Annotated in this window: 40 protein-coding genes and 1 tRNA gene; 34 read left to right on the top strand and 7 right to left on the bottom strand. The window is 51.6% G+C overall.

What is annotated here, in order from left to right; translation table 11 throughout:
- Positions 1-125 precede the first annotated feature (125 nt).
- From JW814_00770 to JW814_00745, 6 genes are all read left to right on the top strand, one after another.
- On the top strand, positions 126-1,985 hold the full coding sequence (locus JW814_00770) for an ATP-binding cassette domain-containing protein (GenBank protein ID MBN2069959.1): 1,860 nt from the start codon (positions 126-128) through the stop codon (positions 1,983-1,985).
- Between the two features lie 2 nt (positions 1,986-1,987).
- Positions 1,988-2,314 carry a hypothetical protein gene (locus JW814_00765; protein ID MBN2069958.1) on the top strand — a complete coding sequence of 109 codons (327 nt, stop codon included), beginning with the start codon at positions 1,988-1,990 and terminating at the stop codon, positions 2,312-2,314.
- Between the two features lie 168 nt (positions 2,315-2,482).
- Positions 2,483-5,164: a T9SS type A sorting domain-containing protein gene (locus tag JW814_00760; protein ID MBN2069957.1), complete on the top strand. Its 2,682-nt coding sequence runs from the start codon at positions 2,483-2,485 to the stop codon at positions 5,162-5,164.
- Positions 5,165-5,318: 154 nt separating this feature from the next.
- Positions 5,319-6,386: a hypothetical protein gene (locus JW814_00755; protein MBN2069956.1), complete on the top strand. Its 1,068-nt coding sequence runs from the start codon at positions 5,319-5,321 to the stop codon at positions 6,384-6,386.
- A 118-nt stretch (positions 6,387-6,504) separates the two neighbouring features.
- The gene (locus tag JW814_00750) at positions 6,505-7,683 is read left to right on the top strand and encodes a biofilm PGA synthesis protein PgaB (protein MBN2069955.1); all 1,179 of its coding nucleotides are present in this window, start codon (positions 6,505-6,507) and stop codon (positions 7,681-7,683) included.
- Positions 7,684-7,831: 148 nt separating this feature from the next.
- Positions 7,832-9,460 carry a C69 family dipeptidase gene (locus JW814_00745; GenBank protein ID MBN2069954.1) on the top strand — a complete coding sequence of 543 codons (1,629 nt, stop codon included), beginning with the start codon at positions 7,832-7,834 and terminating at the stop codon, positions 9,458-9,460.
- Positions 9,461-9,599: 139 nt separating this feature from the next.
- Here JW814_00745 and JW814_00740 read toward each other — a convergent pair whose 3' ends face one another.
- Positions 9,600-12,395 carry a cation-transporting P-type ATPase gene (locus JW814_00740; protein MBN2069953.1) on the bottom strand — a complete coding sequence of 932 codons (2,796 nt, stop codon included), beginning with the start codon at positions 12,393-12,395 and terminating at the stop codon, positions 9,600-9,602.
- Between the two features lie 193 nt (positions 12,396-12,588).
- Between JW814_00740 and JW814_00735 the strand changes: the two genes are divergently transcribed.
- From JW814_00735 to JW814_00715, 5 genes are read left to right on the top strand one after another with little or no spacing between them, the layout of a single operon-like run.
- Positions 12,589-13,254, top strand: a complete 666-nt coding sequence (locus tag JW814_00735) for a hypothetical protein (GenBank protein MBN2069952.1) — start codon at positions 12,589-12,591, stop codon at positions 13,252-13,254.
- Between the two features lie 22 nt (positions 13,255-13,276).
- Positions 13,277-13,876, top strand: a complete 600-nt coding sequence (locus tag JW814_00730) for a hypothetical protein (GenBank protein ID MBN2069951.1) — start codon at positions 13,277-13,279, stop codon at positions 13,874-13,876.
- Between the two features lie 18 nt (positions 13,877-13,894).
- Entirely contained in the window at positions 13,895-15,139 is a 1,245-nt protein-coding gene (locus JW814_00725; GenBank protein ID MBN2069950.1) for a tetratricopeptide repeat protein, read from the top strand.
- A gap of 10 nt (positions 15,140-15,149) precedes the next feature.
- On the top strand, positions 15,150-15,587 hold the full coding sequence (locus JW814_00720; protein MBN2069949.1) for a hypothetical protein: 438 nt from the start codon (positions 15,150-15,152) through the stop codon (positions 15,585-15,587).
- A gap of 25 nt (positions 15,588-15,612) precedes the next feature.
- Entirely contained in the window at positions 15,613-16,248 is a 636-nt protein-coding gene (locus JW814_00715; protein MBN2069948.1) for a hypothetical protein, read from the top strand.
- A gap of 73 nt (positions 16,249-16,321) precedes the next feature.
- Here the strand turns inward: JW814_00715 and JW814_00710 are convergent, their stop codons facing one another.
- The gene (locus tag JW814_00710; protein MBN2069947.1) at positions 16,322-17,236 is read right to left on the bottom strand and encodes a hypothetical protein; all 915 of its coding nucleotides are present in this window, start codon (positions 17,234-17,236) and stop codon (positions 16,322-16,324) included.
- Positions 17,220-17,600 (bottom strand): membrane protein insertion efficiency factor YidD, encoded by a 381-nt coding sequence (locus tag JW814_00705; protein ID MBN2069946.1) that lies wholly within the window; start codon positions 17,598-17,600, stop codon positions 17,220-17,222. The genes JW814_00710 and JW814_00705 overlap by 17 nt, the downstream gene beginning before the upstream one ends.
- A 374-nt stretch (positions 17,601-17,974) precedes the next feature.
- Between JW814_00705 and JW814_00700 the strand changes: the two genes are divergently transcribed.
- The 11 genes from JW814_00700 (at position 17,975) to JW814_00650 (ending at position 35,197) form a co-directional block, all read left to right on the top strand.
- Positions 17,975-18,961, top strand: coding sequence for a response regulator (locus JW814_00700; GenBank protein MBN2069945.1), 987 nt, complete (start codon positions 17,975-17,977; stop codon positions 18,959-18,961).
- A gap of 19 nt (positions 18,962-18,980) precedes the next feature.
- Positions 18,981-19,481 (top strand): NADH-quinone oxidoreductase subunit NuoE, encoded by a 501-nt coding sequence (gene nuoE / locus JW814_00695; GenBank protein MBN2069944.1) that lies wholly within the window; start codon positions 18,981-18,983, stop codon positions 19,479-19,481.
- Between the two features lie 66 nt (positions 19,482-19,547).
- On the top strand, positions 19,548-21,326 hold the full coding sequence (locus JW814_00690) for an NADH-quinone oxidoreductase subunit NuoF (protein MBN2069943.1): 1,779 nt from the start codon (positions 19,548-19,550) through the stop codon (positions 21,324-21,326).
- An 11-nt stretch (positions 21,327-21,337) separates the two neighbouring features.
- Positions 21,338-25,024, top strand: a complete 3,687-nt coding sequence (locus JW814_00685) for an FAD-dependent oxidoreductase (GenBank protein ID MBN2069942.1) — start codon at positions 21,338-21,340, stop codon at positions 25,022-25,024.
- Positions 25,025-25,087: 63 nt separating this feature from the next.
- Complete coding sequence (locus tag JW814_00680) at positions 25,088-27,076, top strand: hypothetical protein (protein ID MBN2069941.1); 1,989 nt, start codon at positions 25,088-25,090, stop codon at positions 27,074-27,076.
- Positions 27,073-28,428 (top strand): sigma-54-dependent Fis family transcriptional regulator, encoded by a 1,356-nt coding sequence (locus tag JW814_00675; GenBank protein MBN2069940.1) that lies wholly within the window; start codon positions 27,073-27,075, stop codon positions 28,426-28,428. The genes JW814_00680 and JW814_00675 overlap by 4 nt, the downstream gene beginning before the upstream one ends.
- Before the next feature lie 100 nt (positions 28,429-28,528).
- On the top strand, positions 28,529-30,154 hold the full coding sequence (locus JW814_00670; GenBank protein MBN2069939.1) for a glycosyltransferase family 39 protein: 1,626 nt from the start codon (positions 28,529-28,531) through the stop codon (positions 30,152-30,154).
- Positions 30,155-30,366: 212 nt separating this feature from the next.
- The gene (locus JW814_00665; protein MBN2069938.1) at positions 30,367-31,302 is read left to right on the top strand and encodes an ATP-binding cassette domain-containing protein; all 936 of its coding nucleotides are present in this window, start codon (positions 30,367-30,369) and stop codon (positions 31,300-31,302) included.
- Positions 31,303-31,304: 2 nt separating this feature from the next.
- Positions 31,305-32,018, top strand: coding sequence for an ABC transporter (locus tag JW814_00660; GenBank protein ID MBN2069937.1), 714 nt, complete (start codon positions 31,305-31,307; stop codon positions 32,016-32,018).
- A 10-nt stretch (positions 32,019-32,028) separates the two neighbouring features.
- Entirely contained in the window at positions 32,029-34,215 is a 2,187-nt protein-coding gene (locus tag JW814_00655; GenBank protein ID MBN2069936.1) for a GldG family protein, read from the top strand.
- 19 nt (positions 34,216-34,234) lie between these two features.
- On the top strand, positions 34,235-35,197 hold the full coding sequence (locus tag JW814_00650; GenBank protein ID MBN2069935.1) for a DUF4340 domain-containing protein: 963 nt from the start codon (positions 34,235-34,237) through the stop codon (positions 35,195-35,197).
- A gap of 94 nt (positions 35,198-35,291) precedes the next feature.
- Here the strand turns inward: JW814_00650 and JW814_00645 are convergent, their stop codons facing one another.
- From JW814_00645 to JW814_00630, 4 genes are all read right to left on the bottom strand, one after another.
- Positions 35,292-36,458, bottom strand: coding sequence for a response regulator (locus JW814_00645; protein MBN2069934.1), 1,167 nt, complete (start codon positions 36,456-36,458; stop codon positions 35,292-35,294).
- The gene (locus JW814_00640; GenBank protein MBN2069933.1) at positions 36,455-37,651 is read right to left on the bottom strand and encodes an HDOD domain-containing protein; all 1,197 of its coding nucleotides are present in this window, start codon (positions 37,649-37,651) and stop codon (positions 36,455-36,457) included. The genes JW814_00645 and JW814_00640 overlap by 4 nt, the downstream gene beginning before the upstream one ends.
- The gene (locus tag JW814_00635; protein ID MBN2069932.1) at positions 37,623-39,542 is read right to left on the bottom strand and encodes a PAS domain S-box protein; all 1,920 of its coding nucleotides are present in this window, start codon (positions 39,540-39,542) and stop codon (positions 37,623-37,625) included. The genes JW814_00640 and JW814_00635 overlap by 29 nt, the downstream gene beginning before the upstream one ends.
- 88 nt (positions 39,543-39,630) lie before the next feature.
- Positions 39,631-40,245 (bottom strand): response regulator, encoded by a 615-nt coding sequence (locus JW814_00630; protein ID MBN2069931.1) that lies wholly within the window; start codon positions 40,243-40,245, stop codon positions 39,631-39,633.
- 341 nt (positions 40,246-40,586) lie between these two features.
- Here JW814_00630 and JW814_00625 point away from each other — a divergent pair, with 341 nt between their 5' ends.
- The 12 genes from JW814_00625 (at position 40,587) to JW814_00570 (ending at position 57,671) form a co-directional block, all read left to right on the top strand.
- Complete coding sequence (locus tag JW814_00625) at positions 40,587-41,231, top strand: TetR/AcrR family transcriptional regulator (GenBank protein ID MBN2069930.1); 645 nt, start codon at positions 40,587-40,589, stop codon at positions 41,229-41,231.
- On the top strand, positions 41,231-42,658 hold the full coding sequence (locus JW814_00620; protein MBN2069929.1) for a TolC family protein: 1,428 nt from the start codon (positions 41,231-41,233) through the stop codon (positions 42,656-42,658). Before JW814_00625 ends, JW814_00620 begins: the two co-directional genes overlap by 1 nt.
- A 2-nt stretch (positions 42,659-42,660) precedes the next feature.
- On the top strand, positions 42,661-43,773 hold the full coding sequence (locus JW814_00615; GenBank protein MBN2069928.1) for an efflux RND transporter periplasmic adaptor subunit: 1,113 nt from the start codon (positions 42,661-42,663) through the stop codon (positions 43,771-43,773).
- A gap of 1 nt (position 43,774) precedes the next feature.
- Positions 43,775-46,870, top strand: coding sequence for an efflux RND transporter permease subunit (locus JW814_00610; GenBank protein MBN2069927.1), 3,096 nt, complete (start codon positions 43,775-43,777; stop codon positions 46,868-46,870).
- A 303-nt stretch (positions 46,871-47,173) separates the two neighbouring features.
- Entirely contained in the window at positions 47,174-47,821 is a 648-nt protein-coding gene (locus tag JW814_00605; protein ID MBN2069926.1) for a hypothetical protein, read from the top strand.
- 84 nt (positions 47,822-47,905) lie between these two features.
- Positions 47,906-48,457 carry a hypothetical protein gene (locus tag JW814_00600; GenBank protein ID MBN2069925.1) on the top strand — a complete coding sequence of 184 codons (552 nt, stop codon included), beginning with the start codon at positions 47,906-47,908 and terminating at the stop codon, positions 48,455-48,457.
- A gap of 189 nt (positions 48,458-48,646) precedes the next feature.
- The gene (locus JW814_00595) at positions 48,647-49,201 is read left to right on the top strand and encodes a hypothetical protein (protein ID MBN2069924.1); all 555 of its coding nucleotides are present in this window, start codon (positions 48,647-48,649) and stop codon (positions 49,199-49,201) included.
- 222 nt (positions 49,202-49,423) lie between these two features.
- On the top strand, positions 49,424-53,488 hold the full coding sequence (locus JW814_00590; GenBank protein MBN2069923.1) for a hypothetical protein: 4,065 nt from the start codon (positions 49,424-49,426) through the stop codon (positions 53,486-53,488).
- Between the two features lie 218 nt (positions 53,489-53,706).
- Positions 53,707-54,360, top strand: coding sequence for a hypothetical protein (locus JW814_00585; GenBank protein ID MBN2069922.1), 654 nt, complete (start codon positions 53,707-53,709; stop codon positions 54,358-54,360).
- A gap of 58 nt (positions 54,361-54,418) precedes the next feature.
- Positions 54,419-55,696 carry a SpoIID/LytB domain-containing protein gene (locus tag JW814_00580; GenBank protein ID MBN2069921.1) on the top strand — a complete coding sequence of 426 codons (1,278 nt, stop codon included), beginning with the start codon at positions 54,419-54,421 and terminating at the stop codon, positions 55,694-55,696.
- Positions 55,697-55,785: 89 nt separating this feature from the next.
- Complete coding sequence (locus JW814_00575; GenBank protein ID MBN2069920.1) at positions 55,786-57,426, top strand: glycoside hydrolase family 3 protein; 1,641 nt, start codon at positions 55,786-55,788, stop codon at positions 57,424-57,426.
- Positions 57,427-57,596: 170 nt separating this feature from the next.
- Positions 57,597-57,671, top strand: a tRNA-Asp gene (locus JW814_00570).

Below are 57,671 nucleotides of genomic sequence, written 5' to 3'. Positions count from 1 at the left end.
TCAGTGGCATATCTCTATATACTTCAATGATGCCGGACCAGCTGTGAAAACACAGATGGTCCGGCAGGGCTGTTCTGTATTCAGAACTGACGCGACCTGAACGATGAAGGCGGATCGATCCCGGGATGATCATAGTAGACGGCATATCAAAAAGCTATGGCACGCAGGAACTCTTTCGAGAAACGGGTTTCAAGCTGAACACGCGCGAGAGGCTCGGGCTGGTGGGAAGGAACGGGGAAGGAAAGACCACCCTTTTCAGGCTGATCAGCGGGGAGGAAGAGGCCGATTCCGGGACTATCACGATTCCAAAGGGATATACTATCGGTTATGTCCACCAGGAGACGGAATTCACTGAAAGTTCAGTTCTTCGCGAAGGGTGCAGAGGTCTGAGCGAGCGGGAAAAAGACCATTTCTGGAAGGTGGAGAAGGTCCTGGCGGGTCTCGGCTTCAGCGAAGAAGATATGAAGAAAGAGCCAGGCGAACTCTCCGGAGGGTTCCAGGTAAGGCTTAATCTAGCGAAGGTCCTTGTCAGGGACGTCGACCTTCTCCTGCTCGATGAACCGAACAACTACCTCGACATAACTTCGATAAGATGGCTGACCCGGTTCCTTGGAAGCTGGCACGGAGAGCTTATTCTTATCACTCACGACCGGTCTTTCATGGATAATGTCGTGACGCACACGATGGGGATATACCGCAAGACTCTGAGAAAGATAAAGGGGAATACTGAAAAACTCTATTCGCAGTTCGCGATGGAGGAAGAGGTCTACGAAAAGACGCGTATCAACGATGAAAAAAAGAGGAAAAAAACCGAGGAATTCATCAGGAGATTCAGGGCAAAAGCGCGGCTTGCCAATATGGTCCAATCAAGGATAAAGACTCTGGCAAAACAGGAGAAACTCGAGAAACTCGAAAAAGCGAGGGATCTCGATTTTTCTTTCATGTCCAGACTGTTCAACGGAAAACCGGTTTTGAATGTCGACCGGATATCTTTCGGTTTCGATCCGGCGAAGCCCCTCTTTTCCGACCTGTCTTTCTCGGTCGGGCCTTACGACAGGATATGCGTTATAGGGCAAAACGGAAAAGGAAAAAGCACGATGCTCAGGACGCTTGCCGGGGACCTTCAGGTCGATTCCGGGGAGATAAACTTCAATCCAACGGTGGAATACACCTTCTACGAACAGGCAAATACATCTAGTCTCGATGATCAAAGGACTGTCCTTGACGAGATAATGATCTCGAATCCCGAGACGGGTCAACAGAAGGCCAGGGATATCAGCGCGATGATGATGTTCGAAGGGGATGGAGCACTGAAAAAGATCAGGGTCCTCAGCGGAGGAGAGAAAAGCAGGGTGATGCTCGGCAAGATAATAGCGACTCCGGTCAATCTGCTTATTCTCGATGAACCTACCAACCATCTGGACATGGAATCATGCGACGCGCTGCTCGAGGCGCTGATAGATTTCAAGGGCGCGGTAATTATGGTGACGCATAACGAGATGTTTCTGCATGGTCTCGCCGAAAGGCTCATCGTATTCCAGGGATCATGCGCCGGTCTATTCGAGGGTTCGTATGAGCGTTTCCTTGAAACAAGAGGGTGGGAGGAAGAACGGGTGCCGCCCTTGCCGGAAGGGGAAGAAAAAAAACAGAGGACATCCGAATCGAGGAAAGAGATCAGGCAGAAGAGGCAGGAGATAAACAGGGAAAAGAACAGGATATTAAAGCCGCTGGAAAGGCTCTTCGATGAGCTGGAAAAGAGGATCATAGAGGCTGAAGCGCGGATGGAAGATTATCATTCCGAGATCGCCAGCGCTTCGCGCGAGGGGGAAGCTGAAGCAATTGCCGCGATCTCAAGAAATATTCACAGGTGCAGGACCGAGATCGATGAATCGTTCGACAGGCTTGAATCTGTCAGCGTCGAGCTGGAAAAGCAGAGGGAATTTTTCAGGCGGTCGCTGGAAAAGCTTGACGACCAGGCGCGGTAACAGTGAGAGGAAAGAAACACCATAACGTCTATGTCATCGAACTGAGCGATGAAATACTCAGGGATGAGAAGTTCAGTAATGAAAACCCCGGGCATAAAGAGGGGATGAAGTGCCTCTATGTAGGCATGACCGGACTCGATCCCGAAAAAAGATTTGAGAACCACCTTGCCGGTTACAAATCGAACCGGTATGTGCGCCGGTTCGGAATAAGACTTTGCCCGCTCCTCTACGAAGAATATAATCCTCTGTCATATCGCGACGCCTGCGAAATGGAGATCGAGCTGGCCCGGATACTCCGGCGCAAGGGATACGGCGTCTGGCAGAAGTGATATGGTCAGGCAAACCTTTCTTGAGGTCAGTGATCAAGAGGATTGAATTATTTCCGCAAATATGATACTATTTCTCAAGTGATATCAATTATCATTTATATATTACCGTCATGCCGGATGTTTCCGCGTAATTGCAATAAAAGGATGATCCGACTGGAGATGATTCAAGTGAAAAAGCTATGTTTCTCCGATTCACTTTTCGCGGCAAGGATTGGACTTGCCCTTGTGATATTATTCATCGTGGTCTCGATGGTCACTCCAGGATCGGAACTTCAAGCCCGAAATCCGATCAGAAAGACCTTCTTTTCGACCTATCCCGCGGCGGAAGGAACGGCGCTCGACAATCTGCCCAGTAACAGCGGACATTGCGGGGTCTGCCACTTTGATTTCGGGGGGGGAGGGCAGAGGAATCCGTATGGACTGGCTGTCGAGATCGGTCTTAATAACGGTTTGAGCAATGAGGAGGCAATTCTTGCCGCCCATAATCTTGATTCGGATTCCGACGGGTACAAAAACTATATAGAAGCTGGCGATATAGTCAATTTTTCAAATACACCGACATTCCCGGGTCTGTACGAAGGAAACAGGAACAACGTACTGAATGTGGATATCGCCGATATCATACCCTATCTGACCCCGTCGGGAGCTACCGATACGATATCTCCGTCGGTAGACTTGATTGATCCGGATGGTGCCGAGGTGATGCAGGCAGGATCATATTATTCGGTTAATTTTACCGCCGATGACCCAAGTGGAATATCGCATATCAATATCTATCATTCCGACGACGGTGGTACGACTTTCGTTCCTGTCGGAAGCAATGAACCCACGGGAACAGGGTTCTCCTGGTTTGTGCCGAACTATCCGGGGATATCGAACAGGATAAAGGTCGAAGCCTTTGACAACGCGGGAAATCGGGGTTCGGATTTCAGCCTTGGAGATTTTTCCATAACCGCGACTCCGGCAGGGTATGTCCCATCGACCCTCAGGGATATGGAGATGCCCGGCACGCAGCCTCACGAGGGAGCTATACTGGAAGATCCCGATATCTCATGCGCCACATGCCATGGCAATTACGATCCGGAAGCTGAACCGTGGTACAACTGGAGGGGAAGCATGATGGGCCAGGCTGCCCGTGATCCCCTCTTCCTCGCCTGCATGACGGTTGCTGAACAGGACGCGCCTTCGGTCGGCGACCTTTGTATCAGGTGTCATTTCCCCGGAGGCTGGCAGGAGGGCAGATCGGTCGATACAAGCGGCGAGATGTTGACTGTCAGGGACAGGCATGGAGTCCATTGCGATTTCTGCCACCGGATAGTCGACTTCGATTATAAAGAGGGTGTCAGTCCTCAGGCGGATGTCGGAGTCCTCGCGACTGTCGACCCGCTACCTCTGCAATACGGTAATGGCCAGTTCATCAATGATCCCGGTCCGGTCAAGAGAGGTCCATATTCAGATGCCGAGGCGAGTCATGATTTCGTCGAGTCGCCGATACACAGATCCGGGGACCTGTGCGGTACATGCCATGATGTAAGCAGCCCCGTTTTCACTCAAACCTCGTCAGATGATTATACGCCATCCGGATTCGATGAAAAACACCCGGATATGTCGATCAGGAATATGATGCCGATCGAGAGGACCTACAGTGAATGGAAAATGAGTGAATATGCTTCATCCGGAGTCTTTGCTCCCCAGTTCGCCGGCAATAAACCTGATGGGATAGTCTCTTCATGCCAGGATTGCCATATGAGGGATGTCTACGCGAAAGGGGCTAACCAGACCGGCGTCAACGACAGGGCAGACCTGGCGCTTCATGATCTCACGGGAGGGAACACTTTTATTCCGAAGATGATTTCTGATTATTTCCCCGACGAGGTAGACGCAGCCCAGCTCAATGACGCGGTGACCAGAGCGCGATCGATGCTTGAAAAAGCCGCGACTCTTGAAGTAATCCCGGAAGATTTCGGTATTTCGGTTAAGGTGACGAATGAGACCGCTCACAAGTTACCTTCGGGATATCCCGAGGGAAGAAGGATCTGGATCAATATCAAGGCGCTCGACGTGACTGGTCAGACCATTTATGAATCAGGCAGATACGACTATGCTGAAGCTCTTTTGATTGAAGATCCCAGGATCAAGATCTATGAGATACATCCAGGGCTCAGTCCATCACTCGCTTCTGCTCTTGGCCTTCCGGAAGGGAAATCGTTCCATTTTGTCCTTAATGACACCATCTACAGCGATAACAGGATCCCTCCGAGGGGTTTCACGAATACCGCGTTCGAGGAAATACAATCTCCGGCGGTAGCCTGTCAATATGAGGACGGGCAGTACTGGGATATTACTCCCTACAACCTGCCTCTCGAGAGCGATTCGGTCATAGTGACTCTTTTCTACCAGACAACCACAAGGGAATACGTCGAGTTTCTTCGTGACGAGAATGTGACGAACAGCACGGGCCAGGATCTCTATAATTCATGGGTCGAGCATGGCAAATCGGCTCCCGAAAAGATGGCTTCGATAAGAGCTTCCGTCAACGTCACCCTTACCGGTGACGATGATAATCCGCCTCTGGTCTTCGGAATGGATCAGAACTATCCGAATCCTTTCAATCCGGCCACCGTAATTGGATATTCAGTCGCTGAACAGACCCACGTGACAATCGCGGTCTTTGACGTGAAGGGGCAAAGGGTCCGGACGCTTGTGGACAGCGAGCACGAACCATCCAGATACACGGCAAAATGGGATGGGAAGAATGAAAGCGGGAGCGATGTCTCATCAGGGATATATTTCATAAAGTACAGGGCGGGAGATCATCTATTCACTCGAAAAGCTGTTCTCTTGAGGTAGAACATTTTCCGGCAGCATCAAATATTATCGATAAGATCGGGAAGCAGTCTCTGTCCTGTATCGTCCGATTGACCCGCAGCCTGATAATATGGTAGAATGGTAGATGAATCGACCCTGGATACAATTCGAATAAAGATGGTTCCGGAGGATTTTCATGATCAGGCGCGGCGTGTTATTTATCAATCTCGTCATTTCGGTCTCGATCATACTGATCGCCGGGTGTGAGAATGGTACCGGCCTGGTCGATACCGTAGAAATACCGGTCACGGAAGATCTTCCTGGTTCCGTCCTTATCGATACGGTGAGTATATTCAGCGGCAACGGAGTATGCGGCGGGATCGATTCTCTTGTCTCAGTCAGAGCGGCATGCGGGCAGGCCTTTATCAGCGCTCTTATCGGAGGAGGCAGCGATTCGGTGAGCTGTTCCTGTGAGAAGGCTGGAGATCCAGATTCTCCCTCCCTTGCGATAACGACGCATTCCCGTGAAGACAGTACCGCTGAATTTTTGACATATTTCGAGCTCCCCGCAGGATTTACAGATGTCCATCTGATACTCTCAGTCATTGCCGATGACGCGGCCCAGATCTTCCTGAACGGCATCTTTATCGATCAGATCGATCTTTACTCCCCGTCTGAGCCGGGTGTGAGGGAGATATGGGAATTTGATATCGACGACGAAGATCTCTTTGCCGAAGGTATCAATACTCTTCTTTTCAAGGTGATGAATACCGGAACCGGCTATTACGGTGTCCCTGCCGCGCGGGCCGATTCCTCAGATTGCATGTACCTAGAGTTCTGGGGAGTCTATACCAGTCATGTCGAGGACAGTTGCCATGTTGTAATTGATATCAAGCCTGGCAGCGACAGAAATCCGGTAAATTGCAAAAAGATGAATGGGGTGATCCCGGTCGCGATACTTTCAACCGGGTGTTTTGACGCCACCGAGGTCAATCATACGACAGTGAAATTCGGCCCTCTCGGAGCTAGTGAAGAACATTTCAACAAGTACGGGATGAAACGCCATGAGGAAGATGTCGATCTTGACGGAGACATCGATCTCGTTTTTCATTTCCGGGGATACAAGACAGGCATAGCGTACGGAGACACGATCGCGACCCTTTCCGGATGGACATACGGCGGAGTTTATTTTGAAGCCTCCGACAGGATCATAACGGTGCCGTGGCATCTCGATGGCGGTGATTCTACGTGGTGCGATAAATAGATGACGATTCTGACAGTTGAGTATAAAGCGGGCAGATGTTATTATGCATCTGCCCTTTTTTTCTTGGATCGTAAGGAGCGCACTTTTGTAGGGTGTCATATCGAAAGGACGAATGAGAATGAGATCGAGAAAGTCATTTTTGGCTGTTTGTATGCTCCTTATTCTTGCGGCGGCGATATCACAGTCCGTAGCAGGAGAAGACAGAGCGCGGGCTGAAAATACAGGCAGGTTTTCCGAAGATGACAGGCCGATTGTCGCCGGCGTCTATTGCGGGCAGGGCGCAAGCGAACTCTGCGTGATCGAGACGGTTGAGGCTTTGCGGATCGATCCGGGTATAAAGGTCTTAACGGTAGACCCTAAGGAGATCGTTTCGGGGATCCTCGACGGCATCGATGTCATAGTATTCCCGGGGGGGAGCGGAAGCAGGCAGAGTAACAGCATAGGCCCGCTCTCGCATGACCGGATCAGGGAATTTGTGATCAGCCGGGGAAAGGGAGCGGTGGGCATCTGCGCGGGGGGATATCTTCTTTCAGATTCAAAAGGATATCCGTCTCTTTCGCTGATCGGAGCCGATACTGTCGACAGGGAGCATGACAAGCGCGGAAGCGCCCTGGTAAGGGTGTCGTTTACGGGGGAGGGGCTCTCTGTATTTCCAGAGATGTGCGGTTCCCGGTCAGGATTTATCCAGTATCATGACGGTCCCCTTTTCGTCGTATCGCCCGAAAGCGATGCGGGAAAGTTCACCACCCTGGCGGTAAACGAAAGCGATGTGCATCATACCGGAGGCGCGCCTTCAGGTATTACCGCGGGAAAAGCGTTTCTCATCTGCGCTGAATCGGGGAAGGGAAGAGTCTTTGCCTGCGCCGGACATCCCGAATCGACACCCGGGATGAGATGGATCGTCCCGAGGATGGCAAGGTGGGCTGCCCGCCGCGAGCTTATTCCCTATTCTCCCGATGTGGTCAGGGTGTCTCTGAATGATCGCGAGATCATGCACGACGATGAAGTGGAGATGGAGCTTTTCTGGAAGCTGTTCGCCGGATCTCCCCGAGCAAGGATCGACGCTCTCGGAAGTCTCGTCGAAAAACGGTATCGCAACGGCATAAGATGGGCTGTCGGGATGCTTAGAGACAGGTCACCGGAGGTAAGAGCCCTCGCGGCTAAGACCCTTGCTGAAGAGGAATATACCGCGGCGACAGGGGATATCAGGCTGGCTATCGATTCAGAGAACGATCTCACCACAAGAAAGGAGCTTGAATCGGCCCTGGAACGTCTTGAAAAGATGGTCGATCACTGATCGGCCCTGAAGAGGAATTCTCATTGGGCTGTCCGCCCTTTTCATTTTCCAGCTTCGCGGATTCGCTTTTTTGATCACGGATTATTATAGTATGGTATGAGTGAGTAGAGGTGACGGTATATTCAACTTCCCGGGAGGTAACGGCAACATGAAGAAGGTCTTTTTATTCCTGATCACCATAATCGTTCTGGTGCCGGCGGCAGGCACCCCTTCATATTCCTGTACTAATTTTCTTATAACTGCCGGGGCGTCTACAGACGGCTCAACAATGATTTCGTACGCCGCCGACGCTCATGTCCTGTACGGCGAATTATATTACTGGCCCGCCCGCGATCATATTCCAGGGACGATGATGAATATATACGAGTGGGATACCGGGAAATTCCTCGGACAGATCCCCCAGGTCGAACACACCTATTCGGTGGTCGGATTCATGAACGAGCACCAGGTCTCTATAGGGGAGACGACATGGGGCGGAAGGTCGGAGCTTCGTGACAGCACAGCGGTAATAGATTACGGAAGCCTGATGTTTCTCGCTCTCCAGCGGGCAAGTACAGCCCGTGAGGCTATAGAAGTCATGACGAGCCTTGTCGCGAAATACGGCTATGCCAGCTCGGGCGAGTCTTTTTCGATATGCGATCCCAAAGAGGTCTGGTTCATGGACCTTATCGGCAAGGTGGCCGGTAACAGTGGAGCGGTCTGGGTCGCCAGAAAAGTCCCTGATGGATATATATCGGCGCATGCCAACCAGGCGAGGATCAGGCAGTTTCCACTGAAAGACAAAAAGAACTGCCTTTACGCCCCCGATGTGATCGACTTTGCCCGGGAAATGGGTTATTACGAAGGGTCCGACAAGGATTTCAGCTTCACCGACGCCTACGCGCCTCTCGATTACGGCGCGCTGCGATTCTGCGAAGCGCGGGTTTACGCGATGTTCAACCGCGCCGCGCCATCGATGAACCTTTCGATCGACTATGTCAAGGGAGTGGCCGGAGCCGAACCTATGCCTCTCTGGATAAAACCTGACAGGAAGATATCGGTCCACGATATGATGGAATTCATGCGCGATCATTTTGAAGGGACAGAATTTGACATGACGAAAGATGTCGGCGGCGGGCCATACTCGTGTCCGTACAGGTGGAGGCCTCTTACCTGGAAAGTGGACGATGTCGAATATCTCAACGAAAGGGCGACATCGACCCAGCAGACGGGATTCTCATTCATAACACAGGCCAGATCCTGGATGCCGGGACCGGTTGGCGGAGTGATCTGGTTCGGAGTCGATGACACCTACAGCACAGTCTATAATCCGATCTATTGCGGAATAAACAGGATCCCCCGATCGTACGCCGTTGGAACAGCTGATTTTAACAATTTTTCGTGGGATTCAGCGTTCTGGGTGTTCAACTGGGTCTCGAATTACGCCTACTCGCGCTACAGCGAGATCATCCCCGATATACAGGTCGTCCAGAGGGACCTGGAAGGGAAGTATCTGGCAGACCAGAAAAGGATAGACGAATCTGCTCTCACCCTCTACGAGCAGTCTCCAGGACTGGCGATAGATTATCTCACCGATTATTCATGTTCAGCAGCCGATGGCACCGTAAAGCGCTGGCGCAAACTCGGTGAGGAACTTCTTGTAAAATATATGGACGGAAACCTCAAGGACGAGCTGGGAAATGTCAGCCATCCGGGGTATCCCGAATCGTGGTACAGGAAGGTCGTCGATGAAACGGGAGACCACCTGAGGTATCTTGAACTTGAAAAGGGCGAATGATCCGGAGTAGCTGGATTGTTGAGCCATCATCCGACCTTGATTGCCGGAGCAGTTCGAGGTAAGAAGGCGGAGAGAAAAAATAACGGGTCGGGATATGACTCCCGGCCCGTTATTTTATTAAGAGCGCTCTGGCGCTTGGCTACGCCGCTTTTCTTTCAGCGGCGGCATTGTCACGGGCGATCTCCTTTCGCCGCATCCTTTTGAATATCTTCATCGTCTCGAATATCACAAGATAAACGACCGCGGCTCCAAGGATGTAGATCCAGTCGACGACTCCTGGTCCTTTGAACTGGAGGAAGTCCTGGACGATCGGCGTATAGATGACAGTCAGCGTGATGACGATCGAACCGAGGATGGAATAGAGGAGTATCCTGTTGGAGAAGAAATTCTTCGAGAAGATCGACCTCGATTCGTCACGGCGTGACAATATATTGACGAACTGGCAGAAGGCGATTGTCAGGTAGGCTATTGTCGTCGCCGTCGGGTAGAGGAGCGATCCGGGAGCGTCGACAGAAAAAACCGTTCCACTCCTGGACATGAAGAGCGCGTAGTTCACGAACGAAAGGGCGCCTATCGCCAGTCCGAAAAGAACAACCTCGAGAAAAGACCATTTTCCTACTATATGTTCCGATTGGTTGCGTGGAGGCCTTCTCATGATATCCTCGGTCGGAGGATCATAGGTAAGAAAGGTCAGGGGCATTATCTCGGCGAGAAGGTCTATCGCGAGGATCTGGATGGCGAGGATCGGGATCGCCCAGCCCCGCATGCTTACCGCTGCGAGTCCGAGAAGGACTACAAAGAGTTCGGCAAGGTTCGTCGTCAGCGAGGCAAGGACTGTTTTTTTCAGGTTCCTGTAAATAGTCCTCCCTTCGCGGACAGCTTCGACAAGGGTGGGAAAACTGTCGTCAAGCAGGACAAGTTCCGACGCCTCCTTTGCCACATCAGTGCCGATCCTTCCCATCGCGACTCCGATATCGGCTTTCTTGAGCGCCGGAGCGTCGTTCACTCCGTCTCCGGTAACGGCCACGACTTCACCGTTATCCTCGAGAAGGCTGACGATCCTAAGCTTGTCTTCCGGATCGACCCGGGAAAATATGATCGAATTGTGTTCGGTCATCAGGACAGCCAGCTGCTCATCGGAGATCTGCTTCAGCTCACTCCCTGTTATCGTAGGCGATTTATCGCCTGAACCGGACAGGCCTATCTGGTCGCCGATCGCCTGGGCCGTTATCGCGTGGTCGCCAGTCATGATGAAAGTCCTGATTCCAGCGTCATGGCAGAGGGTGAATGCTTCCCTGACACCATCGCGGGGAGGATCGATCATCCCTGTAAGGCCGAGAAATATAACATCCTTTTCGGCCTCTTCCATCGTGTAGTCGCGGCCATCGGAGTCGAGGGGTCGATAGGCTATGGCGAGAACGCGCAGCGCCTCCCTGGAAAACTGTTCGTAAACCGCGATTATCGTCTTTCTGTCTTCGTCTGTGATCGGTACGGCTTTTCCTCCGCGATATATGAAGCGGCTGATTAAAAGGATGCTGTCCGGCGCGCCTTTCATCGCGAGCTGCAATTTATCCCCGAACTGGCGCACCGAGTTCATCCTTTTTCGCTCTGAATCAAAAGGGAATTCCTGGAGTTCGGGGTTTTCCTCGTCCTCTGTCGGGGAGCGGGTGCCGAGTTTCGTCGACATCGTAACGAGGGCCGCTTCTGTCGGATCGCCCACCGGGTACCATCCCGGGTGGTCATCGTCAGGCTGGTGGATCTCGGCGTTCGATGCCATCGTTGCCGCGTCCATCATTATCTCTATCGCGTCGACTTCAGATTGATCGAGGTCCTTTCCCGAGTCATCCTGGATGTGGCCTTCCGGTTTATAACCGGTGCCGGTCATCTTGAACTGCCTGCCCTCGAACCAGATCTTTGTCACTGTCATCTCGTTCTTCGTCAACGTACCAGTCTTGTCGGTGCTTATCACGCTGGTCGATCCGAGTGTCTCGACCGACGGAAGGTTTTTGACAACAGCGTTCAGATCGGCCAGGCGCTTGCTCGTCGTGGAAAGGGCGACAGTCACCTGGGCCGGAAGCGCCTGTGGAACCATAGCGACAGCGATGCCGAGGGCGTAGATCATGCTCGTCAGAAAACTGAATCCCTGCCACATCGCCACTCCGAAGAGGATCGAGCTTATGACAACGACTGTAATCGTAAGGAGCCTAGCCAGGCCGGTAAACTCGCGTTCAAGAGGAGAGGGCAGATCTTCCGTAGCTTCCGTCATACCGGCGATCTTTCCCATCTCGGTATTCATTCCCGTCCTGACTACAATACCCTTGGCGCTTCCCGATGTGACGGTCGTTCCCGTAAACGCCATATTCTCACGGTCCCCGATCACTGATTCGGCCGCGATTGCTTTCGTTGTCTTGCCGACAGGCATCGATTCGCCGGTCAGGGCGAATTCCTCGGTCCGCATGTCGAATGATTCGAATATTCGAACGTCAGCGGGTATCTTGTCCCCCGCTTCGAGCTGAATGATATCCCCGGGGACGAGCCGGTCCTGCGGCAGTTCAGCGAACTCGCCGCCGCGTATCACTTTGGCGGGAGAGTCTATAAGGTTCCTGAGGCTCTCCAGTATTCTTGTCACCTTGTACTCCTGGGCGAAACCGATCCCGGCATTTATAAGGACTATGATCACCATGACTGTGGCGTCGCGGTAGCTGCCTATTGCGAAAGAGATCGCCGCCGCAACGATAAGGACAATGACAAGCAGGTCCCTGAACTGGGAAAGGAATAGAAGCCATTTCGGCATGCCGATATCGGCGGTGAGTTCGTTCGGTCCGTATTCAGCGAGCCGGCTATCCGCCTCACCGCCATCCAGGCCCTTTTCCGTCGTTCCCAGAGAGGTGAAGACTTCACTTGTTTTCATGCGATAATATTCAACTTTTTCCATGACATTACGCTCCTCGTTGAGGGTACGTTACCGGATAAGTTGTATTTAGTCAACCAGTGAGAACTTTAGCGATGGGATGAGATAAAAATATAAAAAGACAATCGAATATCTTTGTAACTGAAATTCCCTTGACTTGGCTGCGTCTGCTGATAAGATAGGCCGCAGAACTCAATTTTGTAACAAGGGGGGCAAAATGCGTGATCTGAAACGATTATGCCGGCTTGTGTTGATCGTGTGCGTTCTGACCGCGATGATTCCGGGCCTGTCAAGGGCAGGAGAGAAGGCGGGCTCGATAGGATTGTACATCTATGAGAATATCGAGGGAGCGCATACCGTATCGTCGACTGCCGGAACCGAACTGACCAATACGCTTCTCGGGTCGTTCAGGAAAGTCTCTGTCATCGACAAAGTACCGCTCGAATCGAATGAGACGGTGAGGATTCTCGACGAGATGACTAAAGACAGAAAGGTGACTGTGACCTCGATCCACACCTGGTTGTCCGGAGGAGTGATCTCATCGCCTACCCTGACATTTGCCGATGACGCGATCAAGTTCAAGGACCTTACCTGGCATATAGACCACGAAAAGATTATCAAGGATGCCACTGAAAGGGGACTCGACAAGGTGCTCTTCGGCGATTTTTCGGGATACATAGCCGATACGAATTCGAGCAATCGAAAACTCGGATCTGTAACGGTCGTGGCGAATCTCAGACTGATGACGGTAAAGGGAGAATCAGTCGAGTGGGCGAAGACTTACAGGTCGGTGACGGCGGGGTTCGATCCGCGCGTCACTTTTGATGAAGCAGTCGTCAATATCTGTAAGGCGATAGCTGATGACCTCAGCGGTGAATTTTAATCTATCGATATGGAGGAGTTTGATGAATAAATTTTCCAGAACCGTCATTCCGGCTCTCATGCTCGCGGTCTTTTTCCTGACGGGGTGTTCAGGATCCTCGCGTTACGTGGGAACCGACCAGGTCGACGATATGACCAGGGGGGTAAGCGACACTGACGTAAAGCTGCTTGCCAACTCGATAATAGAGGAGCTTCTCGCGTCGCCTTTTATAGAGCGCTATAACAAGCCGGTCACGATCTCTCTTCTTCCCATAGTCAACAGCACATCGGAATACGTGAACACCGACGCGCTGTTCGGCGAGAAGATCATGGAAGCGATAATCAACAGCGGGGCCGGCACGTTCGAATTCGTCGACAGGGCGCTTCTCGATGAGACGATCAAGGAAGCGCAGCTTGCCGCCGACGGGCTTGTCTCGCAGAACGAGGCGACAAAACTCGGACGCGCCGCCGGAGTGACCCTTCTTATGACAGGCGAACTGACATCGATAAGGACGAACACGAGAAGCGTCGACCAGAGGTATTACAAGCTTTCGCTCCGCCTTGTCGATACGGAACGGAATACCGTTGTATGGATCGCGAACGAGGATATTAGAAAGAGTTCTAAAAAGGGCTGGATGCAGTAATTTTCGAAAGGGTTTGATTTGAAAAAGATAAACATTCTATGCCTTATCGCTTTGAGTGGATTTCTTTTCGGATGCGCTGCTCCATATTCCCAGGCTCAGTTCAAGTATTTCAAAGGGGATCCGGTCGGGGCCGAAGAGATACTTACTCCGCTCGTCGAAAAGGAAGTAGAGAAGTCTGGAAGAAACCAGAACCTCTACCTGTGGGACCTTGGCGTATACAGGTTTTTTCAGGGCAATTATGACGGAGCGATTGAGAGTTTCAAGGCGAGCGTCGTCGATGCCGATATGCTGCACAGCGCCGGCGAGACTGCGGGAGCGGCTTTAACGAGCGCGTCGTCGCAGAGATACGCCGGGGATCCGATCGAGGTGTCTATCGCCTACTTCTACCTGGGGCTCTCTTACTATATGATCGGGGACTACCAGAACGCCCTGGTGGGGTTTCGAAGAAGCCTCGAAGAGGATATAAGCAAGGATATGGCGAGGCAGGGAGATATAGGTATCACCAATTACCTTATGGGTGAGGCTTTCTTTCGCACAGGCAGGTACGACGACGCGGCGGTCGCTTTCAAAAGGGCGGCCGATTACAAAAAAAGCCTTCTTCCCGCTTACGCGGGGATGTACCAGTCGAACGTGCTTCTTAACCGGACCTCGGACCTGGGGTTGATCGAGGAGCAGATCGTCAGCCTGGGAGGGCAGCGGTATTTTGACAGCGTGAAAGAGACGGGCGGCAGTGGCCTGACGCTGATCATGATGGCCGGCAGGGCGTCAAAGGTGAGCGCAGATGGCTTCATCGGAGCTTTCAGAAAAAGGGATGAGTTCAAGCAGCCCTCTTCCGATTGGAAGATCAGGATAGACAAGGGCCGGGGTCAGTTTGACCTTTATCTCACCGACAAGATGCACGATCATTTCAAGGACCAGGGCGGCGCGGGGGATGAAGCTAAAAAACAGATGACAAGAGCGATGGTCTCCCAGGGGATGAAGGCGGTTCCATGTCTTTCCGCCTTTGCTCCAAGCACCGATGCCGATCTGAGATACTGGGTGACCGTTCCGGGGGCTTTCCATGTCGCGTACATGCCAGTCATGCCGGGGAGCTATTCTATCGCCGTTTCCGGGGTCGACCAGAAGTGGTGCTATCCAGGTACGGGAGACCTCTGGGAAGGGATAGAAGTGAAGGATATTACGAGGACTCTCCTGGTGATGAACTCATTCGGATCTGTCAGCGCGGTACGGATAAAGGAACCTGTAGTTGGGGAAGAACAGTAAGGAGGACTCGATGAAGAGAATAACGGTAAGGGGGCTGTTGCTTGCGGCGTCTCTCTCGATGGTCTTATACGCAGTCGGCGCCTTCTCGGGGTGCGCTCCGGCGCGGCCGAGGCCAGAGGACCACAATGACGTACTTGATTCCGAGACGGTGGTGATGCTCGATACATGGGTGACGACGCAGCTGTCGCGGCAGAAGGAATGGGTCGAGGACAAGAACGGATTCATCGAGCCGCATATCATCCTGAGGAACAAGGGGGGCAAAACGCTCCAGATAGAGATACGGACCTATTTCAAGGACAAGTACGGCGGTACGATCGAGACAGCGGCCGATACGTGGACTCCGGCGACGATAAATCCTCATGAGGATTTTCATTATCACCGCCTCTGCCTGAAGAAGGAGGGCGTGGGATATCAGTTCCATATAAGACTGGGTAAGGAAAAGAGATAGTCGACTTCAACGGAAGGAATCGGTCATGGTGACAAAAAAATTCTTCGCCGCGCTGGCCTTCTGCCTTCTGGCAGCGCTGCCTTTCAGCCCTCTTCAGGCGCAGGTCCACTTCGACATAGGCGGCGGGATCGCCGCGCCGACCGGCGATCTTAACGATTACTGGGGGATGGGACCGGCTTTGTCCGGAACGATCCTCTTTCCCGCTACTCCATTCATCAGCGTCGGAGCCAATATCGGATTCTCCAAAATGGGGTTCGATCACGAGGCATTTCTTGATGCTATGGACGCGCCGCCGGATATCGACCTCTCGGGGGGAGACCTTTCGGTCATCAGCGCATGCGGAGAGATAAGGCTCCACGCCGGAGCGATGGAAAAGGCGTATGTTTTCGGAGGAGCGGGACTGGGGCTTTTTCATTACAGCCTATCAGATCTCACAGACGGTGAAGATTCGTTGACGTTCGAGAGCGAGAACAAGCTGGGCGGATATATCCACGCGGGCGTAGCGATGCCGATCACTCCGATAATGAAGATAGGAGTAAGGGGTCAGATGAATTTCTTCAGCAACGGTAGCGACAGTGATGACGACGAAGGCTTCGAAGATACTTCTTCCACGAATAATTATTTCAGCTTGATGGGAGTCCTGATAATAGGACTCGATTGACGGCCTGGATCTCTCTTCCCGCCGGCTGCCGAGGTGACGGAAGGGATATATGAAGATATAAATAGCCTGCCGGTCAGTCTCCATGGCTTTCCGGCAGGTCCTTTTTTAACGAGAGTCCAGTGAAATACCGCCTGCCGACGATCCTGTTGTATCTTCCGGCCGAATCGACAGAACCTTTTATGTTGCCGGCGTACCAGGTCGAACCGATGGCTGTAAGAAATCCTCCAAGGAAATATTCCTCATGGTCGAATGCCTGTATCGAAGCGGCGATAAAGAGGGAATTTACCAGCAGCGAAGCGAAGGCGCTTCTTTTGTGCCCGGCGTATAAATATCCCGCTCCTGGAACAATTGCCAGGAAACCGGCGACCGCCGGGCTTTTTGAGCCGGCGGCAAGGGCGCTCTCGCATACCCCGGTATTGTATACCGAGCTATCGTGATAAAGATCTGAGGGTGGGACCCGCAGGAAAGATCCCGCCGCCTCTTTCCAGTCCATCTCGGCGGCATACGCCATGCCGGCGAAGAAGAACCTTCCCTCGCCGTCATACTCGCCCAGTATCTCAAGAGCCTCCCTGGTCCTGGCGCCGAGGATCAGGGAGTGGAAGAGGAGGTCTCTGTCCTCATTGCTGCCGGAAGAGAGGATCTCCCTTCTGATCGCGAAGAGCCAGTCACCGGCCCTGATGAAATCGCTGCCGAGGTAATACGCCCTGCCGATACCGACAGATGCTTTCAATGAGAGATCGGAGGATCGGTCACTAAGAAGATGGATCGTTCTGTAATATTCCGTTATCGCTCTGTAATATTCCCCCCTGCCCAGAAGAAAATCACCGAAAGCGAGGATCCTGGCCGCTTCATATTCACCGCTTCGTTCGAGAGAAGCTTTGTTTTCCGTAATTTCGGCATCCCCGGCGTAAAGACCGGTCGAGAGAATGGCCAGGCATAGAAAAAGGAGATATCCTCCGGCGAACCTTCGCCTAACGGGGCGGATCATAGAACGACACCCCCCCCGGCGTCAGGATCAGGTCGTAATAGGCCGGTTCATTTCCGCATCTTAAAAGCCGGTCAGCCGTAGAGACCATACCGCGGATAAGCCCTTTTTCCGACAGCGCGATCCTTGAATAGGCCGAACAGCTTGGATACATCGGGCATCGTCCTCCCCGCGCCGGGCTTATCAGCATCTGGTATCCGGTAAAGAGCAGGCCTGCCGGCGTCGAGCCACTGTCGCTCGTAACGCGGCGGCAATTCTCGATCCGGCCGGAGTCCTCGAGAGGGTCGACCGGAGCGTTCATCGGGCCGTTTTGAACCTGAGCGGACAAAAAGAGATTGGAAATGAGGATCGCGCAGATAAAATCCATTTTCGGCACCTTTTAAAGGAATCGATAGAAGTCGATCCAAATTATCAGTTTGTGCCGCGCCAGTCAAGAGATGATGAGCACCTCGATGAGGCGATTAATCCCGATGAGAAGTGATGTTCGATCTTTTTCCGACCCGGCGGCGCGAATCCCAGCCGACACCGGGGTTTTTCGTAGCGGAAGCCGGTATTAATAATGATGTAACCTGGTGAAAAGATTTAAATTACGATAAGGTGTAATTTACTTATTCAGATATATCGAAATAATTTGACAACAGATATTATGACCTGTATTGTTAACAGGTGAAAATAAATATCATTACTCAAGCAGTATCAAAAGTTTGCTGCCGGAGCGTTTTCTAGAATGGGAGGGTACAATTGAAAGGCCGGGTACTAGTAATCGATGATGAGGCCGAGATCAGACGGAACCTGACCGTAGGCCTGACGCAGGAAGGATTCAGCGTAGTCACATGCCCTGACGGGATCTCAGCCATTCATGAGCTTAACTCTTCCAGGGACAAGGGAATAACATATGATTATCTGGTAACCGATATCTTCATGCCTGATATAGACGGACTGAAGATCCTCAAGGTGATCAAGATCCAGTATCCCGAACTCCCCGTTCTCGTTATAACGGGGTTTGGAGATGAATCTCTTGAGGCGACCGCCCTTTCCGAGGAGAATACAGGTTATCTAAACAAACCGTTCGAGATACCTGATCTTGTCGAAGCCCTCGAAGAACTCTCTCCCGGTTCGACCGACGCGGGAAACGCCGGTACTGCCGAAGAGATCGAACCGGATATGCGCGAGTCGATGAGCGCTTACCTGACGATAAGGATAACCGATCCGGACAGAAGCATGGAGATCTTCAATGAACTCTACCAGATGGAGGGCGTCCAGCGATGTGAAGCGGTAAGGGGAGAATTCGATATAATAGTGCTTCTTCAGACCACTTCCGTTGAAAAGATCAAGGCGCTTCACGAGAAGATCGGCAGGATCGAAGGGATCGAGGTCGCCTCTCTCGCTGAAGTCGAAAGGCCCAAACTCGACAGGGATATCGATGAATTCGTAAAGATATATTCTGACGCGGTAAAGCAGCCCGGCCAGGTGACGTCGGGAAAACAACCGGGTACGACGAGCTATATCATCGTGGATATAGACAAGAACGCGATCCAGCAGATTTTCACGACGGTATTCTTTATCGATGAAGTGGTCTTCTGCGATGTGATCGAAGACGGTTCGAAACTTGTCGGTATGATCACGGGCGGGTCGATGGGCAGGACGCCGAAAGTCATAGCGAAACTGAGCGAGATAGACGGAGTCCTCAGGGTGCGTGAAGCGAAGATCATCAAGCTGGTCGAGTAGACAGGACAGAGGGATCAAATTGACTGGACAGAGAGAAGATAATTTCAGTTACCGCCTGTGGCGCTATGATGGGGAACCGGGAGAGCTAATTCCGTTGCTTCAATCGGCCCAGGATCATTTCGGATATATTCCGCGCAAGGCGATAAGTTATATCTCCGGCGTGACAGGTATCCCCGAGTCGGAGATATACGGAGTGATCACCTTTTACAGCCAGTTCAGACTGCAGCCGATGGGCAAGTACGTGATCAAGGCGTGCGCCGGGACAGCGTGTCACGTGTCAAACTCGAAGATGATAATCGAGACAATCGAGGACGAGCTCGGGATAGAAGTGGGTGGCACTACCGGTGACGGCTTGTTTACCCTTAATACCGTTGCCTGCATCGGTTGCTGTTCGCTCGCTCCGGTGATCATGATCAATGACGATACTCACGGGCGACTGACCCCCGCCTCGTTGAGAAAATTGCTGAGAAGCTACAAGCGCAGGGAAAAATCACCCCGGGGCGATGAATCGGCAGCGTGATCGCACCGGCAGAGGATATATTCGAGGTGGACTGGTGCATCTTCTACAAAATCATGGAGTCAGTAAATGAAGAAAGTGATCGTGGGGATGGGCACGTGCGGCCTGTCCGCGGGAGCCCGGCAGACGTATGACAGGTTCAATGAACTGCTCTCAGACGCTCCGGGAAAGTTCGAGCTTGCCCAGACGAGTTGCATCGGGATGTGCTACAGAGAGCCTCTCGTCGAGATAAGGGAGGGGGAAGAAAGGGTACTTTACGGAGAGGTCACTCCCGAACTGGTCGATGAGATCTATGAGAGACATATAATAAAAGGTGAACTCCTTGAGGAACATATCGCCCTCAGGCTTGGCAAAGGATCTGCCGTCGAGGGATCGGAAACCGAATTCTATTCCCCGCAGGATAAGATCGTGCTCAGAAACTGCGGGACGATCGACCCCGAATCAATAAGCGAATATGAAGCGAAGCGGGGATACGAATCAGTCCGCAAAGCCCTCCGATCGATGACGCCGGAAGAGATAATCGCCGTGATCAAGGAATCGGGATTGAGGGGGCGCGGAGGGGCGGGGTTCCCCACCGGATTGAAATGGTCTTTTGCCGCCGGTTACAAGTCAGATATTAAATATGTAGTCTGTAACGCCGATGAAGGGGACCCGGGGGCTTTTATGGACCGGTCGGTCCTTGAGGGTGACCCGCACTCAGTGCTCGAGGGGATGGTGATATGCGGAAAGGCGATAGGCGCGTCCAGGGGATTTATCTACTGCAGGGCGGAATATCCTCTCGCCATCCGCAGGCTGAATATCGCGATCGGGGCGGCAAGGGAAAAGGGATATCTCGGTAAGGATATCCTCCAATCAGGGTTTTCATTCGATATAGAGATCAAACAGGGAGCCGGAGCTTTCGTTTGCGGCGAGGAGACGGCTCTTTTCGCCTCGATAGAAGGCCAGAGGGGGATGCCGAGGATAAGGCCTCCCTTTCCCGCGGAGAAGGGGTTGTGGGCGAAACCGACGAATAACAATAACGTGGAGACATATGCCAATGTGCCATGGATCATAGATAACGGAGCCAGCGCCTACGCGGCGTTCGGAACGGAAAAGAGCAGGGGGACGAAGGTCTTTGCCCTGGCGGGAAAAGTAGTCCGCGGAGGTCTCGCCGAGGTCCCGATGGGAACCTCGATCCATGATCTCGTTTTCAATATCGGAGGAGGGATCAAGGACGGGCGAAAATTCAAGGCTGTTCAGATGGGCGGCCCGTCGGGGGGATGTATCCCGGCCCATCTTGACTATACTCCGGTTGACTTTGAATCGATCCCGGCAACGGGGGCGATCATGGGATCAGGCGGGATGGTCGTTCTTGATGACAGGACCTGCATGGTCGAGATAGCAAGATTTTTCCTCGAGTTCACTCAGGAAGAATCATGCGGAAAATGCACTTTCTGCAGGATCGGTACGCTCAGGATGCTGGAGATACTGACGAGGATCACAAAGGGTGAAGGCGAACCGGAAGATATAGACAAACTGCTTGTCCTCGGAGAACAGATCAAGGAGGCGAGCCTGTGCGGCCTCGGTCAGACGGCGCCCAATCCGGTCCTTTCGACGATAAGATATTACCGCGATGAGTATGAAGCACACATCAATGATAAAAAATGTCCGGCAGCAAGTTGCTCGGCCCTGGTCGATTTCATGATCGATCCGGACAAGTGCACCGGATGCACCATCTGCGCAAAAAATTGTCCGGTCGACGCGATCACCGGAAAGTCCAAAGAGGTCCATGTCATCGACGGATCGATCTGTGTCAAATGCGGAAAATGCATAACCAGTTGTAACTTTGACGCTGTTTACAAGGAATAAGGGAAGGTCTCGTGGAAAAGATCAGGATAATTATCAATGGCCGGGAGGTCGAAGCCGTTCCTGGCAAGACGATCCTGGAAGTAGTCAGGGAATATCAGATCGATGACATTCCCACTCTTTGCCATTCGGAGGAGCTTGAACCTTACGGATCGTGTTTTCTGTGCGTTGTCGAGGTCAAGGGAAGAAACAATCTTGTCCCGGCATGCGCCACGAGGATCTCGCCGGGGATGGAGATCGAGACAAGGAACGAACGGGTGATCGCTTCGAGAAAGACCGCTCTCGAACTGCTTCTTTCCAATCATTACGCTGACTGCGTCTCTCCATGCATGGAAGGATGCCCCGCGGGAGTGGATGCCCAGGGGTACATAGCCCTTTCCGCGATGGGGCAGTACGCCAGGGCAGTCGATCTGATCCGGGAGACGAACCCTCTTCCCGCCATCTGCGGGAGAGTCTGCGTCAGGAAATGCGAAGTGGTCTGCCGCAGGATCGACATCGACGCAGCAGTTGGAATAAACGCCATAAAAAGATTCGTGACCGATCAGCCTGGAGTCTATGACGGACAGCCGGAGCGTGAGGCGGAAACGGGGAAAAGCGTCGGGATCGTCGGCGCGGGCCCCGCCGGTCTTACCGCGGCATGGTTCCTTGGGAAGAAGGGCCACAAACCTGTCATTTACGAAGCCCAGCCGAGATCGGGCGGCATGCTGCGCTACGGGATACCGGTCTACAGACTCCCCGATGATGTCATCGACGCGGAGGTCGCTCATATCCTCAAGGCAGGCGGAGAGATCAGGTACAATACTTCCGTAGGGTCAGATATCAGCATCGATGAGCTGATGAAAAAGCATGACGCCGTTTTCCTGGGAACGGGAGCGTGGGCCGGAAAGCCGATGAGGGTCGAGGGAGAATTCGAGACGGAAGGGATAGAGACGGGTGCTGAATTCCTGCCCAGGATGAATGAAGATCCGCAGCCTATCACCGGCACTATCGTCGTCGTGGGTGGCGGTAACACAGCGATGGATGTCGCCAGGCTATCCTGGAGGCTAGGCGCAGACAAGGTGATTGTCCTCTATCGCAGGACCAGGGATGAGATGCCGGCTGACAGGATGGAGATCGAGGAGTGCCTGGAAGAAAGCATAGAGATCATGGAGCTTGCCGCTCCAGTCGGGATAATCTCCGAAAACGGGAAATTGAAAGCGCTCAGATGCCTGAGGATGAAACTTGGGGAACCGGATGAATCGGGGCGGCGCAGACCGGTCCCGATGGAGGGTTCAGAGTTCGATCTCCCATGTCAGACCGCGATCTCCGCGATCGGACAGGCTCCGGTCCTTGATGGCGTCTCGACAGTCGCCGGCAGGGAACTCGAGCTTACGAAATGGAATACCGTAGTCACAGATAATGAGACGATGAAGACTAACATAGAAGGACTCTTCGCCGGCGGCGATAATGCTGATGACGGACCAACCGTCGTGATCGACGCTGTAAGGGACGGGCAGAGGGCTGCAAAGGCTATCGACGCTTTCCTGCGCGGAGAGGAGATGGCGCGAAAACCGTTTATCGTAAGGAAAGAATTCTGGAGCAAACCTGGAAGACTCGAACTGGGTGATATCAAGGAGAGTCCGCGACACGAAGTGCATATGAGCGATGTCGAATCAAGAAAGGGTAATCTTGACGAGGTCGCCACTGGATTTGAATTCGAGGACAATACGCATGAATGCGATAGATGCCTCTCTTGCGGCTGCGTAAGATATTACGACTGCGACCTTCGGCTCTACGGCGAGGAATACGGTGTAGATATGGAGAGGTTCAAGGGACAGGTGAGAAAGCACAAGGTCGATGAACGCCATCCATATATCATATACGATCCGAATAAATGTGTTCTATGCGCCCGTTGCATAAGGACCTGCGCCAGAGTCCTCCCGATCTCGGCGATAGGGCTTGTCGGCCGTGGTTTCAAGACTGAAGTCAGGCCGGCGATGAACGATCCTCTGGTCGAAACGAGTTGCGTCAGTTGCGGCAACTGCGTCGATTCATGTCCTACCGGCGCTCTTACGGTCAAATATCCCTTCAACGGTCGGGCAGCTCTGGAATCCGACACGGTCGAGACTCATTGCGGATTCTGTTCGCTGGCCTGTCCCATTAAAGTGCGCAAAGTGAGCGACACAAGATATTATATAGAACCATCGGGGAAAGCCGGCGATTATCTCTGCAGGTACGGCCGTTTTGGACATGAACTGTTCATCAAAAAGGGAAGGATAACCGCGCCGCGCGTCAGAAAAGGGGAGAGCCCCGATAGAGTCACCATCGAGGAGGCGGCCGGAAAGATAGTAAGCGGGATGAGGAAAGCCGCGGAGAAATACGGCGCCGACAAGACGGGAGTCTTCGTGTCGCCAGAATTGACTAACGAGGAGATATATCTCGCCGGAAGGATCGCGAGAGAAGGAATCGGGACCGGTAATATATCTTCCCTGTCGGTGCTTGGCAGTAACAGGCCTGACGGAGTCCTCGACCGGTCTTTCGGTTTTACCGCGTCGACAGCCGACAGCGGCTGCATCGGCGACGCCGATCTTATCATCTGTAACAATACTTCCCTGGAATCGGACCACCTGATCCTGGCTGTAGATGTCATTGAGGCTGTCCGCAAGGGAGCGAAACTGATCGTCTCCAATTCGACACTCGACACGACTGACCAGCTTCTTGCCGAACAGACGATCGATCCGATGCGTGGAAGATCATCGGTACTGTTTAACGGGATAATCCAGCAGATGCTCGATGACGGTCTAATCGGCGGGGGTAGCCTTGACAGTATCCCCGGATCGAAAGAGTTCCTCGATTCGATGGATTTTGACCCCCATACGGTCGCCGAGTTGACGGGAGTCGACACGGAGACTATAAAAAAGATCACTACGATCATTACGACGGCTAATAACGTGGTGATCATCCACAGCCCCGACAGGCAGCAGGACCAGTCTTCCGGCGATATGGAAGCTCTGGCCAATCTTGTCGTGCTTCTCAGGTCGGCCGGTAAAAAGGCGGATCTTCTGCTTCCACGGATCATTTCGAACAGCGCCGCCCTTGAAGTCCTCGGAGCTGATCCTGCTTTCATGCCTGGCAGAAAGAGGATCGAACCTTCGCTTTCGAAGACTCATTGCAGGGAGGAGCTTCTCGGCCTTCTGGAAAAGGGAGAGCTCAAAGCCGCCCTGGTCATCGGTGAGGATCCTCTGGCATGGAATCAGACGGCGGCATGGTTCCATAATATCGAATTTCTCGCGGCGATGGATTGGACAGCGACGGAGACGGTCGAATATGCCGATGTTGTCCTTCCAGGATCGACATATCTCGAGACCTCAGGTCACAGGTGCGATTACCTGGGCAACCTGGTGGAATATTCCCAGGCTGTCAGACCGCCTTCAGGATCATCGGGGATCGATATCCTGTCAACCCTGGCCGGAGAGTTCGGGATCTCGATAAAGAAAGAGATCGGAATCGAGATCGATGAACTGGTAAAAGAATCTCTTGGAAGTATGAAACCGTATTACTGGAACACTGGCGAGAAAAAGTCACAGATCAACGGTTTGCGACTTGTTCCCGTCGACCGGGAATTGAAAAAGGTCGTTATTCTTCCGCCCCTGACTCATGGCGCCCGCTACAAGAAGGAAGTCAGGGAGGTAGGCACGGAGAGGTTCCGGGTCAAGATCTGATCTCTGGTTTTCGATAGAGCTCTGGCCGTGATCACCGACTGTACAAACTGGAGAGTTGCGCGCATGTTTCAATCGAAGGACCTTATAAACTTCATGGAGGGTAACTTTGATTACCTGATGGTAGTCGATGGCGAAGACAGGATCATACATATAAGCGAGGTACTTCTCGCGGAGTGTTTCCCACTGTTTCTCTCCGTAATAAACAAAAGGCTTCCCGATATACTGGATAAATCATCGTTCATGACGTTTGGATCGGCTATCAGGCAGGTCCGTTCAAACGGGAGGGGGATAGCGATCTTCTCGCCGAAGGGAGAGAAACCCGTCTCGATACCCCTGAAGGCTGGATTGTTGAATACCGACGAAGGAGAGATATATATCTTTTTCGGAAGCCGCCTTCTCGGCCGCAAGAACCAGGAAGAGTGGGAAAAGGACGAAAGGATCAAGGAACTGGCCTGCATCTACAATGTATCTGAACTTATAGAGGTCACTTCTTCGATAGAAGAATTCTTTAACAGGCTGCCGAGGGTCCTTGGCCCGGGGATGCTCCATCCGGAAGAGATAATCATCTATTCGGAATACCAGGACGTAGAATATGGTCAGAAGCCGAGCGAGGATAATTATATATCTGTGAAATTGTGGACGGGCAGTACTCAAAAGGGGGAGATCCGGGCGGGATATCTTGATAATACATTCAAACTGCTTCCCGAAGAACAGAAGATGCTCGATGAGATCGGCAGGATGCTCAATGTCGCCCTTGAAAGGAAAGCGCTGAAGAACAGGCTTACACTCAAGCAGGAGGAAGAGGCCGATTACAACGCCCGGCTTGCCGAGCTCAAAAGGGAGATCGCCGAAAGGACAGAGGAAATAGAGGAACAGAAAAATAATCTTAAGATCGTAAACTCCTATCTCGATCGCGTAAGGGGCGGATGGGAAGAAGCGAGAGGCAGACTTGAGACTATTTTCGAGGCGATACCCGATGACGTAGTATTGATAGACAAGATGCACCGGATAGTGATGACGAACAGGGAGAATGTCGAGCCAGGAGAATTCTGCTACAAGGAGTTCTTCGACAGGGACAAACCGTGCGAGGATTGCCGGCTCGCGAGAATCCTCCGGGAAAAAAGACCGCTGACGCTTACGATGAAGCAGGGGGAGAAATATACTCATGTCCAGGCGCTCCCCGTCTACGACCAGGAGCATGAGGTCGACGGCATACTTGAATTCTACAGGGACATCACACTTGAGAAGACGTACGACCAGCAACTTCAGCAGGCGGACAAACTCGCATCGCTGGGTCAGCTGGTCAGCGGTATCGGGCACGAGATAAACAATCCGAACCAGTTTATCAGGGGTAATATCAAGATAATTAAACAGGCTCTGGAGGATATGCTGCCGATAGTCGATCAGTATCAGGCGGCGCACCAGGACCTGAAGATAGCGAGACTCAAATACGATTTCTTCAGGGAGCATATCATGACTCTCGTGGATGATATGGCCCATGGTTCTGACAGGATAAAGGGGATCGTCGAGGGACTTCGGACTTTTGTCCGCAAGGACGAGGGGTTGCTGGTCGACAAGGTCGATATCAACACTATCATAGAGGCGAGCGCGAGGCTCGTCCACAACCAGGTAAACAAGAGGGCCGATATCAAGCTCGATCTTGCTGAAAATATTCCGACCTTTACGGGAAACTCACAGAAGATCGAACAGGTGCTGGTAAACCTTATCGTCAACGCGGGCGACGCGATGCATGATGACGTCAAGGGTACGGTGACCGTGAGGACTTCTCTGCAGGATGGTTTTATTCACATAGATGTGATCGATGACGGACTGGGAATGAATGAGAGCACCCTCAAGCAGATATTCGATCCGTTTTTCACGACCAAAAGGGCTCGGGGCGGGACGGGGCTCGGGCTGCCGATAGTATTCCGGATTGTAGAGGAGCATGGCGGGATAATCTCCGTCAAAAGCCGACCTGGCGAGGGAACTACCTTCTCGATCAAACTGCCGGCGGCGAAAGAACATGGAGGAAACGCGAAAGGGAAGAATTGAAAGAGATACTGATAGTCGATGATGACGTAGCTGTGACCAATTATCTTATGGTCTTTCTCGTGCAGACGGATCTTTTCAATCCTACCATCATAAATAATTCGATTGAAGTCGAAGCGCTTCTGGACAAAAACAGGTTCGATGTCGTTATCCTCGATATGGATATGCCAGGCGTAAGCGGCATGGACATACTCAGAACAATGAGGGGAAAGGGTGACAACACCCCCGTCATCATACTCACCGGAGTAAGCGACGTTGACCTTGCCGTGAAAGCGATGAAACTGGGAGCTTTCGATTATCTCATCAAACCGGTTGAGGACGACAAGCTTCTCGAAGTCCTCGACCGGGCGATCGAACAGAGCGTTATCGAAAAGACGATCGGCGACCTTCCTCCAAAGCTGACAAGGGAGAGCCTGACCCACGAAGCGGCTTTTGAACCGTTCAAGACGAAGGATCCGGGCATGATTAGGCTCTTTCACCATGCCGAAAAAGTAGCGCTCAGCGATCTGAGTATATTTATATGGGGCGAGAGCGGAACTGGAAAAGAAACTCTGGCAAGGGCGATTCATCAGGCCAGCCCGAGAAGCGGTAAACTTTTCGCCGCCCTCGACGCGGACAGCCTCGATCCCGAGACGTTGCCATCGTTCTTTTTCGGCCAGGCGGGAGACTGGAGCGGTTCACAGAAGGAGAACCCCGGGCTCATTGACAGGGCCGATCATGGAACGGTATTTTTAAATAATATTGACCAGTTGACCCTGCCGATGCAGGTCAGGCTCAAGCGCCTGATCCAGAAGGGTGAGTATTACCAGGAGAACTCGACCAGGATAAGGAACGCCGACGTGCGCCTTATAGTATCTTCGACGCATGATCTCACCAGGATCGAGTACAAGGACACCTTCTCCAGGGATCTCCTTTACCACCTTATGGTCAATTCGATAAGGATCCCTTCCTTAAGGGAGCGGGCAGCCGATATCCCGGTGCTCGCGCAGGTCTTTCTCGAAGAAGAGGTCGAAAGGACAGGAAAGGATATAAAGGGATTCTCGGATGATTTTCTCGAAGTCCTTGAAAACTATGACTTTCCCAATAACGTACAGGATCTGAGGACGATAATTGAGACCGCCGTTGCCAACGAAGTATCTGACATCATCCAGGTCGAAGCGATGTCGAGCTACATCAAAGGCAGGATCGAACCGGTCGATACGGCTGACGAGGAACCTTATGTATCGAGGAAACTCGATTCGGTGATAAGGGATCATGTACTTGTGACGCTTCAGCATTTTGGAGGCGACAGGGATCTGGCAGCCGGCGAACTTGGAATATCGCTCGAAAGGCTCGCCCGGATCATCGACGGTTGAACCGCGAAGCCGATATTCCTCTCGAAATGAACGATGATTTCCGGCAGGTTGATTCGATGAGCTTTCGTTATACGCGCTTTAGCCGATTCGGAACCTTTTCATGAAAAGAAACAGACCAGGCGTTCTTGTCATTATTATCCTCTGCGCGATCGTACTCGCTGGATTTCTGCTCAGGGCGTACCATATCGATTATCCACCTATCGGGTATCATTCGATGAAAGAGGTCCATTACCTGTCCGTGGCGAAAGGGTATCTCGACCATGGAGATCTTCTCCACAAGAGAGTCCTCTACTCGGGGACGTCGAGAGGTGAAGGGTATATGGAATCTTTCCCCCAGTTTCCTTTTCTGCCGTTGATCTACTACGCTATATGGAGTTTTTTCGGGGTCCATCTGTGGATCGCCAGGCTGGTCGTGATCGTCTTCTCGCTCGCGTCGGCAGTGCTTTCCTGGCTGGTAGCGAGGGAGCTCGAGGCCGATGATGGTACGGCGATGCTGACGGCATTCTTTATGGCAATCATGCCCCTCCCGGTCTTTTTCGGAAGAAATATCCAGCCGGACGCGCCCGCTTTGTTTTTCCTTCTTCTCGCGACTCTCTTCTTCCTCAGATGGATCAGTTCGTTCAGAGGGAGGGATCTTGTTGTATTCTCTGTCGCTCTGTGCGCGGTCGCGCTGGTGAAGGGGACTTTTCTCATCCTGGTCCTGCCGCTGTTTTTTCTCTTTCCCTGGGCGGTCCTTGGCGACAGGGTAGAGAGGAGAAAAATTGCGAGGCAGACAGTATGGCCGGCGGCAGGCGCGATCGTCGTCGCGGCGTGGTTGGTGATTACCCGCCTGACTCTCGTCTATTCCGACGATCTCTTTCCTCTTGAAAGGATCTTTCTGCCGCAGGCTTTCTCATTATCGTTCTGGAATGCAGTGCTGCCGGTGATCTGGGAGCACGTCGGCGATAATTATACGTATATTTATTTCTCTTTCGCCTGCGTCGGCCTGTTATGGAGCCTGATGAACTCCCGGACGAAGATGGCTCGATATATTCTCGGCGCTGTGGCCGCCGCGCCCGTTTATTTCGTCATTCTGTCAGATTTCGCCACGAGGCACAGCTATTACCATATGCCTTTTCTTCCAGCTGTATGTCTTGCCGCGGCGGCAGGCGTCGTCGAAGCGGCTTCGCTGACCGACCTGATGAAAAGGAAACATGTAAAGACGATCGTCGTCATAATCCTGATCCTTGCCGCTGTTCCTTCGCTGAGGAACCGGTATTACAGGCATTTTGATGTCCTGGCGCTTGGCAGCGACATAGCTGGCGAATATATAAGGGATCATGGAAGCGAGGATGGCAGGGTATTTATATCATTCGCCTCTCCGTCAGACAATAGATTCGATGGCTACAGGACGCAGCTCTACGGAACGTTGTGGGCATCTGGGAAAAGGGGGAATCTTCTTCCGAACGATTACAAAAAGATAATCTCCGCCGAGTTCGAGCATAATTTCGAGTGGATACTGTTGTACGACAGTGAATGGTTGAAAAAGGACCAGCCGGTCATGGATTACATCAGGACTAACTACGATATCAAACAGATCGGCTACAGGGATGACCAGCTTATATACTACCTTCTCAGGAGAGGAAGAAAGTTCGATCCGTCGGAGCTGGATGACAGGCCGATCCGCAACGCGGGCAGTTACCGTTTCAGTTTCGGGACTGTCGATATCAATGTAAGGGAGATCTGATAAAGCGCCGTTCTACTGATTTTCCATGCAGCACACTGGTCTTTCCAAAAAAATTTTTTAATATTGACGGGCGGGAGGGAATTATTTTATCCTTTCACCGTATAATTCTAAACCGATATTGATGGTATCCTTTAACAGTTGATAAACTGATTCAGTGATACCATTTTCGCGTGGTTTAATATCTGATTGAACTGATTCGAAAGGAGCGATCTGTGATCGAGATAACGGATTTGACAAAATACTATGGCGATCTATGCGCCCTCGATCATATTAACCTGACGATCGAGAAGGGGAAGATCCTCGGGCTTCTCGGACCTAACGGAGCGGGGAAGACCACAGCGATGAGGATCATGACGGGGTTTCTCTCCCCTTCATCCGGAACGGTGACGGCAAAAGGGATCTCCGTGGTGGAAGACCCTCTCGGGATCAAACAGATGATAGGTTATCTCCCCGAGTCCGCGCCGATCTACCAGGAGATGATCGTGTATGACTATCTTGTATATGTCTCGCAGATACACGGACTCGATGAAAAGGCAAGGGGCGACAAGATCAGCGAACTTGCCGACGTCTGCGGTCTGAGGGACGTTATGCACCGGACTCTTCATGAACTGTCGAAAGGGTACAAACAGCGCGTGGGTCTGGCGCACGCGATGATAAGCGATCCGGAGATACTTGTGCTCGACGAGCCGACGTCGGGACTCGATCCGAACCAGATCGTCGATATAAGGGATATAATCAGGAAGATAGGAAAAGAGAAGACCGTCATACTGTCGACGCATATCCTGAGCGAGGTCGAAGCGACCTGCGACAGGGTCGTGGTGATAAACAGGGGGAAAATAGTCGCCGACGGAAGCACCGAGGACCTCAAACGTTCTTCGATGTCGGAATACACGCTCAACCTTGTGATCGACCAGGCTCCGGCCGAAGAGGTGGAAAAAAGACTTTCAAAGATCGCCGGAGTATCTTCGGTCGGCAGGGGAGAACCGAGATCTGATGGAGTGGCATATCTCCTTCATTGCGATACCGAAAAGGATATCCGAAGCGAAGTCTACCGCAGCATCAGAGGGACAGAATGGCTTCTACTCGAGTACCGGCAGGAATCGAAGAGCCTGGAACACATATTCAGAGAACTGACAAAGGAGAACTAGAAATGGTTGGGACCGGAAATTTTTCTTATATCTTCAGGAGGGAATTCAAGGTTTACTTTATATCTCCGATAGCGTATATCGTGATATCGGTATTCCTGATTCTCACCGGCTGGTTTTTCTTCTCGACATTCTTCCTTTACAATCAGGCGCAGATGAGGGATTTTTTCTCGCTTCTTCCGATAATCTTTTCCTTTATTATCCCGACAGTCACGATGCGCCTCTTTTCAGAAGAATTCAATACGGGTTCTTACGAGATACTCGCAACCCTGCCGGTGACTTTCGGGGAGATCATCGCGGGGAAATTTCTCGCCGCCGTGTCATTTGTCGCGATGATGCTCCTGCCGACGCTAAGCTACGCGGTATTTATTGCTTTTCTCGGGGATCTCGACTGGGGACCTGTGATCGGAGGATATATCGGAGCGATCCTTCTTGGTGGTGCGTTCAGCGCCGTCGGCATCTTTGCTTCGGCTCTTACGAGAAACCAGATAATCGCTTTCATTGTCGGGATGATCATCTGCATCGCACTGACGTTGATCGACAAGCTTTTGTTTTTTCTTCCCGAATCGATGCTGGGATTTTTCCAGTATATCGGGGCTGATTATCATTTTCAGAATGTCGCCAGGGGTGTCCTGGACTCAAGGGATCTGCTTTATTTCGTCAGCCTGATCTTTATCGCGCTCTTTGGCGCGCACCTGGTTGTCGAGGAAAAGAAATAGAGGAGGCCAGATGACTTCTATAAAGGGATATACCAAATACTACAGGTTTATCGTCTATCTTATAGTCACGATACTGATCAACATTGCCGGGTTGTCGCTTTTTTTCAGGATCGATCTGACGTCAAACGGACTCTATTCGCTCTCTGAAGCAAGTAAAAAAGCTGTCGCCACCCTTTCGGAACCTCTTACCATAAATGTCTTTTTCACCAAGGACCTTCCCGCTCCGCACAATAATACCGAGCGCTACCTGCATGATCTGCTTGAAGAGTATGCCGCTCATTCAAACAGATATTTCAATTTCAGGTTCTATGATGTCAGCGCCGAGGAGGGAGATATAAGCGAGAAAGCAAAGAAAAATCAGCAGCTCGCCATGGATTACGGGATATATCCGGTCCAGATACAGAATATCGAGCAGGATGAAGTGAAATTCAAGAAGGCCTATATGGGTATGGTGATGATCCATGGGGATGTCATAGACAAGATACCATCCATTACCGATACAGAGGGGCTAGAATATACGATAACCTCGAAGATCGAAAAGATGAACAGCAAGATCAGCGTGCTGCTCAATCTTGAAAAAGATGTCGAAATAAAACTCTTCCTTTCCAGTTCGCTCCAGGGCGTCCAGTCCCAGCTCAGGATTTCGGATATGGCCGGTATTCCGGGCAGGATCGAATCGATGATAAAAGATCTCAACCAGAAATATTATAACAGGCTCAGGTTCACCTTCATCGATCCGACCGCTGATCCGGCTCATGAGAGCGAAGCGCACGATTATGGCGTCCTGACGCTGAGATGGCCTGTTCCGGGAGGGGGGGGTGACGCCGAGATGCGCGGTTCCGCGGGGATCGTGATAGACAATAAAGGGACTTTCCTCGCGATTCCCCTCATAGATGTGGTGAGGATACCACTGTTCGGTACGCAGTATCAGCTGGCTGACATGAACAATATGCCCGAGAGGCTTTCCGAATCGATAGACGATGTCCTCGATGTCAACAAGAAGATCGGCTATCTTTCAGGATATGGGGCGGTACCGCTTTCACAGTCGAGGCAGATGCCTGACCAGCCCCCCCAGCAGGAATCGCTTTCCAATTTCAGCGCTCTGGTCTCCGAGGATTATTCGGTAAGCAGTGTCGCCATGGGGGGAGAGCCTCTTCCCGAGGGGATAGATTGTCTTATTATAGCGGGACCCAAGGAACAGTTTGACGAGTATGACCTTTTTCAGATCGACCAGTTTCTCATGAAGGGCAAATCGGTAGCTCTGTTCCTCGATCCATTCGAGCAGATCGAACAGAATCCAGGTCAGCCGCAGATGAATTACAATCAGGGGCCTGTTTTCAGGCCAGTCAATACCGGCCTGGAAAAACTGCTGGCACATTACGGCGTAGAAGTCAAAAAATCGTATATACTTGACGAAAACTGTTTCGAACAGAAACTGCCCCAGATGTACGGCGGAGGAACACAGCCGATATATTTTGCTCCCATCATCTTGAACGAGAATATCAACGATAGAATACCTTTCCTGAAAAATATCAAGGAGATGGTATCTGTGATCTCATCACCGGTAGAGATGAAGACAGACAGGCTCACTACAAACGGGCTTCGGGGCGATCTCCTCTTTTCCTCGTCGAAACGTTCATGGGAGATGGCAGGGCGGATAGATCTGAACCCGATGATGATCAGGCCTCCCGATGATCCTGCCGAAATGAAGAGTCTTCCGATGGCTGTGATGATCAGCGGGGAGTTCCCAAGTTATTTCGCTGGAAGGGAAATACCGGAAAAGCCGATGAAAGAGAATGCCGGCGAGGAACAGCAGATAGCAGAGAGTCCGGAAGAAAGCTCTTTTGGCAATATATCGGATGAAGGTGTTATCGTGAATAAGGGAAAGCCGGGAAAGCTTTTCGTCATAGGTTCAGCTGCTCTTCTGGGAAACAATGTTCTCGATGAGGCGGGCAGATCGACCAACGCGACTTTTGTGATGAACGTGCTCGATCACCTCAATGGCAGGGATGAATACGCAGCGATGCGGAGCAAAATGCAGCGGTACAACCCTCTCCAGGAAAGTTCGGGAGGACTCAAGACGTTCGTGAAGAGTTTCAATATAGCCGGCCTGCCCGTATTTGTCGCCGTGATGGGTATTTCTGTGTGGTTCAGAAGAAAAACAAGAAAACGGACTATTGAGATGATGTTCAGATGATAGGTTCGGAGGACATAAGATGAAGATAAAGAAGGAATACTCGATTCTTATTCTGATAATAGCGGTTATTTCCGTCTTTCTGATAGCAAGGAAAAAAGACAGGACCCATTATGAGCTTCCCGGGATAACACCTCCCGCTTCTGGCGAGATCAGCAAATTTGTTTTTTCATCGGCTGAAGATACTGTCGTCCTCGAAAGGAACGATGACAAATGGAGGATACTGCCTGAAGGATATATCGCCGACAGATCGCTCGTCGACAGGATGATCGAAGCGGCGTCAGGATTCTCTATCACTACTCTGGTTGCAGAATCGGGTAATTACGCGACCTACGACCTCGAGGATGATCAGAAGATCAGTCTCGAGGTCTATTCAGGAGAGGAAAAGCGGCTTTCTGTCGAAGTGGGTAAAAAGGCTTCGACCAACAGGCATACATTCGTCCGGCTCGAGGGTAGATCCGAGATATATCAGGCAAAGGGAAATATCAGGAACGTTTTTGACCAGGACAGAGAGAAGCTGAGAGACAAGACAGTCTTTACTGTTAACAAGGATGAGGTAGTTTCCCTGAAGGTGCTCAAAGGCAGCGAGCCTTTCGACATTATCAGGAATCCCGGCTATATTCCTCCCGGTACGGGCGACTCCGGCGAGGAAGCTCCCGGATCGGCCGGCAAGTGGCAGGGCGGGGATGGAAGCGTGATCGACGAGGCAACTGTATCGAGGATCATCTCCTCGATCGCGAGCATCAGGTGCGACAGCTATATCAACGATATTAAGAAAGATGACTTTTCCGTTCCGGTCTTTTCAGTAACGGTAAATACCGGTATAGCTCAAACGTTGTCGCTTTACGAGGGGGATGAAGAGAGATATCCTGCAGTCTCCACGCAGAGTGAGTACCCGTTTTTCCTGTCGAAGTGGAAGGCTGAGCAGATAATCAAAGGGGCGGAGAAGCTTTTCTCACCCGAAGAAGATGATCCGGTAAAATGACTTTGTGGTTAAAAAACCGATTCACGAGGCAGCGGTCTTCACGCCGACCAGGAAAGGACATACTCGCGGGAATACTTTCTTTCAACGGGATATTCTAGACCGGGACGGCGATCTTTTCGTCATATTTCGGAATCATCACCCGGATTTTTTCATCTATATCAGACATTATGACGAACCTGTGGAGTTTCGTTATAACCGATGCGGTGACTTCCTGTCCCTTGGCAACGAGGAGCAGGTCTTTCTTTGTCCTGACATCCTGATCGAGGATCATACCGGTTATGAGTTTGTTGATCTCAATAGTCTTTATCTCGCATGTCGACTGAGCCGTCTCGATTCCTTCGAGGGCCGCGACTATGACCGGATCGAACCTCTCCGGCTTGGTCTTCAATCTGGCGATAGTCGCCTTTTTAGATACGCCCCGCATTATCCACCTGTCGAATTCGATCGCAACGCCGAGGATCTGCGCTCCAGCCTCTACCTGATCCCTGAGCTTCGGATCATCAACAGATCCCATCTGTGAGAAGGGCCTGAGCTGATCCTTGATGATCCTTGCCACAGTCTCCATGCGGGGGATATTGATCAGAAGATTACAACCTGTCTCCGGGTGCGATTCAAATGCTTCCTTCTCATCACGGGTCAGTTCGCTTTCAGCGTATATCTTTTCAAGGGTATCAGGATGGAGGGTGACGCACCCTATATGCGAAAGCATGGCGGCAAGCTCTATCTGCCATCGATCGGCGACCTCGAGTTTTCCGGCGAGAAATGAGGCGTACCCCTTGATTCTTGAAGCGCTGCTGAAAGCCATCGGGTTGATTATCGAAAGCATCTCGGTCAGCACCCGTATACTTCCGTTGAGGGTGTCTTCAAGCAGTTCCTTTTCAGCCACTATCAACTGGTGCTGTTCTATCGCCGCTTCTATCGTCTTGTTGAGGACCCATGGATCGACCGGTTTCGTAAGTATCCTGAAGATGCTCCCTTTGTTGACGGCGGCCATCGCCGTTTCAAGATCGGCATTTCCTGTGATCATGACTCTAACCGATTCCGGCGAGCGGGTCTTTACCATCGTAAGGAATTGGATGCCGTTGATCTGCGGCATCCGAAGATCGCTTATTACAAGGGCGAACGGAGCTGATTTTTCGATCTTGCCGAGGGCTTCCTGCGCTCCCAGGGCGGTCTCGATCTCGTATTTCCCTTTCAACTGGCGCTTGTAAGCGGAAAGGATATTCGGTTCGTCATCGACGCATATTATTCTGTGTTTCATAATGTCAATTCCTCGACGGGATCCAGTCCGTCCGATTCGATGAGACTCTCCGCCCATTTCCCAAGTCCCGCGGCGGTGACCTCTTTCAGTATCCAATCGGGGAGGTGGCCCGTACTGTTTTTTTCAGTCCTTGCGATGATGTTGGAATAGTATGTGACCCTGGAGACGGGAGAATCTTTGTCAGGATCATGATGACTGGCCACAGCTTCTGTTATCTCATCACCAAACCCGCGGAGTTTCAGGAAATAGTCTCCCGCCTCCTGATGCGTGAAGCCGAAGATATTTCTTTCCGTATCAGCTCTTGCCGACATGTCGCCGTTCATCCCCGAGATAAGTGACCTGTACTTCACCGGATCGTAATCGATCATCAGGAGTTTTCCGATATCATGAATGAATGCGGCAAGGACGCAATTGTCCTTCTGCTTCGAATCACTGAATATTGAGTTTGGGGTTCTTTGCGCGATATCTCTAGATCTGTTGCTGTGAGCCTGGATCTCCTCGAAATCGATGAGATCGAGGCTTTCCCCGCTGAAGGGGACGAACAGGCCGGTATCAATGATTATTTTCTTTATTACATCTATCCCTATTATCGAGACAGCTTCATCGATATCTTTTATATGAGAGTACGTTCCGAAATACTCAGTATTCACAAGCTGAAGAAAGACTGACGAAGCGAGTATATCGCTCGATATCGCTCCGTTGACGATATCGATATCGGGGTCGTTTTTTTCGAGTTCCGACTCGAGGATCGAAAGGGTGCGGGGAAGACATCGCATCGGAGCCGTCATGGCCGCGTACTGGCAAAAACCGCTGTCATTGAGAGTCCCCAGTATCTTGCCTATCTTGCCGATCAGTTCGACCAGTTTCGCCGGGTTGCACGGTTTTGAGAAATACTGGTGGGTTTTTCCGATCGAGCCGGTCACCGAACCGTGATCGGACTGGCCAGACAGGATCATTCTGATGATTCGGGGATCATTCACAGATATCTTCTCTAGAAGTTCATTGCCGTTCATCCCCGGCATGCGGAGGTCAGATATCACCGCGTCAAACCGGTCCTGCGTCAACTTTTCGATCGCCTCGATCCCGCTTTCAGCGAAGGCAATATCGAATTCCGCCCTGTGGACCCTCATCATCCGCTTCAATCCGAGAAGCACGTTCGGTTCATCATCTACAAACAGAATCTTTTTCTTCATCTATTGAATCCTCTTTGATCGTATCTGCAGACTTCGGCAGCAGTACGCACATAGTTGTTCCCTTTCCTACTTCAGACTCTATCGTTATTTTGCCGCCATGGTCCTTGACTATTATCTTGCTGGCGATAGCCAGTCCCTGCCCCGTGCCTTTTCCTGTCTCTTTTGTCGTAAAGAATGGATCGAATACTCTTTCCCTGATCTCTTCCGGAATGCCGCATCCCGTATCGGAAATCCTTATCTCGACATTCTTTTCCGTTTCGCTCGTTGTGATCGTTATTTTTCCCTTTTGCCCCGGATCTTTCTCTATCACATCAGCGATGGCGTGCGAAGCGTTGATGATTATATTGAGGATCACCTGGTTTATCTGGTCCGGAACGCACCTTACCGGGGAGAGGTCCTTGTCGAGATCGAGTTCCATATCGGCAATATATTTCCATTCGTTTCTAGCTATCGTCACAGTCGTTTCAATCGCCTTGTTGAGATCGACCTGGGAGATATCCCTGCTTCCGGGATGAGAGAATTCTTTCATCGAGCGAACGATCTTCGATATCCTTTCTATCCCCTCGATCGTCTGGGATATCGCGGTCGGGATCTCCTCTTTCAGATACTGAAGATCGATCCTTTCGATCGTCTCTTTTACCCGGTCGATGAAGTCGCCTGCCGGTAATCCCTTCTCGACCCCGTCGAGCATAGCGCCGAACTCGTCAAGCAGAGAGTCGATATCTTTGAACGAATCAGAGATGAAACGGGTGTTGTCTCCAACATACTGGGTCGGTGTATTTATCTCGTGCGCGATGCCGGCTGCCAGCCGGCCTATTGATTCGAGTTTTTCCTTATGCTGGAGTTCGAGAAGCAGTTTTTTCTGGCTGGTCACATCTCGAATGAACAGAAGGACGGCATCCTTTCCCTGGAAGGTCGTATTCCCGCATGTAAGTTCCATGTATATCCGGTTTCCGTGCTGGTCGACCATCACAGTCTCGAGGGCGTTCTCATCGCCACAGGATGGTTCGCGCCGATCGAGGTATTTTTTAAGACGAAGCGATTCTTCGGGAGTACAGAGGGAGAGTATCGATCTGCCTGTGGCTTCAGATTCCTCTGTGAATAGTCTTTCTATAAAATACGGGTTGGCGTAATGAATCATCCCGTCGACGATGATCACGATCCCGCCATTTGATTTCTCGACAAGATTACGGAATTTTTCCTCGCTTTCGGCAAGATCGCTGGTAATCCTGGCGAGTTTGCTGTTTGCGTCAGTCAGTTTCCTGTTCTGCTCATGGATCTCTTTTTCAGCTTTTTTTCTTGCTTCGAGCTCTGTCTTGAGCTTGTCTGTCATCGCCACCATATCAGCATGCGCCGATTTAAGCTGGTTTGTCTGGAAATCAACCATCATCTGGCTGTTGATCGTCAGCGCGGCGCTTCCCGCGATTATAAAAAGACGCTCGATCTCTTCTTTCGAGAATTTATTCGTTCTATCATGCCTGCAGATATTGACAAGACCGATCAGATCGTTTCCTATCATCAAGGGAGAAGAGGCGACTGTTCCGGAATAGAACTTTTCGATATTGTCAGGGATCGACCTGGAATATTCCTCGAAATCTTCGATAATGACCGCTTCGGTTCTGCCGGCAAGACTTCCGGAAAAACTTGTCCCGATAGCTATTGAATTGGGGACTTGAGCTTCGTCCTCGATCCCGAGGATCGTTTCGACGACGAGGTCTTTTCCCTCGGTGAGCATCACGATGACTATATCGCAATCGAACTTATCGATCAGATCGGCCGCCGTCATATACAGGAGCAGATCAAGGGTCTCTGAACTTCGATCGTCTCTGCCCGATCGAGGGGTCAGATCACTTTCTTCCGTAAAAAGAACGATCTCCTCTGTTGATTCCATACTGCCTCATTTTACCGGATGCGACAGGATCCAGCAGTCAATCCGATTATTTTACCGCGCTGAAGTCTTTTGTCTGTTTCCGGCTGTCTCATTTCACGTATTCCTCTTCATTCACATCTTCAGGGAATTTTTCCTCAAGGCACTGGGGACAGATACTATGGCTGAATTCGGCGGTAGAGTGCTGCTCGATATAGCTTTCCAGTTTATCCCAACCGTCCTCGTTAGTCCCTATCTTGTGGCAATACATGCATATCGGTATCAATCCCTGGAGAGTCGATACGTGCTCATTTGCCTTTCGGGTCTCCTCGATCTTCCTGATCAGGGCAAGTTGCAGATCTATCATCCTTTTGCCGACCCGGATCCTGGCAAGAAGTTCGCTTTTCTTGAATGGTTTGATGACATAGTCGTCCGCGCCCGACTCGAGTCCTGAAATAATATCTTCCGTCGAATCTTTAGCGGTAAGAAGGATCATATAGATCGGGTTTTCCCTCTCCTGCGCTTTGACAAGATTGCATAATTCAGGTCCGTCGATCTCCGGCATCATCCAGTCTACGATAGCGAGCATCGGTGAATCATCGCGGGAGAGCTTCTCGAAAGCCTCCTTGCCGTTGATAGTGGAGATCACCTCGTAACCCGATTTCTCCAGGGTCTTCTCAAGGACCATCCGCGATGTAAGATCATCCTCGGCAATAAGTATCCTCATCTTCGTTTTTTCCTTTTTTTACATTTTTGCGCCACAGGCAGAGCTTGCGGCCATGAATCATCCAACGATTCCGATGTACTTCTATTCGTCAGCGCCGGGAATAATATTGAGACCTTTTTTATTCCGCTTGCAGAAATGTCCGCAACATAAAACCGGCTTTGTGGCCGCGTCCTGTCATACGGATGGTATTTGACCTAGTTGTTACCGTAGCTGCTGCTGAAACTGTCAAAAATAAACCGATTTTTAACTTGCCACTTCCACAAATCCGCATATATTCAGGATAATAATTCGGATTATGAATGATCATTCTATATACGAATATCCGTTTCAGGGAGTGGGTGTTGGCAGATAACACGAATAATGACAGTCAATTAAGCAGGCGGGAAAGGGAAAGGAAGAGGCACAGGGAGGAGATCCTTATTGCCGCTTCGGATATCTTCGGCAGGCACGGGTTCGAAAAGACCAGTATGCAGATGATCGCTGACAGGGCTGATCTTTCAATCGGGAAGATCTACTCGCATTTCGAGGGAAAGGAAGCGATCTACAGGGAAGTGATAGATTATATCGTCGACCTTATGCGCGAGAGATGCGATACGGCGATCAAACCGGGGTGTCCAGCGGTCGAAGCGATAAGGATCCGTCTAAGGACCGCCATGGAGATATTCGAGGATCATATCCCGTTTATCAGGCTTTTTCATGAGGTAGGCGGGATCAGAGTTGACGCGGTCGCTGAAAAAGCAGAGAAGGGGCACGTAGAGAAGATAGCAGCGATGCTTCGCGAGGCGATAGACAAGGGCGAGTTCTCGGCGGATATCGATCCTGAGATTCACGCTGTGATGATCGAAGGGGCGGGGCACAGGCTTCTTGAGGTCCTTGCCGACAGGGACGCCGATTCTTTCGGACAGATCGCTGAACTTCTGGACAGGATATTTCTTCAGCCATTCGAAACGGGAAAATCGAAAAATAATTCACCAAAGGAGCTTTGATGAGGATTCGAGAACTTAAGATAAGGTTGTTTATCCCATTATCCTTCATTCTGATAATGTTGGCGGACCTGGCCGGTCCGGCTTTGGCGGACGAAGTAGACGCCTCGACGGGGAAAGAGCCTGTCCGGCTTGACCTGTCGATTGAAAAAGCAATAAGGCTCGGACTTGAGAATGACGAATCGATCAGGCAGGCCGCGCTTGGGGTCGAGGGGGCTTACGCGGGGTTGAAAGAGGCGCGATCGGGAAGATTACCGGAGATGTCTATAAGCGGACAGTATGGGCGAAATATCAGAAAACCGGTCATGTTTCTTCCTTCCGATATGGGGGATGCGTTCGGCGGCGTGACGAAGATAGAGCTTGGAGAGGATAACGATTTCTCGGCGGCAGCCCAGCTTACATATAATCTCTGGACGGCGGGAAGGGTATCCTCGGGGATCGGCGCTTCCAGGGAGATGATAGAGGCGATGAAATATCAGAAGACAGCCGTCTCCGATTATCTTCAGTTCCAGGTCAAGGATGCCTATTATTCAGTGCTTCTGGCGATGGAAAACCACCGGATAGCGGAAAAAGCCTGCCAGGAGACAGAAGAGGCTGTGCGGATCAGCAGGGCCGGGTTCAGGGAAGGGGCGGTCAGCAGGTTCGATCTTCTCCGCGCGGAGGTGGAACTGAAGAACAGAGCTCCCCAGCTGATCGAGGCGGCCAATGCAGTCGAGCAGGCTCTCATCCTTCTTAGAAGAAGATGCGGGCTTGATCCCGGAACAGTGATCGCACTTACTGATTCTCTAAGGGCAATCGAAAGGACAGAGGGGCTTGATCATTATATCGGTATTATGAGAAGCGAGAATGTACATGTCCGCGCTCTTGACCATCAGCTTCAGGCTCTAAGGCATAGCGTCGGGTTTGAGAGAGCCCAGCGCTATCCAGTTCTACAACTCGGAGTGAATTTTGTTCTTCAGGGCCAGTGGTCGGATTCATATATGCCAGAGTCGAAGAATCTGGCGAGATCGTCGGCGGTGACTCTGGGATTTCAGATACCGATATTCGACGGGCTGAAGGCAAAAGCAAGGATAGACAGAGCACGGGCTGATCTCAGATCAGCTTCTATAGAACTGGAAAAGACTCTCAGGGAGAAGGAGATGGCAGTCAGGGTCTCAGTTCTCGCCCTGGAGAATGCTATTATGGCTCTCAAGGGAAGAGAGGAAACCGTCGCGCTTGCCGAAGAGGCGCACCGGCTTGCCCTGGTCAGGATGAAGAATGGCCTTGCTACCCCGGTCGAAAGACTTGACGCGGAGCTGGCGATGACGATGGCGAGGGGACAGCTGGCCCAGGCGCTCTACGCGTGCAACATGGCAAAAGCCAGTCTCGAACTGGCTGTTGGAGCGGAAGATTCAAACAATTCTCAGAGATCGACAAAGGAAAGCGAGTAGAAATGAAAGATGTCAAAAGGAAAAAGGTGTCTTACGGGAGATATCTTGTTATTGTGGCGTTTTTGATCATTATCGCCGCTTTTGCCTACCGGTTCAACACGGTGAGCAGCGGCACCGATATCGAGAGTATAGGTTCGATCCACCAGAAGGAGGGCAGGCCTGTCGAAGTGGTGCCGGTTGAGACAAGCGATATCAAGGTCTGGCAGACGATCGCCGGAACGGTCGAAGGGATCATCCAGTACCCCATCGTTTCGACGAATTCGATCCAGGTGATGGATATCCTCAAGCGCGAAGGGGACAGGGTCAGGGGAGGAGATGTCGTGATAAGGCTCGAGAAAACGGCGGCAAATCCGATGCTTCATTCATATGAAAGGTCGAGAGCCCTGTATGAAAACACTCTCCAGGAGACCAGGCGGGTAAGAAATCTGTTCGACGAGGGTGCTGTCTCGCGGCAGACCCTCGACCAGGCGGAAATGGCGTTGAAGATAGCGGAAAGCGATCTGCGCGACGCGAGGGAAGGGATCGACCTGGTAGCCGATCATCCCGGAGTAGTCATGAGCCTGATGGTTGAAAAGGGGGAGATGGCTGAAAACGGAAAACCCCTCGCCTGGATCGCCCGTACCGACTCTGTAAGGGTCGCTTTCGAGGCAGGCAGCAGGCAGGCGATTGCTCTTTCGGAAGGCCAGAAAGCGGTGTGGAGAGACGCGGGCAGCGGATGGTCAGGGGAGGGATCGATCGGCAGGATAGACCTCGCCGCAGATCCCGAGACGCATCTTGTAAGCGGAGAAGCTCTTTTCCCAAACGCTGACGGAAAACTGATCCCCGGCCTCCTTCTTTCTTTCCAGGTACTGACAGGTGATCGCAAGGGAGTCCTGACGGTCCCCACCCGGTGCGTGATCAGGGATGAGATGGGGCAGTCAGTGTTCGCTCTGGTAACAGACGATGGCGGCAAGACCAGAGTAGTACTCAGGAGGATCAATACAGGCCTTGGTACTTCCGACAGGGTCGAAGTCCTCTCCGGATTATCGGATGGAGAGAAAGTCGTTCTATTCGGGCAGTCGATGATCAAAGACGGCGATCTCGTGAAGGTCATCGCGGGCGGGGAGGCTGACTGATATGAATCTGATCAGGATATTCGTCCGCCGGCCTGTTTTGACAAGCATGATTCTGATCCTGATGCTCGTAATGGGGATATATTCTTTTCAGCGGCTCTCTGTGGAGATGATGCCGAGGATCGATTTTCCAGTGATCATTATCACCACGGTCTATCCCGGCGCTTCCCCATCCGAAGTTGAGAGCCAGGTGACGAAGAAGATCGAAGACGAGGTTTCCACCATCGCGAATGTAAAGGACCTGCAGTCCTACTCTATGGAGAATATGTCGCAGGTGATAATCGAGTTTGAACTGGAGACAGATGTCGATCTCGACGCGATGGACGTCAAGGAGAAGGTAGACGCGATCCGTTACCTTCTTCCCGATGACGCCGAGGATCCGGTGATACAGAAATTCGATCTGACTTCGACACCGGTAATGGAGATAGCGGTATCGGCGCCGAGGCCTCTTCAGGAAGTCTATCAGATAGCGGACAAGAAGATTCGTGAGCGTTTCAGCCGTATAAACGGCGTAGCTGATGTCGAGATCACGGGAAAGAGGGAAAGAGAGATACGGGTAGAGGTCGCTCCGGAGAGGCTGAGGGCGTACGGGCTGAGCCTGCTCGATCTTATCGGCGTGATATCATCACAGAACCTCAATATCCCCGCGGGTCATATAACGAGGGGGGCAAGCGAGGTGACCCTCCGCATGGCAGGCGAGATCAGTGATCCGGCAGAGCTTGCCGATTTCCGGATCCCGCTCCCGTCAGGCCAGTCGATACCTCTTTCAGAGGTCGCCGATATTCTCGACACGACCGAGGAACTGCGCGAGTCATCGACCTGGAACGGCGAACCTGTAATCGGCCTGTCGATCAAGAAACGATCGGACGGCAATACCGTGGCGATCGCGAACGAAGTCTACAAGGTGTTGGATGAGCTTGACAGTGTCCTCGATGATGATATAGATGTGATCATAACCGATAATCCTTCGATCTTCGTCAGGGACTCGGTCAAGGATGTCATGTCCAATATCGCGATAGGGATAATCCTTACTTCTTTTTTACTCTTTCTATTCCTGCATGACTGGCGACAGACCCTGATCGCGGCTGTTTCGATGCCTGTCTCGGTAATCGCGACTTTTCTGCTGATAGAACAGGCGGGATTCACAGTCAATATAATGACCCTTCTGGCACTTGGGATATCGATCGGGACCCTGGTGACCAACTCGATCGTAGTGATCGAGAACATCTCCCGCCATGTCAAGGAAGGTATGGATCCATTCGAGGCGGCCGAGAAGGGCACCTCTGAGATCGCCATCGCGGTGATCGCCTCGACCCTGACGAATATTGTCGTCTTCACGCCGATCGCCTTCATGAGCGGTATCATAGGAAGGTTCTTCCTGCAGTTCGGAGTGACGGTGGTCTTCGCGACCGTCATATCCCTGCTGGTCAGTTTCACGATGGTCCCCATGCTTTCCGCGCGGCTTATAAGGGCCAGGGCGGGGAGTCACCATTCAAGCGATCATCTATGGACGAGATTCGCCGACTCCTGGGACAGCGGTTACGGACGGCTCGCCGGAGGATACAGATCCCTGTTGTCAAAATCTCTCGATCGCAGGTGGATTCCGCTTGTCGGAGTATTCATGATTTTTGTGTTTGCCCTGTTCCTTTTCAGATTCATCGGGGGGGAGTTCATGCCGGTAGTCGATCAGAATGTGGTGATCGTGGCTGTTGAACTTCCTGCCGGAACGAGTATCGAAAGAACGACTGAAGTGGCGGCGGGGATCGAGAAGTTGATGAGACAGAGAGACGATGTCGAGGGAGTGATAACGAAGATCGGCGGAGGTCAGCGGAGTATAGCGGAGGCGAATATAACGCTCAAATTGATTGACGGAAGCGAGAGGGACCTTTCGATCAAGGAATTCATGAATGATATCAGGCCCTCGCTTGCGGGGATCCCCGACGCCGAGATCATGGTGACCACTTCTGGAGAGAGCGGTTCAGCCGAAGCTGACCTTCTTATAGAAGTACTTTCGAGTGACCAGGAAAAACTCTCTCTCGTCGGAGACCAGCTTTTTCGGATCGTCAGGGAGACCCCGGGGCTTGTAGAAGTCATGTCGAGTGAGAAGGCGGGAAAACCCGAGATAAGGGTACGGCCAAGGAGAAGGCAGATGATGTGGAGAGGCATCACTCCGGCCGCTGCCGGAATGATCCTCAGGACAGCGTATGAAGGGGAGCTCTCCGGCGTTTATCGCGAGATGGGAGAAGAATACGATATCAAGGTCCAGTACGCGCTCGAGGACAGGAAGGATCCTTCATATCTGAGCGATCTCACTTTCAGCATGCCTGGCGGGGGCTCTGTCCCCCTTTCCGATATCGCCGTGATCGAAAGGGAGAGGGGCGCGGCCGAGATCCTGCACAGGGACAAGGAGAGGATGATCCAGATATCGGCCAACGTCGCTACCGGAACGGTTAGTGAAGCAAGGGCTGTCATAGACGAGCGGCTCGGCAGACTTGAGATCCCGCCGGGAGTGATAGTGAAATATTCAGGAATGGCAGAGATCCAGGATGAGTCGTTCGCTTCCATCCAGACGGCGATGATCCTGGCTATCCTGTTGATATATATAGTTATGGCAGCAATTCTCGAAAGTTTCGTCCATCCATTCACCGTTATGATCACACTTCCGCTCGGGTTGATCGGGACCTCATTTGCCCTCTTTTTCACCGGTCAGACGATCAATATCATGTCCCTGATGGCGATGGTCATGCTGACCGGTATCGTTGTCAATAACGCGATCCTGCTCCTCGACTATACGTCACAGCTGCGCGCAAAGGGGATGAGCGCGAAAGAAGCTCTTCTTGAAGCGTGTCCGACACGGCTCAGGCCGATCATAATGGCAAACCTCGCTATAGCGATCGGCATGATCCCCCAGGCTCTCGGGGGGGCTGGAGTGGAATACAGGGCTCCGATGGCTGTAGTCCAGATCGGCGGAGTACTTCTTTCCGCCGTATTCACCCTCTTTATAATACCTGTCATCTATACTATGGCAGACAGGCTTACTCCCGCGGGGAGAAGGGAAAAAAGAGAAGAAAAAAATAAAAAAAATAAAAATATTTATTGAAAGATGTTCTTATAGCCGCTGTCTATCCAGAATCGGCAGATTAATAATTGTAATGCTTTGCTATATATGCTGGTTACGCATGTTTTGCCTTTCCCCCTGAGAACCTCAGGGGGAGGAGGCGAATGGGCTGATCCGAACTTTACTGTTGACTTCGATTCGATATTTATGCTACAATTCTGATTGTCGAGTAAGTTAAGGTATCTCCAACATTGATCCGCGGAAGGAGGCTAGTGGTACCCCCGTTTCGTCTGTTCTTTTTAACTTAAGGTCCCAAGCCTTTTCGAAGGTTTAGGAGGTTAAAAGATGTTCAAAGGAAAAGTTTTGCTTTTCTCTTTGTTGCTCGTTTTCGCAACATCCCTGTATGCTGGTGACGTCGACCCATGTCAGAGTGAGTTCGGTGTCAGCTGCACAGGTATGAGAGTCTCGATCTGCCCCGCGGGGGATTTCGAGTGGATCTATGATGGTTGCGGCAATGGCAACGACTATATCTGGCTTTATGCCAGAGACGCATCAGGAAACGGGATTGAAGGTATTCCCTGGACTGACTATTGGATGAACGCTTGCGATCCGGCTCAGGAACTCTCACTCTGTTCGGCTCCCTTTGCTGCGGATGCCCTTACGGATGAGTTCGGTTATACCGAGATCTCCGGCCGTATCTCAGGCGGCGGATGTATCCTTTCAGGTGGTATCTATCTGGCTATTCAGGGCAAGACTATCGTAGATATGCCCGGATGCGTCGACGTCACATGCGTCGATATCCAGATCATCAGCCCCGACCTTATCCCCACGGGCGAGGTCGATCTGTCTGATTTCTCCATCTTCGGTGATGCATACAATACTGCAGACGGGGATGCAATGTACGATGACTGTTGTGACTACAACGGCGACAAGATTATAAACCTGAGTGATTTTGCGTTCTTCGGGGAGCATTATCTGCATGAATGCTTCTAATAGGCGTACCAGGTTGTTTTTATCTGGCGACCCTGTGAAGTGAATTCATTCAACTTTTGGGCTGCAAAATAAGGGAGTTAGATTATGAAGAGAGTACTGCTGACAGTTGCAATTGCTCTCCTGATTCCAGGACTGTTAGGCGCTGCTGACGCGACTTTGGGTCTGTATTCAGATGGAAAGCTGCATTATCAGCCGAGCATGCTGACATCTTTCCAGCTGCATCTTTTTCTCGTGCAGAGCGACTATTATGTGACAGCGATCGAGTATTTGCTTCTTGCTCCGGATGCCAATTTCCAGGTTCAGAGCGTTGAGTATCCTTCGAACCAGCAGGTCTCCATCGGTTCGCCGACGGATCCTCTCGAAGGCCACGCCATTTCCTATTGGCCACCGATGACCGGGTTCCCCGATGGTTACGATTTAATGGCGACGTTGAATTGTATAACCGTGGCACCTTGCGAGCTTATGCCGGATTATCCGCTGTTAATAACGGTCAATCCTGAATCAGGTGAGTTACGTGGTACTTACTACCCCGAAAACGAGACTTTCCCTATCATAGGTCTGACGACATACCTCTGTCTCGACCAGATAGCTGTGGAAGATGGTACCTGGGGTGCGATTAAGTCCTTGTACAAATAGGGAAGAACTATCGCGGATAAAGTGGCTGGGTGAGTGAAACCAGTCATCCAGCCACAGGGCCGCGGGTTGAGGAGGTGATGAGTAGGGACTGAATAGAAGCTGTTTTTTACTCAACACCGAAATCTTCCTGATTACGAGGTGTAGGTTAAATTTAGAGTTGATTATCTTATCAGCAGGAGTAATTTGAAGATGAAAAAAGCATTAATGATGGTTATCGCTCTCGCTATGCTGGCAGGCGCTGCCAATGCCGGCCCCATTGCTTACATGGCCCTTTATGCCGATCACGGACGGACAGTCCAGGAAGCTATCTTCGTTCCGCCTTTCGTTAACTTCCACATCTATGTATACTGTCTGCCCAGTGACAATGGTGTCACGGCTCTCGAGTATCAGGTTGCCCTTGATGGAACTACGAACCTCGTAGCCCTCGCCGGCGTAAAGAACCCTGCCATGGGTATTGCCGACGGTGCCCCCTATGGCGCTCCTGGTATCAAGGTCAGCTGTCCTTGCCAGGGCGACTGGTTCTACACCTTCGACCTTCCGTTCTATCTGATGGACGGTGTTGCAGGTTATGTCGAGCTCGTAGCTCACGATCTTATCGAGACCCAGGTCCAGGTCGCCGGTTGTGACGCGCTTCGTACGATCGAACCAGTGACCCCTCTTAACAAGTTCGGTCTCAACCAGGATGGCGTCGTCGCCAACGAAACGAGCACCTGGGGAGCTATCAAGAGCCTGATCAACGAGTAAGAGCGTTGAAAAGTCTCCGATGATCACCGGGATCTCCCGGTATCGTCAAAGATTACCGGAGCAGCTGATGCTGCTCCGGTTTTTTTTGTACGATCTGACTGAATGACAGGTCTTAATTTTCTATGTACCGGCCCTTCCGATTTGTTATAATAAAAAGGTAACGATATTAATCTATATGGTTTTTCCCTGCTTGCCGAACCCCCTGGGAACAGGAGAACCCGTTTGAAAGAATCGATTTTCTTCAAAGCGGCCTCTCAAAGGTCATTACTGATAACATTGATTCTCCTCTCTTTTAGCGCTGCTCATCTGAATGCTGCCACGCGTCTTGTATCTTCTTCCCCGCAAGGAGTTGTATTCGAGATCGAGATACCCCAGCCCGGGATCGAACTGTCCGGAGGTGGGGCCGTAAGGATAGTCCTTGAAGGGTACGGCTCATTCTCTCGCCCCGGTTCTTTCTTGTTGCCGGGAAAGACTTTTCATGTGGCGATCCCTCCGGAGGGGAAGGCGTCGGTAGATTACAGTATCACCGTCAGTGATGATCTCGGGGAGTTGAACCTGGAGAGGGTCAAAGAGGGCCGTTTTGTTAAAAATGAAGGTGATATCCCCGGGGTGGAGTATTATCTCCCCGAAGGCAGGGGTGAGGGTGAGTCAGCGATCAGCGTTCTGGAAGCAGGCGCGCCCGCGTTTATGAGCCGGCAGAGAGTCCTTCCCGTCATGGTCAGCCCTGTCTATCTCTCGGGGGGGCGGTACAGGATCGCCAGAAAGATGACGGTCCGGGTAGCTTTCGCTGGAGGAGTCACCGAACGGCCTGGAGCATTCAGTACGACAGATGGGCCGGCTTCAAAGCGATGGCAGAGGATATATGATGATCTCCTCGTAAATCCCCGCGATGTCGAGAAGTATATAAAAAGCACGAAAGATATCCGCAGGGATGCTGTCCCTTTCGAAGCGGGAAAACGCCTGAAGATCAAAATCCCCGAAACGGGAGTATATGCCGTAAGGGCTGATTCCCTGATATCATCGGGGATGTCCTCTTCAATCTCCAATACCGGGTTTTCCCTGAATAAATTGTATTTTGACCAGGGACAGCCGGGCCTGAAGCGTAAGACCCCCGTTCCATACCGGATAATCAAGGGCACGCAATCCTCGCCTTCGATCTTCGAAGGAGACGATATAGTCGTTTTCTACGCCAGGGGTATAAAGGATGACGCTCAGGCAGGGGACCAGTTCGCCACATTTACAGATTATAATATCATATGGCTCGAGGAGGATGAGGCGGGCACTCTGATGGATGATTTTTCTCCCGCCCAGGGACCTGCCATGCCGACGACACTGTTCGACTCGCGCTCCAGGAATAGGAAGGACACATATTACAACAGGTACACGTTAGCGGGGAAATGGGATTTTTACTACATTGAAGGGCCGCTAAGCGGTGAGACAGTGATTCCCTTCGAGATCAATTCTCCCGACCTTTCGAACACTTTTACCCTTTCGGTCAGACTCACAGGTTCGATCTGGGGTGCCCTGAACCAGAGTGTGACAGTAAGGATACGCAATTCCGCGGGGACCAATACGGCAGGTACGGGAATTCTCCGCAGTACGGGAGATCTTGATCTTGAGTTTACCGGCATACCATCTAACTATCTGGCCGACGGGACGAATGAACTGGTCATCTCGGGAAGTTCGAGTTATGGTTTTCTCGTAAATGATTTCGAGATAATATATCCCGCCGGGTTCAACGCGGCTGGCGATATCCTCGAATTCTCCCTGGCCGGCAAGATCGCTTCGCAAGCCGTCACCGTTTCCGGTTTTTCAGAGCCAGGTGGTTTTATTATCGATATTTCAGACGCTGAAGCGCCACTATTCCTCACTCTCCCGGGGGCAGATTACCATCTCGATGGAAACAGTTATTCGATAGACCTGGATCTTCTCGCGATGACAGAAAAATCGTTTGTCATCTCGGGAAGAAGCGGAGCCGGGCATATTTATAACGACTGGATATCGGTAGATAACCCATCGGCGCATATATCCGAGACAGGACCGTTCGACGCTCTTGTCATAGCGCACAGTGATTTTCTTGAACCTTCGGTGACAGCGCTCACCGAATACAAGACATGGAGGGAAGATCAGGGATTCAGGATCCTGAAGGTGGATGTCGAGGATATTTACGACGAGTTCAACGGCGGCCTGAAATCGACCGAAGCGATCAAAAGATTTATCCGGTTCGGTCATGATAACTGGGGAGTGGATTTCGTGCTTCTCGTCGGAGATGGAAACGAGGACCACAAACAGATCTTTTATGATCCATCCCCGATAAAGGGAACGCCTCCCGATTATATACCACCATTTACGTACAGCGTCGACGTGATAGGTGCTGATTATGACGACGAGGTGATCGCGACAGACAAGTATTACGCTTTTCTCGATGAAGAATGGCCCCAGAGCGGTTATCCGGACGTCTTCGTTGGAAGATTGCCGGTAGGTGGAGACCTTGAACTGAGAGCGCTTCTTATCAAGATGTACCGGTTCGAGGACCCGAAAATGAGCGATCAGTGGAGAAGAAGGACAGTTCTCTTTGCCGACGACGCGTGGTCAGGTTATCCTGATTACAGATATCACTCGACAGAGCTTCACTTCGAGCAGGGAATGGAACGGATCGCCCAGGATATCGAATCTTCACTTCCGGGAGGTTTCGATATCCAGAGGCTTTTTCTTTCAAGCTGGACAGACAGCCTTCATGATATCGGGGACAGTGGGATTAATCTCTATTCAGAAGTGACAGATTCGACGAGAGAGTATTTCACTCCATATATCCTTGCCCGGTTGAATGAAGGAGCCCTGATTTTTTCGTTCCAGGGGCACGCGCACAGGGCGCATCTAAGCACGGAATCGGGATTCTCTATGTTCAGCCAGTACAGGGATCTCGACAAATTGACTTCCGACAGGAATTTTATCTTCTTTGGAGCGGGCTGCCATATCAGCCAGTACGCGATCGTGCAGGAGTTGTCGCGCGTCTCGGTCGACGGGCCGAACGGCGATTGTATCAGCGAGCAGATGTTGTTTAAATCGAGGTCCGGGGCGGTCTCCGCCTACGCAAGTTCAGGATTTGAACTGCTTGACCAGAACGAGACGTTCTTTGACCGCTTGCATGAGACGATCTTCAAGTATCCGCCGGATGATCTGATACCACCCGCCATGGAAGAGACGGGAGCCCACTGGAATCTCGGAGAGGCTTTGACCAAGGCGGAAATAGAACATATCGGATCGACATTCTACGGGTTTCTTCAAAGTTACAGATATTTTCTTCTGGGTGATCCGATGATAACGGTCGATCCGGGTCCACCGATGATGATTCTGGAATCAGACTGGGGCGAGGGCTGGCAGGAAATGGAATCAGATACGCTGAGGTCGAAGAACAGATCAAATATGTGCAGACTTCGTTTAAGAGCGAGCGACGTGATATCACTGGGAGAGATAACCCTTTTTGTCGACGACGAGGACAGAAGCGGCGAGCTTTCAATAACAAGGATCGGGTCCGAGACGACGACATGGGCGAGAGGGTATTACGCGGAGATCGAATACGATATCTCGCTTGAAGACGGGGGTCTGACTTTCAATATCCATAGGCCAGGAGGCCGTCTCGCCGGACAGAGAGAACTTGTAATAAATACGCGGATGAGGATGTTTTATAACGGAGATAACGAGGTAATGTCCGGTGGAGAGGTCCCTCCGAGCGGAGATTTTCGCCTGGAAGTAGATTTTCCGGTCTTTCTGGCTCAGCCCCCCCTGCTGCTGCTTGACGGAACGGAGTTATCGGAGGTGGTCATGTCGGTTCCATCCGGAGCAGATTCGACTCACTGGGAAGTCTCTTTTTCAAGGGATTTTATCGGTGGAAGCCACGAATTCTCCGTTCGGGTAGGAGAATATTCCAAGGAGTTCGCTTTTGAAGTGACCGGTGGAGAGCTGGCAGTTGGATTCTTCAGTTTTCCCAATCCATTCAGTTCCGGGACCAATATATCGTTTACGAATAATATCGCGGTCGATTCAGGAAAGATAATGATCTACAATGTCTCGGGGAGATTGATAAGGAAGATAGAGATTCCTCCGAGTATGCTAGGGCAGTTCAGCGGGTCTCTGGAGGGTGAATATATCCCCAATCATATCTGGTGGGATGGCCGCGACCTCGCTGGCAACAGAGTGGCCAATGGAAACTACATCATTATGTTGCGTATGGAGAAAGATGGAAAGCAGATAGACAGAAAGACGATTTCCGTGAAACTGGAGTGAGTTTTCTTCTGAAGATCTCCAACTCCCAATTCCATATCCCGATTTTCTGAATTTACGGCTCGAGCCAGGTCTCTTCCTGTGGAGAGGAGATATCATTATTTCGATCCCTCCACAGATCGATTCCGGTAACTAATCGGTAGAAATATCTTTACCTTTTCCGATATTCTTTCCTAGAATGCTTTTAAGGCTTTGGTGATCGCATACACGGAGGTATCGTCTTGGAAAAATTCCTGGAAAAAATAAGAAAGAAAAAGAACAGGCTTATCGTCGGTATAGAAACAGGTAACAGGCCGGGGCGGCTTGGAGCTGTCATCGTCGAAGTCAGCGGGTATGGCAACGATACCCTGATCGACCTTAAAGGAACGCATTCGATGGCATTACCCCAGGAACTTCTCAACGCGTTAAAAGCTCTCGAAGTTGCTGATGACTTTGATTCGGAGGATACAGCGGGGATCAATTTTCTGATCCTTCACCAGATAATCAGCCTCTACCAGGAGTTGTTTGAGAAAGTCGATATCGATTCCGGAGAGGTGGACATTATCGGTCTTAAATGCATGGAAATAGCGGGAAGGATATTTCCCGAAGACCCTTCGGCCCTGAGCGAAATGGCCGGAGTGGCTGTGGCAAGCCATTTTACCATACTGTCCGGCAGTGAAGGCACCGCGGTCTCTGTCAGCGAAGCGATCCTGCAGAGTCTAGTGGACGGTGCGATGAAAAAGTTCGGTCTCGATAAGGAATCCCGCGAAGCTGTCTGCGTCGCGATGCTGGCCAACGAATCGCTCTGCTCGGATGGCAAAGGGCAAGACCCCTGCGAAAGGGATTCAGATGGCGGGAATGCCGATCTGTCCGGAGAGTTCTTTTTCCCCGCCTGAAAGACCAGTTTTGATGGCCGGTTTGATCTGATCCATTTTCGAAAGGAAATCTATTCTAATGAGAAAGGCCTTCCTTCCCCCAAGCCTGATCCTGCTCTTCCTGTTCCTCTCCTGTGGAAAGGAACCGGCCCGTTACATCTCACGTCAGGTCGAGAAAGAACCGGTCTCGTCGAAATCTGCAATGGTCCGTGTCCTGATTCTCGATACGGATGGAAAAGTCGATATAGACGCGGGAGCGGCCAATGCAGCGTGCAGGCAGGATGACAATACGATATCAGACGGGTTTCTTCTCGATGGGCCTGTCACTGTGTCTAGAGCTGGACGTGAACTGAAGGTCTTGAAAAGGGGGCGAGGCCTTCCGAGGACGCCGATCCTGATCATAAGGCCTGAAGGAGGCAAAGGATTCAGCATAAACGGAAAGGTCTACAGAGGAATCCTGATGCTGCAATGCGGAGAGCGGGATAATATACTGGCGATCAACATAATAGATCTTGATGACTATATCAAAGGAGTGCTTCCATCGGAGATAGGATACCTTAAAAAAGACCAGTATGAAGCTTTCAAGGTGCAGGCGATCGCTTCACGCTCGTACGCGCTCAGCAAGCTGGAGGAAAAAAAGGGCGAGCCGTATGACCTGCGCGCGACGATAATGGACCAGGTCTATAAGGGAATAGGCGGAGAATACCCCGATGCCTCAAGGGCGGTCGACGAGACCAGGGGGCTGGTTGCGCTCTGGAATGGTAATCCGATCAAGGCTTACTATTCATCCTGTTGTGGTGGATATACAGCCGATATCCGCGTCGGCTGGCCATGGAAAGCCCAATTTCCATATCTTTACGGGAATCGCGACGCGGCAAGTCCGGGAGGGAAGTCGTTCTGCTCGGATTCGCGCCACTTTCGGTGGGAAGAACACTGGACCGGAAGGGATCTTCTGAAAATCCTTAAAAAGACCCTTCCCGCCGAGCTTGGATCAAGAGTGGCTTCATTCAACAGCCTGGTAGATATCAGTACCAGTGGAGTATCGCGAAGCGGGCGGATAGAAAGACTGAGGATCACGACAGAGAATGGATCGTATGATGTGACCGGGGACAGGATCCGCTGGGTCCTGAGACCGGGACTTGCCAACGGGCCGATCCTCAGAAGCACATTGTTCAAGATGGAGGTCAGGCGAGCCGGCGGGAAGGTAGTGTCGGTCGATCTCAAGGGTGGAGGAAACGGTCATGGGACAGGGATGTGCCAGACAGGAGCGATTCGCATGGCCGAGCTTGGCCACAGCGCGGAAGAGATACTCTATCACTACTATCCCGGGATCACTATCAAGCGTTTTTATCAATAGGTATGGGAACGGATCACCTTCGACAGGTCAACAGGACCGAAAAGATAATCAAATCCGGTTAAAGATGAATTTATCCAGACAGGATCATTATGGATATTGACAGGTTGCTTGAAAGACTATCCGCTCATCTCGTAGTCGGTCTCGCCGCTACCGAACTGACTGACGGGGAAAGGGATCTTCTGGGCAGACTGGCGCCGGCGGGAGTGATAATTTTCGCCCGGAATGTCGAGAATGCAGCGCAGCTCGGCAGGCTGACAAACGAGGTGTCGGAAATCATAAGATCTTCGGCGCGTCTTTCGCCGATTATAATGGCTGATCATGAAGGTGGAAGGATCTCTGTGCTGGCGAAAGCGCTTGGAACACCACCTTCGCAGATGGCCGCGTGGGGGCAGGGAGATAGAAGCATATTCGAAGTCCAGCTGAGGGAGACCGCGGGAAGAATACTATCAGCGGGGGTCAATATGGTCGCGGCTCCCGTTGCGGATATCAACTCCGAGTGCTTGAACCCTGTGATCGGGACCCGTGCTTTCGCCGAATCGGGACCTGAAACGACTCTGGCGGTGGCCGAAGCAGTACGAATATTGTCCGAAGAGGGGCTATTGACCTCGCTTAAGCATTTTCCCGGCCATGGATCTTCGTCAGGTGATTCCCATGTCATTCTTCCAATGCTGAAGAAGTCGATCGCCGGGCTTAAGAAGGATGATTTGATTCCTTTCATCGCGGGGATCGAAGCGGGAGCAGATTCGGTGATGATGGCTCATCTGCTTCCCGCCGGCGGGGAGCTTCCCGCCTCTCTCGACCCTGGTATCATAAATGGAGTGCTACGCCGTGAAATCGGATTCGATGGCGTTATTATCACTGACGGGCTGGAGATGGCCGGAGCGCTGACCGGAAGAGGAGTTACGGCGATCCCTACAGGTCCGACAGATGAGAGAAGAGGCTGCTCCGCGCTGAAAAAAGGATCGGAGATAGCCGGCCCGACGCATACCCGTACTCGTAAACCTGCTGAAGTCGCAAGATCAGCACTGGAGGCGGGAAATGACATCCTTCTTTTCACAAGGCCGGCCGAAGAAGTCTATAGCGAGCTGAGGGATAGGCTCCCGATTCTTATCAAGGACGAAGAGTTCTGGGAAGGGACCTTTCCGGAGATCTCATCTGAATCGAGAAAAAGGATCATCGCGATGAAAGAACGCATCGCGCCCAATCGGCGGAAGTATCCCGGCGCGGAGTGGAATGATGAGGTTTACTCTATAGTGGCCGAAAAGAGCGTCACTATATTGCGAGACGAGAGGAATCTGCTTCCCTTCGGTGCCGGGATACCGGTCGAGCCGGTCTTCTGCGGCGAGATAAAGGATTTCGAATACTTTCCGGTGATCGAGTTCGTGTCGGTTCTGAGTAAAGTGTTCGGGGCGGCAGGGGAGCCGGGCCGCGATGAGTTTATTCCCTGTGCCGGGAGAAGTATCGACCGAACGCGGGAGCCGGTCGAGTTATATCGGTACTTGCCTCTGCCAGCTTCGAGCGATTCGGAAAAAGTGCTGGTCCTGCTGAACAGAAGACCTCTTTTACCCGAAAACCTCGCTGGCCTGACGCGTGAATATTCAGTCATCGTACTTGGAGAGCGGCCATGGGATGCCAGGTCGATCCCGTCCGGGAAAACAGTCATTGCATGCATGGGTACTACTGGAGATACGGCGAAAACCGCCGGAAGGCTTCTCATCGGAAGAGGCTAGCCGAGGGAGCGATCACTCTTTTTCCGATATCTTGCAATCAGGTCGAATTAAGTTGACTTTAACGGCCTCTTTTGTTATTTATATACACTCCGGGCATGTATGATTGCCTGGTTTTTTCAGTCTGGCGGGGTATTTTTTGCCAGGGCTGGAGTAATTGCAGATTTTAGTACGGGGTCGTAGTTCAGTTTGGTTAGAACGCCTGCCTGTCACGCAGGAGGTCGCGAGTTCGAGTCTCGTCGGCCCCG

It is taken from the genome of Candidatus Krumholzibacteriota bacterium, from assembly GCA_016932415.1.
Lineage (GTDB): Bacteria > Krumholzibacteriota > Krumholzibacteriia > Krumholzibacteriales > Krumholzibacteriaceae > Krumholzibacterium.
Note: the sequence above shows the minus strand (reverse complement) of the source record. Positions and strands in the feature narration are given on the sequence as shown.

Bases quoted from the DNA above. Each gene is read 5' to 3' on its own strand.
- JW814_00770 (MBN2069959.1), top strand. From the start codon at position 126: ATGATCATAGTAGACGGCATATCAAAAAGCTATGGCACGCAGGAACTC.
- JW814_00755 (MBN2069956.1), top strand. From the start codon at position 5,319: ATGATCAGGCGCGGCGTGTTATTTATCAATCTCGTCATTTCGGTCTCG.
- JW814_00750 (MBN2069955.1), top strand. From the start codon at position 6,505: ATGAGATCGAGAAAGTCATTTTTGGCTGTTTGTATGCTCCTTATTCTT.
- JW814_00745 (MBN2069954.1), top strand. From the start codon at position 7,832: ATGAAGAAGGTCTTTTTATTCCTGATCACCATAATCGTTCTGGTGCCG.
- JW814_00740 (MBN2069953.1), bottom strand. From the start codon at position 12,395: ATGGAAAAAGTTGAATATTATCGCATGAAAACAAGTGAAGTCTTCACC.
- JW814_00735 (MBN2069952.1), top strand. From the start codon at position 12,589: ATGCGTGATCTGAAACGATTATGCCGGCTTGTGTTGATCGTGTGCGTT.
- JW814_00730 (MBN2069951.1), top strand. From the start codon at position 13,277: ATGAATAAATTTTCCAGAACCGTCATTCCGGCTCTCATGCTCGCGGTC.
- JW814_00720 (MBN2069949.1), top strand. From the start codon at position 15,150: ATGAAGAGAATAACGGTAAGGGGGCTGTTGCTTGCGGCGTCTCTCTCG.
- JW814_00715 (MBN2069948.1), top strand. From the start codon at position 15,613: ATGGTGACAAAAAAATTCTTCGCCGCGCTGGCCTTCTGCCTTCTGGCA.
- JW814_00710 (MBN2069947.1), bottom strand. From the start codon at position 17,236: ATGATCCGCCCCGTTAGGCGAAGGTTCGCCGGAGGATATCTCCTTTTT.
- JW814_00705 (MBN2069946.1), bottom strand. From the start codon at position 17,600: ATGGATTTTATCTGCGCGATCCTCATTTCCAATCTCTTTTTGTCCGCT.
- JW814_00690 (MBN2069943.1), top strand. From the start codon at position 19,548: ATGAAGAAAGTGATCGTGGGGATGGGCACGTGCGGCCTGTCCGCGGGA.
- JW814_00680 (MBN2069941.1), top strand. From the start codon at position 25,088: ATGTTTCAATCGAAGGACCTTATAAACTTCATGGAGGGTAACTTTGAT.
- JW814_00670 (MBN2069939.1), top strand. From the start codon at position 28,529: ATGAAAAGAAACAGACCAGGCGTTCTTGTCATTATTATCCTCTGCGCG.
- JW814_00660 (MBN2069937.1), top strand. From the start codon at position 31,305: ATGGTTGGGACCGGAAATTTTTCTTATATCTTCAGGAGGGAATTCAAG.
- JW814_00655 (MBN2069936.1), top strand. From the start codon at position 32,029: ATGACTTCTATAAAGGGATATACCAAATACTACAGGTTTATCGTCTAT.
- JW814_00650 (MBN2069935.1), top strand. From the start codon at position 34,235: ATGAAGATAAAGAAGGAATACTCGATTCTTATTCTGATAATAGCGGTT.
- JW814_00645 (MBN2069934.1), bottom strand. From the start codon at position 36,458: ATGAAACACAGAATAATATGCGTCGATGACGAACCGAATATCCTTTCC.
- JW814_00640 (MBN2069933.1), bottom strand. From the start codon at position 37,651: ATGAAGAAAAAGATTCTGTTTGTAGATGATGAACCGAACGTGCTTCTC.
- JW814_00635 (MBN2069932.1), bottom strand. From the start codon at position 39,542: ATGGAATCAACAGAGGAGATCGTTCTTTTTACGGAAGAAAGTGATCTG.
- JW814_00630 (MBN2069931.1), bottom strand. From the start codon at position 40,245: ATGAGGATACTTATTGCCGAGGATGATCTTACATCGCGGATGGTCCTT.
- JW814_00620 (MBN2069929.1), top strand. From the start codon at position 41,231: ATGAGGATTCGAGAACTTAAGATAAGGTTGTTTATCCCATTATCCTTC.
- JW814_00615 (MBN2069928.1), top strand. From the start codon at position 42,661: ATGAAAGATGTCAAAAGGAAAAAGGTGTCTTACGGGAGATATCTTGTT.
- JW814_00610 (MBN2069927.1), top strand. From the start codon at position 43,775: ATGAATCTGATCAGGATATTCGTCCGCCGGCCTGTTTTGACAAGCATG.
- JW814_00605 (MBN2069926.1), top strand. From the start codon at position 47,174: ATGTTCAAAGGAAAAGTTTTGCTTTTCTCTTTGTTGCTCGTTTTCGCA.
- JW814_00600 (MBN2069925.1), top strand. From the start codon at position 47,906: ATGAAGAGAGTACTGCTGACAGTTGCAATTGCTCTCCTGATTCCAGGA.
- JW814_00595 (MBN2069924.1), top strand. From the start codon at position 48,647: ATGAAAAAAGCATTAATGATGGTTATCGCTCTCGCTATGCTGGCAGGC.
- JW814_00580 (MBN2069921.1), top strand. From the start codon at position 54,419: ATGAGAAAGGCCTTCCTTCCCCCAAGCCTGATCCTGCTCTTCCTGTTC.
- JW814_00575 (MBN2069920.1), top strand. From the start codon at position 55,786: ATGGATATTGACAGGTTGCTTGAAAGACTATCCGCTCATCTCGTAGTC.